Genomic DNA, 57,671 nt, shown 5'->3' with positions numbered 1-57,671 from the left:
GTCTGGAAGCTGCCGCTGGGCGCCCCGCAGGCGCGCGGCAAGGCGTTCGTGAACCTGCTGCCGCTCTCCGAAGGCGAGACGATCAGCACGGTCATGCCGATGCCGGAGGACGAGGCGAGCTGGGCGACGCTCAACGTGATGTTCGCCACCGCGCGCGGGGGCGTGCGGCGCAACGAGCTCGGCGACTTCGTGACCGTGAACCAGAACGGCAAGATCGCCATGAAGTTCGAGGGCGAGGATGCCGGCGACCGCCTGATCGGTGTCAGTGTCTGCACCGAGGACCAGGATGTGCTGCTGGCGACCCGCCAGGGCCGCGCCATGCGCTTCCCGACCGACAAGGTGCGCCTGTTCGCCAGCCGTAATTCGACCGGCGTGCGTGGCATTGCGCTGGCCGAAGGCGACGAAGTGATCTCGATGTCGCTGGTCGACGCCGGCAAGGGCGTCACCAGCGAGGAGCGCGACGCCTATCTCCGTCAGTCGCGCGCCGAGCGCCAGGCTGAAAATGCGGCCGAGAACGCGGCGGACGCCGGCGAGGCCGTCGTCGAGGCGGTGGACGAGGAGGCTCCCGCGGGCGAGGAGGCGGCAACGCCGATCGCGGCGCTCTCGGAAGAGCGTTTCAACGAGTTGAAGGCCAAGGAGGAGTTCGTGCTCACCGTGGCCTCGTCGGGCTTCGGCAAGCGCACCTCGGCCTACGAGTATCGGGTGACCGGTCGCGGCGGCAAGGGTGTGGAACTGATGAGCCTCGCCAAGGGCGGCGAGATCGTCGCGGCTGTACCGGTGCTGGACAACGACGAGATCATGCTGGTTACGGACGGCGGTACGCTGATCCGCTGCCCGGTGGATGGAATCCGCATCGCGGGACGGGCGACGCGCGGTGTGCGCATCGTCAACGTGAGTGAGGGCGAACGCGTCGTCACCGCGGTGCGCATCGGCGAGGACGATGCCGGCAATGGTGGCGGAAACGGCGATGCCGGTTCGGAGCCGACCGCCGAACCAAATATCGAAGCCAGTTCCGAGCCAAGTTCCGAAACTAGCGGTGGATAAGGACCGACCGTGTCGCTAAGACTTCGCCGTCGCAGTCTGCGCACAAGGGGGAGACATGGCCGTAGAACGCACCGGGGTGTATCCGGGCACGTTCGATCCCATCACGAGCGGGCACATGGAAGTGGTGCGCCGCTCGCTGCGGCTCGTCGACAAGCTGGTGATCGGGCCGCACATCAACGTGGGCAAGGGACCGCTGTTCTCGCTCGAGGAGCGGATCGAGATCATCAAGGAAGACATCGCGGATTTTCCACAGGCGGACCGCGAGCGCATCGAGGTGGTGCCCTTCGAGGGGCTGCTGATCCACTTTGCGCGCGACGTGAACGCTTCGGTCATCATCCGCGGTCTGCGGGCGGTTTCGGACTTCGAGTACGAAATCCAGATGGCCAACATGAATGCGCGCATGGAGCCTGCGATCGAGACCATCTTCCTGATGGCATCGGATCGGCACCAGTTCATTGCCTCGTCCCTGGTGAAAGATATTGCACGCCTGGGCGGGGACACGTCGCAGTTCGTGTCCAAAAGGGTGTTCGAGCGCCTGAAGGCCAAATTCGCGAAAAAGTGAGGCGGGGGGCGGTCGCGTTGACCGGCGGCCCTGCGCACTTTATACGAGCGCCGCGCGGCGGGCAGGCCCGCGGCGCGGAACCGGAAAGAGCCCGTAGCTCAGCGGTAGAGCATCTGACTTTTAATCAGAGGGTCGTGGGATCGTACCCCACCGGGCTCACCACTGGACCCAAGAAGGAGAAGAACGGCTCATGCCGTCGGTGAAAGTCGTCAACGGCAAGCAGATCGTGGTCGAGAACCTCGGTCCGATCGAGCGCTTCGTCGGCTTCATCGTGAAGCCGTTCGCCCAGATGTGGCAGCATCAGGACCTGATTGCCGCCATCCTGCGCCGCGAGGTGCGCGAGCGTTTCAAGGGATCGATCGCCGGCTGGATCTGGGCGATCATCGCGCCCCTGCTCGCGATCGGTGTCTACACCTTCGCCTTCACCACCACCCTGTCGCTCCCGGTGTCGGACGGTACCGACGGCACCGGCGGCAAGCAGGTCAGCTACTCGCTGTTCATCTTCAGCGGCATCATCGTCTTCAATTTCTTCTCGGAAATGGCGTTCCGAGCGCCGATGCTGCTGCACGAGTACACCCACTTCATCAAGCAGACGATCTTCCCCAGCGACATGCTGCCGGTGATCTCGACCCTGCGCGCCACGGCCTACACGCTGATCTCGGGCGCGGTGATGCTGCTGTTCCAGCTGGCGATGACCGGTTCGCTGCCGTGGACGGTGCTGCTGCTGCCGCTGATCTTCATCCCGTTCATGGCATTCCTGATCGGCATGTCGTGGTTCCTGGCGGCGCTGGGCGCGTTCACGCGCGACGCCGGCTACCTGATGATCACCATCGTGCCGCTGTTCATGTTCGCCACGCCGGTTTTCTACTCGCACGCCTCGCTGCCGCCGCCGTTCAACTTCTGGATCTATGCCAACGCGCTGACCGGCTTCGTCGAAGTCATGCGCGACATCGTCCTGTTCGGCAGGCTGCCCAACATGCTCGTCTACGGTTGGACCCTGCTGATCTCGGTGGTCACCTTCTATGTCGGTTACTGGTTCTTCGACAGGTATCGCAATGTCATCGTCGACGTCCTCTGAGGTCGTCGTCGAGGCGAAAAACCTCGGCAAGGCCTTCCAGCTCTACGCCCATCGCAACGACTGGCTGAAACAGGTCCTGTTCGGCTGGTGGAAGGCGTACTTCAAGCCCTTCTGGGTGCTGCGCGACATCAGCCTCGAAGTGAAGAAGGGCGAGAGCATCGGCATCCTCGGCCGCAACGGCTGTGGCAAGTCGACCCTGCTGCAGGTGATCTGCGGCATGACCCTGCCGAGCCACGGCGAACTCAGGGTCAACGGCCGCATTGCGCCGGTCTTGGCGCTCGGCTCGACCTTCGACATGGAGTTGTCGGGCCGCGAGAACGTCCTGATCGGCGGCGCAGTGCTGGGCCTCAAGCGCGGCGAGGTGCAGCGCAAGTTCGACTCGATCGCCGAATTCGCCGGCATCGGCGAATACATGGACCAGCCTGTCAAGCACTATTCGATGGGCATGAAGACCCGTCTTGCCTTCTCGATCTGCGCCCATGTCGAGGCCGAGATCCTGGTGGTCGACGAGGCTCTGTCGGTCGGCGACGCCGCCTTCCAGCGCAAGTGCCTCGACTGGATCGACAACTTCCGCAAGACCGGCACGCTGCTGTTCGTCTCGCATTCGATGGCCGAGGTGCGCCGCCTGTGCACCCGCGCGATCTGGATCGAGGAAGGCCGCATCCGCGAGGAGGGCGATCCCAACGACGTGATCCGCTCCTATCACCGCGCCCTGCTGGTCGAGAAGGACGACGTCCAGCGCTTCTCCTCCGGAAACAAGCGCCCCGCGACCGCGGGCGAGTGATGCGGCATGGAGCCGGGGACCCTGGCGTGGATCGGCTTCGGCTGGTGGTCCCTCGGCACGGCGATCCAATGGGGAAGTGCGGCCCTGGCGCGAACGCCCCGGCAGGCTCCAGCCGTCAGTCACAGGCTTGAGGATTTCAGCATCGTCGCGCCGCTGGCCGGCGCCGAGGATGCGACCGTCGATTATATTCAGGTATTGCGGCGACTGGCCGAGGCCGGCGCCGAGGTGCTGATCTGCGTGGCCCGTGACGATGACGGCGCCGTGGCGCCGACCCGGTCCCTGTGGCCCGACGCGCCGATCCTCGTCGGCACCGACGACACCTTCAATCCGAAGATGAACAACGTCCGCAAGGGGCTGGAGGCGGCCAGCCGCCCGGTCGTGGCGTTGTGCGACGCCGGCATCCAACTGGGTCTCGACGAGCTCCTGCGCGCCGCCGCACCGCTCGCCACCGGGGCAGGGTTGGTGCTGGCGCTCAAGGCGGCGGAAGCACCGGAGACCTTCGCGGCCGAGATCGAGCGCGCCTACATCGACGGTCACCAGGCGAGGTTCCTGTTCTCCGCCGACCGGATCGGCCTCGCCGTGGCGTCGGGCGGCGTTACCCTCATGAGCCACGACACGCTGCAACGCATCGGCAACTGGCGGGGCTTCAACCGCTGGATCGCCGACGACTATTCGGTCACGCGCTCGGTGCGCGAACTTGGCCTGGCGACGCGGCTGGGCGAAGTCATGCCGCGCCTGCCGCTCGGCGCGCGGAACTGGCGGACCGTGTGGCGGCGGCAGGTCCGCTGGGCGCGCACGCGCCTGCGCCTGCCGGTCTGGCCGCTGGTTCTGTGGGAACCGGCGATCGGCTGGGCCGCTACCGGGGTGGTGGGGGCGGCGGGCCTCGCCTGTTCGGGAGCGAACGTGTTGCAGGTCGTGGCCGCACTGGCCCTTCACACGGTCGCATGGTTGCTGGCCGAGAAATGGTTCATGACGGGGCGTGGCCTGTCGTTCGGGATGCGCGCGGCGGCCGCCGCGCTGGTCCGCGAGGCACTGGCGCCGGCCCTCATGGTGAATGCATTGTGGGGGCGATCGATCGATTGGCGCGGCACCGACCTGGGTGGCCAGTGGCGGGACCGTCGGGAGTCCGTATGAATAGCGTGAGCAGCAAGCAGCCGATCTCCACCGTGATGTTGCCGGAGAAGGTGGATTCCGTGACGGTGACGGCGGTCGAGGCCATGCTGGTGTCGGCGCTTCGGCCCGGCGCGCGCGTCATCGTCGACGGCAGCCAGGTCAACTACATGAGCGCCGCCGGCGTTCGCACCTTCGCGTCGGTTCTGCACAAGGCGGCGGAGATGCAGGCGCGCATCGTTTTCAGCCGGTTCACCGGGGCCGCCTGGGACTGCCTGCTGGTCAGCGGCTTCTCCGAGCTGCTCGAAATAGCCGCCACTACCGACGAGGCCTCGGCCAGGTTGGAGAAAGAGCCACCACATATTGATGCGGAAAGCTTGCACCGGCGAGGCGCCGCAGGTTAATTAACGTCTGGGCTGAGAGACTTATCAATGAGTTGGGACATGGCGCGGTTTCGAATGCGGCGACAGTTCCGGACGGAGATCGGGATTTGACAATTTGGAGCTGGTTGCGTGCCGTCGCGCGCCCTACCGCAATTGTCCTCAGCCTCGTTACTGGCTTGGCGGCCTGTACGGCAATGCCCGGCGACGGCCCCTGGATGGGCGGTGCGGCGACGACGGCGACCGAGGCCCTGCCGTTCGACGTGATCGATCTCACGCCGACCACCATCGTCAACTATCGCCAGCCCCCGCTCGTCGACCGGCCCTCGACAGTCAGCAACCTGTCGGCTGGGGCCCGGGTCGCGGTCGCGCCGGGCGATGCCCTCAAGGTGCGCATCTTCGAGCCCTATGAGGGCAGCATTTTCCCGACCATCCAGCGCCCCGGAGCGGATTTCGGCGTCCAGCGCGTCACCGATGATGGAACGATCAACGTGCCGTTCGTCGGAACGGTGAAGGTCGCGGGGCTGGACCTGAGCCAGATCGAGAAGAAGATCGCCCAGCAGGTCGCGTCCTCGGGCAAGGCCCAGGATCCCCAGGTCATCGTCGAATTCGTTGCCGACCGGACGCATACGGTCATGGTGTCGGGCGACGTGCGGCAGCCCGGGCGGATTTCCCTGCTTGAAGGCGTGCGGACCGTCATCGAGGCGATCAACAAGGCCGGCGGACCGTCGGGCGTGGGCGGGCAGGGCGGCACCGGTGTTGGCGCCAACCAGCTCGAGGTGATCGTGCGCCGCAACGGCCAGATCATCCTGCAGACCCAGTACTCCGACCTGCTGGCTGGCTTGGACATTGGCCTGCAGAAGAACGACGAGATCGTGGTCCGCCCCAATGCCCGCATGTTCACGGTGCTCGGCGCCGTCGTCAAAGCGGGCAACGTGGACATGCCCAAGCACACGGTCAGCCTGCTCGAAGCCATGGGCATGGTGGGCGGCTTGAACGACGCCCGGGCGAACAAAACGGGCGTTTATGTGTTCAGAATGGGGGATTTGCAGAATAATCCCACAGCGCGGGCGCGGGTTTTCCGGCTGGATCTTTATCAGCCGGTATCTATTTTTGTAGCCCAGCAGTTCCCAGTTCTTCCGAAGGACGTTGTCTACATAACCAACGCCCCGCTCTACGAGTACGACAAGATCCTGACATCAATGTATCGTACCTTCTCGATTGTGGGTGTCTTGCGAGGCAATTTGATCACGTCGACGACCTTCTGAAGACCGTCTTCCAACTAGGGGCAGCGTCCCCGAGCGTTTTTTGGTACTATCTATTATGGCGCAGGCGAGAAAGTTCACTTGGGGCGCCACGGGATTGGCCGCGTTGATTGTCATCGCGGCCTTGACCCTGTGGATGATGCCCAGCCGGCAGACCAGCAGTGCCCAGGACGGTCCCCGTCCCGTGGCGCCGCTGATTTCGCGTGGCTACACGGACGCGCCCTCGGGTACGGCCCTGATCGCTGGCGACCCGGCGGGCGGCGGCGTGCTGCTCGAGCTGAAGGTGACCGACGGTCAGAAGGTGAAGAAGGACGAGGTCATCGCCGTCCTGTCCAACTATCCGAAGGCCGATATCGCCGTGCGGACCTCCGAGGCCGAGCTGGCCAAGACCAAGCAGGCCCGCGAGGCGATGGTCAGCGGCTATCGCACCGCCGAGATCGCCATGCAGGAAGTGGTGGTCAAGTCGGCGACGGAAGAGGTCAAGCTCAAGAACCTCGAGATGCAGCGCTCCGGCAAGCCGCCGGATCAGAAGCAGCTCGAGCAGAGCATTTCCCAGCAGAGCCTCGAGCGCGAGCAGGCCAAGTTGCGTGTCCAGAAGGAGACCCTGGACACCGACCTGCAGCAGATCGACACCGACATCGCCATCATCAAGGCGAAGCTCGACAACGCCCGGAACACGCGCGAGCAGGCACTGGTCCGCTCGCCGCTCGACGGCATCGTGATCCAGATCTACACGCGGCAGGGCGAGCGCATCTCGCCCAACGGCATCGCCAAGATCGTCGACCTGTCGCAGCTTCGCGTCCTGGCCGACGTCGACGAGTTGCATGTCGGCCGCATCGCCAACGGCGGCAAGGTCGAGGTGACTTTCCGCGGTAGCCCGACCGTCTACCAGGGCACGATCTCGCGCGTCGCGCCGACCGTGAAGCGCATGCAGCGCATGGAGCCCGACGGCGGCTCCTCCACCGACGCGCGCGTGGTCCAGGTCGAGATCCAGCTCGACGACCCGTCCAGCATGCCGCAGGTCCTGGGCCGCGAGACACGCGTCACCTTCCTCTGATGGCCATCACGCTGCCAGCCCATCCGCCGTCGCGGCTGCGGCGATGGTTCCAGTGGCGGCCGAACTTCTCGCTGGCCCGACTGCGGGCGGCGGCGGTCACGGCGACGCGCATGCCGCTGGGTTCCCAGCAGCTCAAGCGCCAGCGGACCAGCACGCTGCTGTCGCTGGCCGGCGTGACCGCGAGCCTCCTCGTCATCTTCGCCCAGCTCGGCATCGAGCGCGCCGTCTACGATTCGGCGATCCGCCTGCACCGCTCCGTGGTGGGCGACCTCGTGCTGGTGCCCTACGGCTTCAAGTCGCTGCAGCTCCATGCCGAGGTGCCGGCCGCCCTGACCGACGTCGTGGCGGCCAATCCGGCCGTGACCAACACGCTGCCGTTCTGGTTCGGCGTGATGTCGATCACCCATTCCGGCATGGACAGTGGACGCCGCATCGCCTGGTACGCCGTCGACGTCGAGCGGCCGGCCATCGACGTGCCCGGCCTGCGCGAGAACCTCTACCGGCTGCGCGAGGCACGCCGGCTGCTCTACGACCGCGAGTCGCGGCCCTATTTCGGCGATCTCGCCGACAAGGTCGGGCCCGGCAAGCCGGAATTCCAGGTCCTGGGGCCGCCCGACAATCGCGGCCTGCTGCGGCAGCTCTTCGTGGTCGGCACCTTCGCGCTCGGTCCCAACGTGCTGAACGACGGCTCGATCATCATGTCGGAAGACACGATGGCCGAGGTCTTCGGCTCGTGGTGGTCCGACCGGCCGGCCTTCATCGCGATCCAGCTCGCCAAGGGCTCCGACGTCAATGCCGTCCGCCAGGAGATCAACACCGCGCTGGCCGGGCGAGGCGAGGTCCTGACCCTGCGCGACTTCGAGAAGCGCGAGCGCATCTACTGGTCGCGCGAGACGCCGGTCGGTTACATCACCGACCTGGGGTTCGTGATGGGCGTGATGATCGGCATGGTCTTCATCTATTACGCCCAGTACCAGATCATCCGCTTCTACCTGCCCGAATACGCGATCCTGAAGAGCCTGGGCTACGACTGGTGGTTCTTCCTGTTCATGATCGGCCAGATCGGCGCTGCCATCATCACGCCGGCCTTCCTGGTGGCCTTCACGCTCGGGCGTGCCGTCTACGGCGCCACCGAAGCCGCCATGCATCTCGGCATGACGATGGGCCTTCGCGAGATGGGCGTGGCGCTGATCGCCTGCGTGATCATGACCGTGGTTTCCAGCCTGTTCGCCATCCGCCGCCTGTGGCGGGTCGATCCCATCATGCTGTTCGAGTGACCATGACGACCGATACCCAAGGTTTCGGCCCGGCGGTCGTCGAGGCGGTCGACGTCCATCACCATTACGGCGAGGGGCCGCAGCGGATCGACGTGCTGTTCGACATCAACATGCAGGTCCGCGAGGGCGAGCTGGTGATCGTCACCGGCCCGTCCGGTTCGGGCAAGACCACGCTGCTGACCATCCTCGGGACCATGCGCAAGCCGTCCGAGGGCAAGTTGCGCCTGCTCGGCACCGACATCGTGGGCCTGAACGGCTCCAACCTCGACGAATTGCGCAACCGCATCCGCTTCCTGTTCCAGAAGCGCAATCTCCTGTCCTCGCTGACGGCGCTGCAGAACGTGATCGCCGGCGTCTCGACGACGCCGCTGGCCGATCCCGCCTGGGACGAGCCGCGGGCCCGCCATCTGCTCAGCATGCTGGGCCTCGGCGACAAGGCGTCGGCCTGGCCCGACGAGCTGTCGGGCGGCCAGCAGCAGCGTGTCGCGATCGCCCGCACCATGATCGGGCTGCCCGACCTCATCATCGCCGACGAGCCCACCTCGGCGCTCGACCGCGTGTCGGGACGGCTGGTGGTCGACCAGCTCAAGGACCTTGCGATGCGCGCCAAGTGCGCGGTGGTTCTCTCGACACATGACGAGCGCATCTTCGACGTCGCCTCGCGCCGCCTCCATATCGAGGACGGCCGCTGCTTCGAAGTTCCCATCCACTATCACTGAGAGCGGCGGCCCCGGATGCTGCTCTTCCTGATCGACCTGCTTGTCGTTCTCTGCCTCGCGGCCCAGGTCGCGATCGCGGCCTATTTCCTTTACCTGGTCTACTGGCTGTTCGAGCTGCCGCGCGACGAGACGCCGGCGCTGGCGCTGCCCGCCGATCTGCCGCGCGTGCTGGTGCAGGTCCCGGTCTACAACGAGCCGCTGGTGGTCGAGCGCTCGATGGCGGCGATGGGCGCGCTCGACTGGCCACGCGACCGGCTCACCATCCAGCTCCTCGACGACAGCAACGACATCACCACGGACATCGCGACCCACGCCATCGAACGCCTGCGCAAGGCCGGCATCGACGCGCATCACGTCCGCCGCAGTGACCGCGGCGGCTTCAAGGCCGGCGCCCTCGCGGCCGGACTCGCGCTCGACGATGCCCCCTATGTCGCCGTGTTCGATGCCGATTTCGTACCGCCGCCGGGCTGGCTGAAGCAGGCGATGGCGGCGATGCTGGCCCATCCGCGCGCCGCCTTCGTGCAGACCCGCATCGAATGGGGCAACGGCGAGCGCAACTGGCTGACCCGCGCCCAGCGCCTCATGCAGGACGCGCATTTCGCCGTCGAGCAGGACGTACGCGCCCGCCGCGGCGTGCCGTTCCAGTTCAACGGCACCGGCGGCATCTGGCGCCGCGCCGCCGTCGAGGAGGCGGGGGGCTGGTCGCACGACACGCTGTCGGAGGATCTCGACCTGGTGCTGCGAACCTACCTCAAGGGCTGGACCGGCGTGTTCCTGGTCGACACCCACGTGGTCGGCGAGCTGCCGCAGAAGGTCGAGGATTTTGGCGCCCAGCAGAGCCGCTGGTCCAAGGGGTTCGTGCAGGTCGCCCGCAAGCTGCTGGGGCCGATCTGGAAGTCGGCTTGGCCGACCGAGGCCAAGCTGACGACGACCGTGGCGTTGGGCCAGCAGCTCATCTTTCCGTTGCTGGTGGTCGGTGCGGTGGCGCTGGTCGTGTCGATCGTCGGCCACGGAAGGCTGCTCGGCCTGTTCCGCTTCGGCCTGTGGCTTTGGCTCGTGGGCATGCTGGCCGTGCTGTTCGGAATGACCTGGGGCGCTTATCGCAAGCTGAAGCGTGGCGGCACGGCGCGTTACCTGGTCACGGCGGCGAGCGTGCCCGCACTGATCATATATCTTGCCGTCGCCAACGCCGCCGCGATCGTGGGCGCGGGCTTCGGCAAGAAGACCGAGTTCAACCGAACGCCCAAGACGGGCACCTGAAGAAACGATGGCCATTCTCGCGACCCTCGCACTCTTGTTCGGCGCCGTGTTCATGGTGTGCTGCGTGCTGCTGGCCGCCTTCATCGGCAGCCTGCTGTACATGGTGGTCCTGCATCATCGGCTGAAGGATGCGGGCCTGCGTCGCGAGGAAGCGTTGCTGTCCACGCCGCTGCCCGACGATGCCGACCTGCCGCATGTCGTCGTGCAGATCCCGTCGTTCAACGAGGGCGCGGTCGTGAAGCGCGGGGCAGAGTCGGCGGCGGCGCTCGACTGGCCGCGCGACAAGCTGCACATCCAGCTGCTCGACGACAGCACCGACGAGACGGCCGAGATGGTCCGCCAGGTCGCGGCCGAGCTGCGCGCCAAGGGCTTCGACGTGGTGGCCCTGCAGCGCACCGACCGCAGCGGCTACAAGGGCGGGGCATTGCACGAGGCGATGCAGAAGACGCCGTACGATTTCTTCGCGATCTTCGACGTCGACTACATCCCGCCGGTCGACTTCCTGCGCGTCTGCATGCGGCCCTTCTTCGCCGAGCCCAAGACCGCCTTCGTCCAGGCGCGGTTCGACTTCCTCAATCCGCATGAGAATGCGCTGACCGAGATGCAGATGGTGACGCTCGACGCCCATCTCGGCATCGAGCAGGCGACGCGATGCTGGGCGGGCCATCCGCTGCCCTTCAACGGCACCTGCGGGATCTGGCAGCGCGCGGCGATCGACGCCGGCGGCGGCTGGAAGGGCGACACCGTCACCGAGGATCTCGACCTCACCTATCGCGGCTGGGTGAAGGGCTGGCGTGCCCTGTTCCTTACCAGCGTCGGCGTGCCGGGCGAGCTGCCCGCCGACACCAAGACCTGGCTGCGCCAGCAACAGCGCTGGCAGGACGGCTTCCGCCACGTCTCGATGCGGATGTTCCCCGAGATCCTGAAGAGCCGCGACATCACCCCCTCGGCCAAGCTGGCGGCGCTGCTGCATCTCTGCATGGCGCTGAACCAGCCGGTACTGCTGGTCGGCGTCGTGTCGGGCATCCTTGCGGGCCTGCTGGCGCCGTCATTGGTGCCGCTGCTGCTCACCCTGCTGGTGATCACCGTGGCGTGGGTGCTGATCTGCGCGACCACTTTCCTGCGCGCCGGGCACAATTTCATCCGTGGCGGCGAGATCCCGCCGCTGGAGTTCGGCGTGGTGCTGATGCGCTTCGTCGGCGGCCAGATCGCGACCGTCGTCCGCTCGTTCGGCGTCCACTTCAAGAAGATGTTCAGCAAGCCCAAGCCGGTCGTGTTCGACCGCACGCCCAAGCGCGGGAACTAAGCCAGTACGCTCTCGCGAAGCAGCGGGTGGTGGGCGCAGCGCAGCCCGCCACCGGTCCGGATCGGGCCGTCGAAGGGGAGCGGGATCACGTCGACCTTGCGCTTGCGCAACTCTTCGATCACGCGCCGGTTGTCGGCATCGATGATGACCCTTCCCGGCTCGAGCACCAGGCCGTTGGTCGCGAGCAGCGTAGCTTCCTCGGGCGACACCTCGATCTTGTCCCAGTCGCGCAAGGACATCGGCAGGCCGTCGATCAGCTTCTGCGGGCAGTGGATCAGCAGGCCCGGCTGGATCAGCGCCATCGCGCAGTCGAGATGGAGGACGTGCGACTTCAGGGCGACCGGGATCACGCGATAGGTGTCGCCGAGCAGCGCCTGCAGCCAGTCGGCGCCGGCGAGGTCGGAGGCGCAGCCCGAGATGCCGACATAGATCTCGCGGCCGTTGAGCAGCGTGTCGCCGCCTTCGAGGAAGGGGCCGTCGACGCAGGCCGGCGAGCCGAGCGGGACGCTCGACCAGTGTGCGCCCTTGTTCGCCATGGCCTTGTGGATCAGCGGCCGCAGCCCATAGCGCTCGCGCTGGCGGCACCTGAGGCGCAACGAGGCGTCGATCACGTGCTTGTCGACGACGATCATGCCGTCGCGCGGGAAGAGCTGTGCGCCCTCGCCGTTGGGGGCGAGGAAGGTACGTTCGTCGCCCTTGAGCCGCTGTGGGCGATGAACCGTGACGCCTTCGCGGGCCACCAGTTCGGCCAGCGCCTCGACCTGGCGTTCGATGCGGTGCGCCCATTCTGGATCGACGTCGATCAGGCGTTGCCCGGCGTGGCGGCGGCTGAATTCGAGCCCCTCCGGCGTCAGCCAGCGCTGCGATTCCTCGTAGCAGACCACGAAATCCTCGGCGGGCGAGATCCCGATCACGACCTCGCGCAGCTTGCCCCATTCATGATGGGCGCCGAACAGCATGCCTAGACCCGGGCGTAGATGTCTTCGTAGCGGACGATATCGTCTTCCTCGAGATAGTCGCCGGTCTGCACCTCGACCACTTCCAGCAGTTCGGTGCCCGGATTGGCGAGGCGATGGACGCCGCCGATCGGGATGTAGGTCGACTGGTTCTCGCGCAAGGTCATGATCTTGTCGTCGAGCGTGACCTCGGCGATGCCTTTCACCACGACCCAGTGCTCGGCGCGGCGATTGTGGCTCTGCAGGCTGAGCTTGGCGCCGGGCTTCACCGTGAGCCGCTTGGCGCGGAATCGCTCGCCGCGGTCGATGTCCTGGTAGCTGCCCCACGGGCGATGCATCACGGCGTGCTCGGTCGCGGCGCGGTGCTTGCCGTCGGACATGCGCTGCACGACGTCCTTGAGGCGCGGGAGGTTGTCGCGATGGCCGACCAGCACGGCGTCGTTCATCGACACCACGACCACGTCCTCGACGCCGATCACGGCGGTGAGGGGGCCGTCGGAGCGGACGTAGGAATTGCGCACATGGTCGATCTCGACCGGGCCCTCGGTGACGTTGCCGGCGCTGTCGGCCTGGCCGACATCGAGCAGCGCGTCCCAGGTGCCGAGGTCGGACCAGCGGAAGCGGGCGGGGACCACCCAGCACTTGTCGGTGCGCTCCATCACGGCATAGTCAATCGACTTCGCAGGCGCCTTGCCGAAGGCATCGGCGTCGAGGAACACGGTCGAACCGGTCGTCTTGGCCTTGGCGACGGCTTCCTCGGCCGCAGCGGCCATCGCGGGCTCGAAGCGCTTCATCTCCGACAGCAGCAGTTCGGGCGGGAACAGGAAGTTGCCGCTGTTCCACAGCAGGCCCTCGGCGATGTACTGCATCGCCTTCTGGGCATTGGGCTTCTCGACGAAGGCCGCGACCTTCATCACCGGGCCGATCTTCTCAGGGCCGGGCCGGATGTAGCCGTAGTCGGTCTTGGGTTCCGTCGGCGGGATACCGAAGGTGACGATGCCACCGGTCTCGACGGCCGTAAGGCCCTCGCGGCAGCCGGCCAGGAATTCCTCGGCGCCGATCACCAGATGGTCGGAGGCCAGCGCCAGCACCGCCTTGGCGCCCAGGCCGCGCGTGTAGGCCGCGGCGGCGGCCATGGCGGGGCCGGAGTCGCGGCGCGACGGCTCGACCAGGATGTCGATCTCGATGCCGATTTCGCGCGCCTGGCTCTCGCACATGAAGCGGTAGGCATCGTTGGTCGCGATCACCGGCTTGCTGAACAGGCTGCGGTCGGCCACGCGCAGCAGGGTCTGCTGGAAGGTCGATTGCTTGCCGAGCAGCGGCACGAACTGCTTGGGCATGCTCTCGCGCGACAGGGGCCACAGGCGCTTGCCGGAGCCTCCGACGAGGATAACGGGCGTGATGAGAGACATTACGACAGCTTTCGTTGCCTGAGGGGCTTTACTGACGGGCTTCTGTGGCCGCGTGCCGGGCCGCGATATAGCCGAAGGTGAGGGCCGGGCCAATGGTGATGCCTGCCCCCGGGTAAGTACCGCCCATGACGCTGGTCATGTCGTTTCCGGCCGCATAGAGGCCCGGAATGGGCGCCCCCGCGCCATCGAGGACCCTGGCATGGCCGTCGACCCGCAGCCCCAGGAAGGTCCCGATATCGCCCGGGATGAGTTTCATCGCGTAGAACGGCCCTTTTTCGAGGGGCGCCAGGCAGGGATTGGGCCCATGGGTCGGGTCACCGTTGAAGCGGTGATAGGCGTCGGTGCCCTTGCCGAAATCGGGGTCCTCGCCGCGGGCGGCATTGGCGTTGAAGTGCCGGATCGTGTTTTGCAGTTCTTGTGAATCTACGCCGATCTTGCCGGCCAGTTCGGCCCAGCTTCCCGCACTCAGCAGGTAGCCATTGCGGAGATGGGGACCGAGCGGCAGCGGCGCGGGCCCGATGGCGCCCATGCCGTAGCGCCGGATGGCGCGGTGGTCGCACAGCAGCCAGCAGCTCGTCTCGGCGCGGCCCCGGCAGGCCTCGACCATGGCCGGGACGAAGTCGTGATAGGAGGCCGACTCGTTGGCGAAGCGCCGGCCGGTCGAATCGACGGCGATGTAGCCGGGCTTCCCGCGCTCGTAGAAATGGGGGAACGGCAGGGTCTTGCCGTCGGGCTGCGGCACCAGCGAGACCGGGACCCAGGCGGCGGGATAGGCGACGTCCTCGGCGAGGGCGCCGCCGGCCGACTGGCCGAGCCGGATGCCGTCGCCTCGATTGCCCGGCGGCGGCGCCGAGCGATGGCCGTGGCCGTCGCGCACATGGCCGTAGTAGCGGCGCTTCAGTTCGTCGTCGGCCGGGAAGCCGCCGCAGGCCAATACGACGCCGCGCCGGGCGCGAATCTCCTGCCGCTTGCCCTCGCGCTGCACGATCGCGCCAGTCACCGCGCCGTCGCTCTGCACGAGTTCGACCACCGGGCTGTCCAGCCAGAGCTCGATGCCACGTTCCTCGGCCGAGAGGGCGAGGGCTGCGATCAGGCCGTTGCCGTTGGTGAGCCGCGTGCCGCGATCGTGGTTCAGCCGGTCGATCGCAAAGCGCGCCGTCATGCCCGCGACGTGCAGCGCGGAGCGGGCGGAGCGCGTCATCTTGAAGACGTGCGGCAGGTCGTTGCGGCCAAGCATCATGCCGCCGAACGCCATCATGGTGCGCAGCGGCGCGCGCAACTGGTCGAAACGTTTGCCGAGGCGCCGTCCGTCGAACGGCAGCGGCAACAGCGAGCGGCCGCCCTGCGCGGCGCCCGGCTTGGTCGGGTGATAGTCCGCCCAGATCGGCACGGCCTCGTAGCGCACGTGCGTGTTGTTCTCGATGAATTCGACGGCGGGATTGCAGTTGTCGAGGAAGGCATTGGCCAGTTCGAGATTCAGGCGGTTGCCGGCCTCGTGCTGGAGATAGGTGAGGGCGTCTTCCTTGGAATCGGCGATGCCGAGCGCCCGGCCGTGCCGGTTGGCGGGGATCCAGATGACGCCCGCCGAATAGGCCGTGGTGCCGCCGAACAGTTTCTCCTTCTCGACCATCAGCACGTCGAGGCCCGCATGTGAGGCCGTCAGCGCCGCCGAGAAGCCGGCCGCTCCGGAACCGACCACCAGCAGGTCGGTCTCGATCATTTTTTCTGGTCGCCCGCTGCCGCGCCGCCGGATTGGCGTTCGAGATTCTCTTCCCGCCGGCGCCTTGCCTCGTTTTCCACGGCCTCGGCCAGGGCCGGGATGTGGGAGGCGATCTCGTAGAAGTCGCTGGCGTAGAGCACCAGCAGGGTCGTCGGCTTCACCGTGGCGATCGAGGCCGCACGCGGCTGGCGGTTGAGCAGCGACATCTCGCCGAAGAAGGCGCCGTCGGACAGCCGGACGGTGCCGCCGGTCGGCAGGCGCACCTCGACCTCGCCGCTGGAGATGAAGAACATCGAATCGCCGGGATCGCCGCGGCGCAGCACCAGCACGCGAGCCGGGTAATAGCGGGTGCGCAGCTTGCCCACGATCTCGGAGAGGGTGACCACGCCCAGCGAGGTGAAGATGGGCACCCGCGAGACCTGGTCCCAGACACGGAGATATTCCCGCCGCCGTTCCTCCTGTGCGAAGCCGGTGGCGAGCACGCCGGTCATCAGCGCCAGCACCGCGATGCCGCTGATCATCAGCGCCGAGCCGATGATGCGGCCGATCGGGGTGAGCGGGACCACGTCGCCGTAGCCGGTCGTCGTCAGGGTGACCACCGACCACCACATGGCGTTGGGCAGGCTGCCGAACTGCTGCGGCTGGCCGGCACGCTCCACTATGTGGGCGCCGGTCGCGGCCGACATCAGCAGGATGGCGAACACGATGAGCACGGAGGCGATCGGCGCGCGTTCGTTGGAGATCACGCGTACCAGGGTGCCGAAGGCCGGCGCATGCAGGCCGAGCTTCATGATCCAGAGGATGCAGAAGATCGAGGCCGCGTCGGCGCCCACGATGCTGTAGCCGCCGGCCAGCATGACGGCGGGCATGACCGCCAGCAGGCCGATCAGGCCGGACAGGCTCATCGCCCAGCGCAGCCGCGCCATCGTGGGCGACATGTCGGCCAGTTGCGGCCATTCCGGCGCCACCCAGAGCCGGGCCGCATATTCGACCAGGAAGAAGAACGTCACGCACCAGATCGCGCCGCGCAGGACGACGCGATGGGGTGTCAGCAGCTCGTCGATCGATAGCAGGATCACGGCAAGCAGGCCGATGGCGAGGACGACCAGATGGACCTGCCGCCAGCGGCGCGCCCCCGGTGTGGGTTCGTTGGGGCGCAGGATGTCGAACATCTGCGAGCGGAGTGTCTTCTGTTGGTCCGTCACGGAGCGACCATAGTCGGGCTGGCCTGCGAATTGCAACGCAGGGGCGCCCGGTCTACCGTCGTGGCCATTCCCCGACAAAGAGGTCTGTATTCAAGGTGGTCAACGATTTGCGTATTGCCGTCGATATCGGCGGCACGTTCACGGACGTGGTTTTGGAAGAGGGAAGCCGTCGGATCACGCGCAAGCTGCTGACGACCCCCCAACGCCCGGAGGAAGCTGTCCTCGACGGGGTACGCCTCATCCTCGGAGACGCGGGCAAGGCCTTCGGCGACGTCGCCGTCTTCGTCCACGGCACCACCCTGGCGACCAACGCCGTCATCGAGCGGCGCGGCGCGCGGACGGCCCTGATCGCCACCGAAGGCTTCCGTGACGTCCTCGATATCGCCAACGAGAGCCGCTACGACCAGTACGACCTCTCCATCGAGAAGCCGAAGCCGCTGGTGCCGCGTGCGATGCGCTACACCATCCCCGAGCGCATGGACGTGCATGGCAAAGTGCGCCTGGCGCTGGACGAAGGCGCGGTGAAGGCGCTGGCCGCGACGCTGAAGGCCGAAGGCATCAGGAGCGTGGCCGTCTCCTTCATGCATTCCTACGTGAACCCGGCGCATGAGCGGAAGGTGCGCGAGATTCTGAAGGCAGAGCTGCCCGATCTCTGGGTGACCTTGTCGAGCGAGGTCTGCCCCGAGGTCCGCGAGTACGAGCGCACCTCGACCGCCGTCGCCAATGCCTATGTGCAGCCGCTGATGGACTCCTATCTGGAGCGCATGCAGGCAGCACTCGCGGTCGAGAAGTTCACCGGCACGATCTACCTCGTGACCTCGGGCGGCGGCCTCACCGCCATCGAGACGGCGCGGCGCTTCCCGGTGCGTCTGGTCGAATCCGGCCCCGCAGGCGGCGCGATTTTTGCTGCAGGTGTGGCGGCGCGCGCGGGTGAAAAGCGGGCGCTCTCCTATGACATGGGTGGCACCACGGCCAAGATCTGCCTGATCGACGAGTACCAGCCGCACACCGCGCGGCTGTTCGAGGTCGACCGGGCGGCGCGCTTCCTGAAAGGCTCCGGCCTTCCGGTGCGCATCCCGGTGATCGAGATGGTCGAGATCGGCGCGGGCGGCGGCTCCATCGCCCGCCTCGACGCGCTGAAGAGGGTCACGGTCGGCCCCGAGAGCGCGGGCGCCGAGCCCGGTCCGGCATGCTACGGCCGGGGCGGGCTGCACCCGGCGGTGACCGACGCCAACGTGGTGCTGGGCACGATCGATCCGGCGCATTTCGCGGGCGGCTCGATCGCCCTGGATATCGAAGCCGCGCGTGGCGCCATCGAGCGCGACGTGGGGGAAGGCATCGGCCTCTCGGCCGAGATGGGCGCCTATGCCGTCTACGAGATGGTGTCGGAGAACATGGCCAGCGCTGCCCGTGTGCATGCCGTCGAGCGCGGTTCCGTCGTCAATCAATACACGCTGATCGCCTTCGGCGGCGGCGCGCCGCTCCATGCCGCGCGTGTGGCCGAGAAGATCGGGGTGCAACGCGTGATCGTGCCGCCCAATGCCGGCGTCGGCTCGGCGGTCGGCTTCTTGGCCGCGCCGGTGTCGTTCGAACTGGTGCGCAGCCGTTACATGCGTCTCGACACGTTCGATGCCGCGGCGGCCAGCGAACTGCTGGAGGAGATGAGCAAGGAAGCGACTGCACTGGTCGCGCCGGGCGCGCGCGGCCTGCCGACCTTCGAGCGTCGCGTCGCCTTCATGCGCTACGTCGGCCAGGGCCACGAGATCATGGTGACCCTGCCGCAGCGCGCGCTGACCGTGGCCGACACGGACGCCCTGCGCGAAGCCTACGAGCGCGACTATGGCGTGCTGTTCGAGCGGCACATCCCCAACGCGGCGATCGAGATCCTGAGCTGGTCCGTCCAGGTTTCGACCGAGGCCAAGCAGCACGAGGTCCAGGGCAAGGCGGGCAACGCTCCGGCGCCGCAGCCGGTCGGTCGCCGTCCGGTGTTCGACGGCCGCAGCGGCAAGACCGCCGACGTGCCGGTCTATCGCCGCGAGAAGCTGCCGCCGGGCAGCGTCTTCGCCGGACCCGCCATCGTCGCCGAGGACGAGACATCGACCTACATCTCGGCCAGTTTTGCCGCGCACATCGATGCGTCCGGCTGTATCGTCATGGATCGCAAGGACGCGTGAGGAGCACCCCATGAGCCAGTCCAACAGCGTCGGCCTGATCGACCTCCAGATCATGTGGAACCGCCTGATCGCGGTGGTGGAGGAGCAGGCGCAGACCCTGATGCGCACCGCCTTCAGCCCGATCGTGCGCGAATGCGGCGATCTCTCCGCCGGCGTCTTCGACCTGCAGGGCCGCATGCTGGCCCAGGCCGTGACCGGCACGCCGGGCCACGTGAACTCGATGGCCGAATCGGTGAAGCACTTCCTGCGCTACTTCCCGATCGAGACGATGAAGCCGGGCGATGCCTACATCACCAACGATCCGTGGATGGGCACCGGCCATCTCAACGACTTCGTCATCACCACGCCGTGCTTCCGCAATGGCAAGCTGGTGGCGCTGTTCTCCTGCACCAGCCATCTCATGGACATCGGCGGCATCGGCTTTGGCCCGGATGCGACCGACGTGTTCATGGAGGGGCTCTATATCCCCATGCTGAAGCTGTTCGACCAAGGGAAGGCAAACGAGACCCTGTTCGCGATGATCCGCGCCAACACGCGCCAGCCGGTCGACACCGAGGGCGACGTCTACTCCCTGGCCGCCTGCAACGACGTGGGCGCCCGTCGCCTCGTCGAGATGATGGACGAGTTCGGCATCGAGTCGCTGGACGAGCTGGGCGACCACGTCATCGCGCGCTCGCGCGAGGCGGTGCTGGCCGAGATCGCCAAGCTGCCCAAGGGCACCTGGCACAACAGCATGACGGTCGACGGCTACGACGAGCCGGTGACCCTGAAGGCCACACTCACGATTTCCGACACCGGCATCCATGTCGACTATAGCGGCACGACCGGCGTGTCTCGGCGTGGCATCAACGTGCCGCATGCCTATACGACGGCCTACACCGTGTTCGGCCTGGGCTGCGTGGTCTCCACGCATATCCCGAACAACGCCGGCTCGCTCGAGCCGCTCACTGTGTCGGCGCCGGAGGGCTGCATCCTGAACGCGCCCAAGCCGACCGCGGTCGCCTCGCGCCATGTCATCGGCCAGATGCTGCCCGACGTGACCTTCGGCTGCCTGCGCCAGGTCGTGCCGGAGCGCGTGCCGGCCGAGGGTACTTCGTGCCTGTGGAACATCAACGTGCGCGGCCGCGTGAAGGGTGGCGAGGGCGGCAACTACGGCTTTGGCATGGCCATCACCTCCAACGGTGGCACCGGTGCGCGTCCCGACAAGGACGGGCTGTCGGCGACGGCCTATCCCAGCGGCGTGCGCGGCACGCCGGTCGAGATCGCCGAGACGCAGACGCCGCTTATCTTCTGGCGCAAGGAGTTCCGCCCCGATTCAGGCGGCGCCGGCCGCACGCGCGGCGGCCTCGGCCAGATCATGGAGATCGAGAGCGGCATCGACGAGCCGTTCGACCTGCTCGCCGCCTTCGACCGCATCGACTATCCGGCGCGTGGCCGTGATGGCGGCGGCGACGGCGAGGCAGGCGTGGTGGCGTTGAAGTCAGGCCAGACCCTGAAGGGTAAGGGCTTCCAGCTCATCCCGCCGGGCGAACGGCTGATGATCCTGACGCCGGGTGGCGCGGGCATCGGCGCACCGAAGGAGCGCGATCGCACGCAGGTCGCCAACGATCTGGCCGACGGGCTGATCTCCGAGGAATCGGCCGACAAGCTTTATGAATTCAAGCCGCCGCAGGCAGCAGAATAAGACAAAGCGGCGCTGGATACGGGGAAAGTAATCAACCTGAACACGATGGGGGCTTCGATGAAGCTGGGACGCAGGAAGGCCTTGAAGGCTGGCGTGGGAGTCGGTGCGATGGCGATGGTCGGTGCGCCGGCCGTGGTGATGGGGCAGGCGGCTCTCAAGCTGCCGCTGGCGACGGTGTGGCCGGACGGGAACTTCCACACGGTCAACGTCAAGCGCTTCGCCGAGGAAGTGAAGAAGGAGACGAACGGCGCCGTCGACATCGACGTGAAGTCGGGCGGTCAGCTCGGCTTCAAGGGGCCCGAGCAGATGCGTGCCGTACGCGACGGCCTCGTGCCGATGGCGGACATCCTCAACATCCAGCAGATCGGCGACGAACCGATCTTCGGCGTCGAGGGCATCCCCTTCATCTCGAACAACATCGAAGAGCTGAAGGTGCTGCACAAGTACCTGCGGCCCGAGTACGAGAAGGTGCTGCTGAAGAACAACCAGACCATGCTCTACACGGTGCCGTGGCCGACCCAGTACCTGCATCTCAAGATCAAGGCCGAGAGCCTCGATGCGCTCAAGAACATCAAGATCCGCGTGCCCGACAAGAACGCCCAGGAGATGTGCAGCGCCATCGGCATGGCGCCGGCGCTGATCCCCTGGGGTGAGACCATCGCGGCGCTGTCCTCGGGCGCCGTCTCCGGCGTGTCGACGTCGTCGGTATCGGGCGTCGACGGCAAGTTCTGGGAGTTCCTGAAGTTCTTCCACCAGACCAACCACGCCTGGTCGTCGGAGATCGTCACGATCAACAACGACACCTGGAAGAAGGTCTCGCCGGCCAACCAGAAGATCATCGTCGACCTGGCGAAGAAGCTGGAGCCCGAGTTCTGGCAGTCCTCCCTGCAGGCCGACAAGGACAGCAACGCCAAGCTGATTGCCGGCGGCATGCAGCTCGTGATCCCGTCGGCGGCGATGACGGCCGATCTCCAGAAGAAGACCGCGCCGATGATCGCGGAGTTCTACAAGCGCGTGCCGGCGGCCGAGAAGCCGATCAAGGCCTACCTCGCCGAGATGAAGCGCGGGTGAGCGGGCACTTGAGCGGCCATGGGCCCAATCCCAACGCGGGCGCGCCGCAGCCGCTGCGCGCCTTCCTCGACGGGATCGACCTGCTGGGCCGTCTCGACGGCTGGATGGGCGCCGCCTGCCTGGTGACGCTCACCTGTCTGATGCTGGGCGAGGTCCTGTTGCGCGCGCTCTCGGACATCTTTCCAGGGATGCCGTCGGACATTCCGGTCGCCTGGGAATACAGCTCCTACCTGATGGCGGCGGCCTTCACCTTCGGCGCCGCCATGACCTTGAGGGCCGGCGGCCATATCCGCGTCACGCTGGTCGTGGCGCGGGTCTCGCCGCAGGTGCGGCGCTGGCTGGAGACCGTTCTGGCCGCGCTCGGCGTCGCCTTCTCGGGTTTTCTCGCGGTGGCGATGGTGAACTTCACCTGGCGCAGCTTCACGTCGGATCAGGTGTCGATCTCCAGCGCCACGCCGCTCTGGATTCCGCAGGCCCTCGTGACCTTCGGCATCTGCCTGCTGGTCATGCAGTTCGTCGCACGCTTCTTCCAGGCGCTGTTCGGCCTGCCGCTCGAGGACGTCAGCATGCGGGCCGGCTCGGTCAGCGAATGATCGTCGAATGACCTTGCGTATGAGTTAGGCTGCGATGCTCGAAATCGTCATCACCATGTTCGTCGTGCTGTTCGCCTTCCTGGCGGGCGGCCTGTGGATCGGCTGGACGCTCGCCGTCACCGGCACGGTCCTCCTGGCGATCTTCCGCGACATCCCGCTCGACAAGCTGCTGGCGCAGTACACCTGGAACATCCTGACGACGCAGGAACTGCTGGCGCTGCCGCTGTTCATCATCATGGGCGAGATTCTGTTCCGCACGCGCCTGTCGCAGACGCTGTTCCGCGGCCTCTCGCCATGGGCGGCGCTGCTGCCGGGCAGGCTGCTGCACGTGAACGTCATTGGCTGCACGATCTTCGCCGCGATCTCGGGCTCTTCGGCCGCGACGACCCAGGTGGTGGGCCGCATCTCGCTCGCCGAGCTTTTGAAGCGCGGCTATTCGAAGGATGTTGCCGTCGGCTCGCTCGCGGGAGCGGGCACGCTCGGCTTCCTGATCCCGCCCTCCAACATCATGATCATCTACGGCGTGCTGGGCGACGTCTCGATCGCCAAGCTCTTCACGGCAGGCTTCATCCCGGGCTTCCTGCTGGCCGGATGCTTCATGGGCTGGATCATGCTGCACACCGCCCTCAAGCCGGAGCTGGTGCCGGCCAGCGAGCGCAAGGTGCGGGTCGCGACGGCGGCGGAGTTCCTGACTTCGATCCGCGAACTGGGGCCCGCGGTGTTCCTGATCCTGTGCGTGCTGGGTTCGATGTATGGCGGACTGGCGACGCCGTCGGAGGCCGCCGCCGTGGGCGTGCTGGGTGCCCTGGTCGTGGCCGGCGTCCAGCGGGAACTCTCGAGCGCGGCCCTGAAGGCGATCGCCATCGGTTCGGTGCAGACCTGCGCCATGATCGCGCTGATCGTGCTGGGCGCCTCGATCCTGGGCAGTGCGGCGGCCTTCCTCGGCATTCCTGCGGCCGTCGCGGAGTTCGTGAAGAGCCTCGGCCTGTCGTCGTTCATGCTGATCGTGGCGCTGATCATCTTTTATCTGATCCTCGGCTGCTTCCTCGACGGGTTCAGCATGATCGTGATGACGCTCCCGATCGTGATGCCGATCGTGAAAGCGGCCGGGTTCGACCCGATCTGGTTCGGCGTCTTCCTGGTGCTGGTGGTCGAGATGGCGCAGATCACGCCGCCGGTCGGCTTCAACCTGTTCGTGATCCAGGGCCTGACGGAAGACGGGCTGGGCTATATCGCGCGCGTGACCCTGCCGTACCTGCTGATCATGATCCTGTTCACCATGGTCATCGCCGTTTTCCCCGACATTGCCCTCTGGCTTCCGCGCTATCTCGCCAGCTAGTCTGCGTCGGGGCAATGAGGGGAACTGAATGGAACCGCGTCAGGTCAAGACGGCCGCCGATGCGCTGAAGATCGTCAAGCAGCGCGGGCTCACCCACGTCAAAGTGGGCGTCCACGACATCGACGGCATCCTTCGCGGCAAGTACATCCACGTCGACAAGTTCCGTTCCGCCCTCGAGGGAGGCTTCGGCTTCTGCGACGTGGTGCTGGGCTGGGACATGAACGACCAGCTCTACGACAACGTCACCTACACGGGCTGGCACTCGGGCTATCCCGACGCGAACGTCCGCATCCTGCCCGAGACCTGCCGTGAGATCGCGACCGAGCCCGGCAACCTGCTGTTCCTCTGCGAGTTCGTCGACAAGGCCGAGGAGATCTGTCCGCGCGGCACCTTGCGTCGTGTGCTGGCGCGCGCGAAGAAGCTTGGCTTCGAGGTGAAGGTCGGCTTCGAGTACGAGTTCTTCGTCTTCGCCGAGACGCCCGAATCGATCCGCGAGAAGGGCTATCGCAACCTGAAGCCGATCTCGCCGGGCTTCTTCGGCTACTCCGTCCTGCGAAACTCCGTCCTGTCCGACTGGTACCGTGACCTGCTCGCCATGTGCGAGGCGATGGACATGGGCATCGAGGGCCTGCACACGGAGACCGGCGCCGGTGTGCTTGAAGCCGCGCTGCGTGTCGACGACGCACTGGCCGCGACCGACAAGGCCGCGCTGTTCAAGATCTTCACCAAGGTGCTGGCGCAGAAGCGCGGCTGGCTCGCCACCTTCATGGCCAAATGGTCGAAGGACTGGCCGGGCTGCGGTGGCCACATGCACATGTCGCTGTGGAAGGACGGCAAGCCGGTCTTCTTCGACGAGAAGGCGCCGCATCGCATGAGCAAGACCATGCGCCAGTTCGTCGGTGGTCAGGCGGCCCTGATGCCCGAGCTTTTAGGCATGGTCGCCTCGAACGTGAACTCCTACCGCCGCCTGATCCCGGGCTTCTGGGCGCCGACCGCCTCCACCTGGGGGGTCGAGAACCGCACCACCTCGCTGCGCGTCATCCCGGGCTCGGCCAAGTCGACCCGCGTCGAGTATCGCGTGGCCGCGGCCGACGCCAATCCCTACCTGGCGATCGCCGCCGCCATCGGCTCGGGTCTGTGGGGTATCGAGAACAACATCGATCCCGGCGAGCCAATCATGGGCAATTCCTACGAGAAGAAGCACCCGGCGAAGTCGCAGCTTCCGCGGACCCTGATGGAGGCGGCCGGCCGGCTGAAGGCCTCCAAGCCGGCGCGCGATCTCTTCGGCGACGCCTTCGTCGATCATTATTCCGCAACACGCGAATGGGAAGAGCGTGAGTTCCGCAAGGCCATCACGGACTGGGAGCTCGACCGCTACATGGAAATCATCTGACAAGAACATATTGCTCGCTCGTGAACGATTTCGCGAAAAGTGTTGAAATCATTGGCTCGTCCGTAGCTTGGCGCCCCCTTCGACAGTGAGGCGAAGTAGCCGATGTATCCACGGAGTATCCACCCGGTGGAAATTGGCTTCGTCGGGGCCACGAACGACGACCGGCAACCGGTAATGTCCTGTTCTTTGGAGTCACCCGCGCCGAAGGGCGAGCGCCATGCTCCCTTTGAGGGGATGGTTCTGGTGTCTGGCGCCTTGGTGTGATTCCTGACTTCGGTGGAAACGAGTTCGGGGGTGAGGTGGCCCCTCCCATATTTGGGACTCCAGGACCTGTGCCCGAACGGCGGAAAAAATTTTATAATTTTTCAGTAGGCGATTGTTCCTGCCTGTTTGCTGAGAGGCGGCCTCTGCAGACCGGCAAGACAGACCATGGAATCTTCAGTCCATGGCATTCGCACTGAGAGCCCATCGCAAATGCGTCGCCTTGGACGACCCGGACGTTTCCACTAGGGTGGTATCGCTCGATAGCCGTGAAACTTTCGCTATCGTTCCTAGCAGCGCAGGAACCCCAATGGCTCTCGTCAAGAAGACCAAGCTTAAGTCCGGCGGTGGTGCAGCCGTGGCGGCGGTATCGACAGAGGTGACAGCGCCGCCGGCGCTAGCAGGATCATCCAGCGTCGCCAGCGCCCGAATGGCCAGCAAGCGGGGCAAGGTGTCGGAACGCCTCGCGGCGGCAACCGAGGAACTGGCAAGCGGCCTCACGGAAGCGTCAGCGGCGGCCGAGGAACTGCGGCGGTCGATGGACCAGATTGCAAGCGGTGCCGCTGAGGCTGCCGGCGCGTCCCAGGAGCAGGTGGCGGCCATCAAGCGGGTCGTCGCGAGCTTCGGCTCTGCGCGCAGCCAGGCAGATCAGGCGCGTCGCCGCACCGAGGCTGCTGAACTGACTTTGGCGGAAGCTGCCGGCCAGATCACCGCCTCCGCCCGCTCTATCGAGCGAAACGGCCAACGGCAAGGCGAATCCGTGGTGCTCGTCACAGAGCTGGAGCGCCGTGCGGCCGACATTGCCGCGATCACCCAGTCGGTGAGCCGGATCTCCGACCAAACCAACCTATTGGCCCTGAATGCGGCTATCGAGGCCGCGCGCGCGGGCGAGCAGGGCCGGGGCTTCGCGGTGGTGGCTGACGAGGTGCGGGCGCTTGCAGAGACCTCCGAGAAAAGTGCGCAAGACGTGCAGAAGCTTGCCGACGAGATTCAGGCAGACGTGCGTGACGTGGCCGCTGCGCTGCAAAAGGCGGCCGAGGCGGCCATAGGTGAGGCGAAAGCCGGCGGGTCTGTCGTGGCAAACTTGGCCACTTTGCGCCTGGACTTGAAGACGATCGCCACCGGCAGCGAAGACACGTTGACCAGCGCACTCGAAGCCGAGCGCGCGGCGAGCGAGGCAGAAAAGGGCGCGCTCTTGGTTGCCAGCGCCGCAGAAGAGCAAACCGCCGCGGCGAACGAATCGCAGGCCGCCATCCAGGAACAGGCGAGGGCACTCGATCAGGGACAGGCGGCGGCCCAGGCGCTCGCGCTCCTCACCGAGAAGATCCGCGCTGGCGACACGACGTTGGCTGCCGCCGAGGAGGTGGGTTCAACGGCAGAGGAGTTGTCTGCGACCATGCAGGAGCTTTCCGGCGCGGCGCAGCAAATCAGTAGCGCCGTCACCCAGATCAATCGTGGCTCCCAGCAGCAGGCGGCTGCCACGCAGCAGACCTCGGCGGCACTGGCGCAGATCGAGAAGAGCGCCCGGAACGCGCAGACCAATGCGACATCCACCGAGGAGCGTCTTGTGGCGCTGCGGGAGGGCCTTGGCACTAGCGGTTCGGCCGTCGCAAATCTGGTGTCGGGAGTGACCAGCGGGTTGGAAGTTACCCGGGCGACCCTCGTCACCATCGGCCGACTGGAAACGGTGGGTCGGCGTATCGAGAAGATCGTGAACGGCATATCGCTGGTCGTCGTGCAGACCACCATGCTGGCCGTTAGCGGATCGATCGAGGCGGCGCGTGCCGGCGCGGCCGGACGTGGTTTCGCCACCGTGTCGAACGACATTCGTGGCCTTGCACGTGAGGCCGCCGAGAGCGCCGACACGATCAAGGATACGGTCGGCGGTATCTTGGACCAGATCGCCTCGGTGCGGCGCGACCTTGAACAGATCGTCGCAGCCGTCGACCTCGAAGTGCAAGCCAATCGAGCCCTGCAAGGAGCCTTCGACAAGGTGGCCGAGGAAGTCGGCGCGCTGAGTGAAGCCAACCGCGAAATCCTTAACGGCGCTGATCAGGTCCTCTCGGCCACTGTCGAGTCGGCCGCCGGCGCGCGTCAGATCGCATCCGCCGCTGAGGAGGCAGGGGCTGCATCGCGGCAGGCAGCGCAGGCCTCCACCGAGCAGGCACGTGGTGCCGAGGACCTTGCCGGCGCGATCGAGGAGATCGCCTCCCTTGCCGACGAATTGCGCCGGGAGAGGGGCTGACATGGCGGTGGCCGCGCAAGTCGCTGGGGCGGCAACGCGGCGGTTCCTGACGTTTCGCGTCGAGGACCGGCTCTACGCCCTGCCGGCAGAAGAGGTCGTCGAGGTCATTCGCATGCCGGCGCTCGCGCGCGTGCCTCACGCACCGGAGGGATTGCTGGGTGTTGCCAACCTGCGCGGTGCGGTGCTGCCGGTGGCGGGCCTGCGCGGCCTGCTGGGCAGGCCAGAGGCGCCAGCCGGCCGTGCCCTTGTCCTAGATGGTGCCGCACCCGTTGCTCTCGCCGTCGATTCTGTCGAAGCACTGGTGACGATCGAGAGCCACAGGATCGAGAGCCGCCCCGCCGAACTGGCGGCCAAACCGGGCGAGAAGATTCGCGGCGCGTTTGCCGTGAGCGAGTCGGGAACTGTCGCGAAGATCGTCGACATTGCAGCGCTGATCGCGTCCGCCTTCACGGCGCAGGAAAGGCCAAGTCATCGCCGGCTTGTGTCGGGCACGAGCCGTTCGGATGTTGCAGCAGGTGCCAATGACGATCGCCGCCGGATGGTCAGTTTCGAGGTGGCGGGGCAGGAGTTCGCGCTCGACCTCGGCGCGGTGCAGGAGATCATCGCCGCTCCGGCGAACCGTGCCGTGCTGCCGGCCAGTGACGGAGCCGTCCTTGGTGTCACCACGTACCGCGGAACTTTGCTGCCGTTACTGTCTTTACGCGGATTGTTGGGGTTCGCCGATCCGACCGAACGTACCGGACGAGAGAAGGTTGTCGTCGCGCATATTGGCTCGGCCCTGGTTGGCCTCGTGGCGGACCGCATGCGCTCGCTGTTCGCAGCCGACGCCGAGCTGATCGAGGATGTGCCGCCGGTCCTGGCGGCGCGAATCGGTGGTGAAGCGAAGGTAACATCGATCTATCGCGGCGAGGGCGGCCGCCGCCTCGTGTCGCTTCTGGAGCCACGCAGCTTGTTCAAGGAGGGGACCATGCAGCGATTGGATGCCGCCCGGTCTACCGCATCACCAGCGACCAATGAGGCTCAGCAGAGCAGAGGCGAGGAGCGGCAGTTCGTCGTATTCCGCCTCGGCGAAGACGAGTTCGCGTTGCCTATCGATGCCGTTAACGAGGTGGCACGCGTCCCCGAACAGATCACGCGCCTGCCGAAGGCGCCCAAGTTCCTTGAAGGCGTGATCAACCTGCGCGGCGAGGTGTTGCCGGTGGTCGACCAGCGCCGCCGTTTCGAGCTGCCACCTTCCGGCGACGATCGTTCGCGTCGGCTTCTCGTGGTGCGCACGGAGCGCCATCGCGCCGGGCTCATCGTGGATTCGGTCTCGGAGGTGATGCGCTGCTTCGCGGGTGACATCGAGCCGGCGCCCAGCCTGACTGGCGAGCAGGTCCGCCTTGTTCAGGGCGTGGTGAATCTCGAAGACAAGGGGCGCATCGTCCTTCTTCTCGATCCCGCAGAGCTGCTGACCCGCGCCGAGCGCGGCCTGCTCGATGCCTTCAACGCAAAGCCGGGCAAGGCTAGTTAGTGATCCGTGTCCTCGTCGTCGACGATTCGGCGTTGATGCGACGCCTGCTCGGGCAGATTTTCGCAAGCGACCCCACATTCGAGATTCAGTTTGCACGTAACGGCGTCGAAGCTCTCGATCTTATCGGGACCTTCGATCCTCACGTCGTGACCCTCGACATCAACATGCCGCAGATGGACGGGCTGGCCTGCCTCGACCGCATCATGGTCGAGTCACCGCGCCCTGTCGTAATGGTCTCGTCGCTCACCGCCGAGGGCGCTGATACGACACTTGAAGCGCTACGGCTGGGCGCAGTCGACTTCGTCGCCAAGCCTGAGGGCGCGATCTCGCTCCATATCGACGAGCTGCGCACGAACCTGCTCGGCCGGGTCCATGCGGCGTCGCAGGCAAAGATTAGATCCAGTGCCCGGCTGCGTGACCGCATCCGCCACCGGATTGGCGCCAGCCTAAGTCCGCCCAGTCCTCGACCGCAGTTAGTGTCAGATATCGAACCGAATGCGGCGGTGGGCGACGGTTTGGTCTTGGTCGGGACATCGACCGGTGGCCCGCCCGCGCTGGAGGCCCTGCTCACGTCTCTGCCAGCCACGTTCCCTTGGCCGGTTCTGGTAGCTCAGCACATGCCGGCGGCGTTCACGGGGCCGTTGGCGAGGCGCCTGGACGGGCTCTGCGAGGTGACCGTGAAGGAGGTCAGCCGTGCCATGCCGCTGAAGCCTGGGCACGTCTATATCGGCCGGGGTGACGCCGACATCGTCGTGGCGCGGCGGCCGTCGGGGCTGGTTGCGACGCCACAGGCGGCGGAGGCCGATTATCCGTGGCATCCAAGTACGGAACGCCTCGTTGTCAGCGCCATGGAGCATGTGGCTCCAGCCCAGTTGATAGGCGTGTTGATGACGGGAATGGGTTCGGACGGGGCTCCAGCGATGACGTTGCTGCGGAGCAGGGGCGGCCGCACGATCGCGGAATCCGAGGAAACGGCCGTAGTCTGGGGTATGCCGGGAGAGCTGGCCCGCCGGGGTGGTGCAGACTGGATCCTGCCACTACAGGAGATCGGCCCGCGGCTCGTTCGGCTGGTGCCCTGACATGCCATTAGTTCGGAAGCCGCCTGGAAGCCCCTCCGCTCAAGCTCCTACGACGGCTTCGCCGCCGACATTTGACGCGCAGGTTCTGACGCACGGCAGTGAGGATGAGCGCTGGGCCGCCGCTCGATCCGCCGCTGCATATCCGGCCGCTGCTACAGCTCTCGCCGCCGCCCTGCCAGGCGAAGCCGATCCGCGCGTTCGCGCCGCGATCCTCAGCAGCTTGGCGCGAATTGCATCGCCCGAGAGCGCAGCGGCGCTGCTGCCCTTGCTCCGGTCAGACGATGCAAGCCTGCGTACAGGTGCGATCGACGTGCTGCGTGCCATGCCGGCCGCTGTCGCACCGCACCTTGTCGGGCTGCTGGCCGATCCCGACCCGGATGTGCGTCTGCTGAGCTGCGAGCTGGTGCGTGACCAGCCCGAGGTCCAAGCGAACCGGTTGCTCGCCCGGGTTCTGGAACGGGAGACCGAAGCCAATGTATGCGCCGCGGCTCTCGAAGTGGCCTGCGAGGTCGGCGGGCCGGAACTGCTGGATGCGCTGAAGCGCTGCGAGGACCGGTTCTCGGCGGACCCCTTCCTTGGGTTCGGCATCAAAGTGGCACGGGAGCGCATCGAAACGCAGCGCGCCAGCGTCCGTGAGTGAGTTCCCGTCGGTTTCAGAAGAGGAATTTCGCAAGGTCAGCGAGTTTCTCTATCGGCGCACCGGCATGGTGTTCGCCGAGAGCAAACGCTACTACGCGCACCGACGTATCGCGGAGCGCATGGCCGCGTTGGGCATCAGGGATTTCGGGACCTATTTCCACCGTTTGAGAGCCGACAGCGAGGGCGAGATCGAGCAGTTCATCAACGCTTTCACGGTGAACGAGACATATTTCTTCCGTGAGGATCATCAGCTTCGCTGCCTGACCAACGACTTGCTGGCCGAGCGCCGGCAGATGAAGCCGGCGGGCGAGGCCTATCGTATTTGGTCGGTGCCGTGTTCCACTGGGGAAGAGCCTTACTCGCTCGCAATCTGGCTGCTTGAGAATTGGCCCGAGGTAGACACACACGAAATCGAGATTGTGGGGTCGGACATCGATACCAACTGCCTGGAGGCGGCGCGGGACGGCCTTTATGGCGCGCGGGCACTGATGCGACTCTCTCCCGGGCTGGTGGAGAAGTATTTCGAGCCGACAGGACCTGAACTGTGGCGCCTTGTGCCCGATCTGCGCGACTCAGTGCAGTTCAGCCCGGTCAACATCGTGGAGTCTGACTCCGTGCGGGCTTACGGCACGTTCGACGTTATCTTCTGCCGGAACGTATTGATCTACTTCGATGACGCCTCCCGCCGGATGGCGGCCGAGAATCTCTATGAAAGTCTGGCGCCCGGTGGTTTTATCTGCCTCGGGCACACGGAATCGATGAGCCGTGTATCCTCGCTTTTCGAGATCCGCCGCTTCGCCGACGCCATCGTCTACCAGCGGCCCCGGAGAAAAGTCCATGGATGAGGCCTCCAGGCGGATTCTTATCGTCGACGATGCCGGCCTTGTGCGCCGCTTCCATCGCGATGCGCTAGAGAAGGCTGGGTTCACCGTCGTCGAGGCGCTGAATGGCGTCGAGGCCTTGGAGAAGATACTCGCCGAACCTTTCATCATGGCGGTCGTGGACGTGAACATGCCACAGATGGATGGGTTCACTTTCCTGAAGGCGCTGCGCGGCCTTGACTCGGCCGAGGGCTCGCTGCCGGCGCTCATCGTCAGCACCGAGGCAGCAGAGCACGACCGGGATGCGGCGCGTGCTGCCGGGGCCAACTTCTATCTTGTGAAGCCTGTTCGCCCAGAGGTCTTGGTCGAGCATGTGATGCTGATGTGCGGAGCAGTTCGATGAACGAGTTCATCGAACAGTTTCTGATCGAAGGCCGGGAGCTGGTAGCGCAGGGAAATGATGACTTGCTCGCACTGGAAGAGAATCCGGGCGACAAGGAGCGCCTCGATAGCGCGTTCCGTGCTTTTCACACGCTGAAGGGCGCTGCCGGCATCGTCGACTTCGAGGCGATGGCACAGACGCTTCATGCTGGCGAAGACGTGCTGTCTGCAGTGCGGGCGGGAACCGTCGCGATGACTGCCGCCGTGACTGATCTTTGCCTTGCCTGTCTCGATCTGGTTACGACCTGGCTCGACCAGATGCAGGCGACGGGCGAGGTCCCGGCTGACGCTCAGGCGAGAGCCGACGAAGTCATTGGCCAATTTCGGCTGGTCAGCGAAGCCGCCCGACCGGCGACTCCCGCTGCATCGTCCGAACTCGACGAAGTGGCCGCTCTGAGTGCTGAAGACCTCGTCGGCGCGCTGTCGGCTGCCGCGCTTGCCTTGCTCGAAGCGCAGATGAAGCTTCTGCAGGACACGACGCCGGAGGGTCTGCCGGGCCGCTGGAAGTCGGCTGTAAGAGTCACCGCTAGCGTCCTGCGCAGGCTCGGGAAGTCGACCGACGCTGAGGCGTTCGAGCGTTTGGCGGAGATGGTGCCTCCACCGGAACCCTTGGCGGAGGCGTTGGCCCGGATCATCGAGCAGGTTTCGGTCGCGGCGCCGGCTTTGCCCGGGAATCTAAGCGCAGCATCGGCAGAGACATCGGTGCGCGTCGACGTTCACCGGATCGATGCACTGGTGAAGCTCGCTGGCGAACTCACCGTGGCCAAGAACGCGCTCGGCCATTCCGCCCGCCTTCTTCGCGAAGAGACCGATCCGCGTCGAATGGCAGCGGAATTGAAATCGCAGCATTTGCAACTCGAACGGCTGGTCGCCGAGCTTCAGCAGTCCGTGGTAGCGCTGCGCGTGCTGCCGCTTCAGACGGCGTTCCAGCGCTTTCCAAGACTTGTGCGTGAAATGGCGGGGTCACTCGGCAAGCCGGCGCGCCTCATGATCGAGGGCGGCACCACGGAAGCCGACAAGACCATCGTGGCAGCGATTTCCGAACCGCTGCTGCACGTGATCCGCAACAGCCTCGATCACGGGCTGGAGAAAGCTGAGGAGCGCGGGGTCCTTGGTAAGTCGCCCATCGCAACTATCCATCTAAGAGCGATGCGGCAGGGCGAGCACATCGTCATCGAGGTAGAGGATGACGGGCGCGGCGTAGATCTGGATCGGGTGCGAGCCGTGGCTGCCGCGCGCGGCGTCGCGCCAGCAAGTGCCATTGCCTCGATGAGCGAGGCCGAGGTCACCGATCTCATTTTTGCGCCTGGCTTTTCGACAGCCGCCTCCGTCAGTGACCTGTCGGGGCGAGGTGTCGGGATGGATGTGGTGCGCACGACCATCGAACGACTGGGTGGACGCGTCTTCGTCACGAGCCGGCCAGGGCTCGGCACGCTGGTCCGCTTCAATCTCCCTTTCACGGTGATGATGACGCGTGTCATGACCGTCGAGGCGGGTGGACAGGTTTTCGGCCTGCCGCTGGAAGCAGTCGTCGAGACGGTGCGGGTGCCCCGTGGCGCCATCGCTCCCGTAGGGGCCGCGCGCGCCTTCGTGCTGCGCGATCGCACTGTGCCTGTCATTGATCTCGGCAAGGCTCTCGGCAGCTCACGTCCCGCCGAAGGGCCGGAGGCAACTCTCGTCGTCGTGAGCGCCATGGGCCAATTGGGCGGCCTCGAAGTCGACCGACTGGGCGATCGGCTCGATGTGATGCTGACGGCGCCCGATGGCCTTCTAGCGAACGTACCCGGGATCGATGGCACGACACTGATGGGTGATGGTCGGGTGCTCATCGTGCTCGATATTCAGGAACTTCTTGCCTGAAAAAACGTTACTCGGGGTCTTTTTCGGTATTGTATCGAACCGTTGTGCCATCATTTGTTGACGTGCAGGTCACGGGCGGGGGAAACGGACGGGATGAGTTATAGGATTTTGGTTGTCGACGACAGCAAGTTGGCCCGAATGGCGGTTGGTAAGGTCCTGGCGGTCGTTCACCCGGATTGGGTTCGGGTTGAGGCGGCAAATGCCGATGAGGCTATCGCCCGTGTCCGCGAGGCGGCCGTCGATCTTGCGGTGGTGGATTTCAATATGCCCGGACGCGACGGGCTCGAACTCGTCGCCGAGTTGCATACCCTGAAGCCCGGCATGCCCCTGGCAGTAATCTCGGCCAATCACCAGACCGAGATCGTGGCGCGCGTGAAAGAGGCAGGGGCCATTTTCCTCGCCAAGCCCTTGACGGAAGCGGCAATGCGAACGTTCCTCGACGTTGCGGTGAAGCAACTGGAAGCCTCGAAGCCGTGAGGGAAATTCTCGACGAGCTGGAACTCGACGCCCTGACCGAGATGGTCAACATCGGCGTCAACAAGTCTGCCGCCAGCCTGCGTGAGATGGTGGGCGAGCAGGTCCACCTGTCTGTCCCGAAGGTCTCGCTGGTCAGTCGCGAGCAGGCGATCGCGACCCTGGGTGAAAATAACGTTAGCACGCTGGTCGGCGTTCATCAGGTCTTCGAGGGAGATATCGTCGGGCGCGCGCTGCTGATCTTCCCCGATACCAAGAGCCTGGAATTGGTCCGTGCCGTGGCGGGTTCCGAACTTAGCCTCGAGGAGATCATCGAGCTTGAGCACGAGGCGCTGGCCGAGATCGGAAACGTCATCCTGAACGGCTGCCTTGCCACGATGGCGAACATGCTGCAGCGAAGCCTGAAGATGTCCCTGCCGGAAATTCTACGCGGCGAGGCGTCGAAGTTTTTCAACCTCGCGCCGCCGCCCGAGGCGGGAGATGTCGTGATGCTGCTCTACATCGACTTCGCGCTGCGCAGCCGCGACATCCGCGGCTACATCGCGATGCTGATGGACATGCCCTCGCTGGCTGCGATGAAGCTGCTTCTGCGCGATTTCATCGACCGCACGGCGGGTGGGGTCGCGCCGCTGAATGACCTCACCTGACACTTCCTTCGAGAGATTGACGTTCGACGCGGTCGATATTGGGCTCGTAGTGCTCGATGAGAAGCAGTGCGTGCTGGCATGGAATGCCTGGATGGAATCGGCGAGCGGTATTGTGGCCAGCGACGCCATCGGCCACCCTCTCGACGCGCTATTTCCGGGTTACATCACGGCGCGCTTTATTTCTTCCGTTTCTCACGCGCTAGAGCTGGGCGCGTCCAGTCTGCTGACGCATGCGCTGCATTCGCCGTTTCCGTTGCGCACCCGTAGCGGGCAGCGCCTGATCCACAATCTGTCCGTCGGCCCGCTGGGCGATCCACCTGTCAGACATTGTCTCGTCCAGTTCACCGACGTAACCGCCACAGCAGGGCGAGAGAAAATCCTGCGTGAGCGCCAAAATGCACGTTACGACGCGGTGGTCGGCGGCGCTCCTGATGCCATTCTGACACTTGATTCCGGCGGCACGATCCAACTCGCCAACCCAGCGGCCGCGCGGGAGTTCGGTTACGCGACTACGGAACTTATCGGTCGCTCACTTAAGTCACTGCTGCAGGATTCCGGCGAATGGATCGCTGCGTTCGAGTCCGTTCTATCCGGCAAGCCGCTTGCACGCCCTGTCGAACTGGTTGCGCGGCGGCGTAGCGGTACGCCCAGCTACCTCGAAGCCTCGGCTTCGCGATGGGAAGCGGACAAGCGCGTGTTCGTCACCGTGATCCTGCGCGACGTGAACGAGCGCCGCATGGCCGTCGACGCGCTTCGCGTGCTCAACCGAACGCTGGAGCGCCGCGTCGCGCAAAGTACCGCCGACCGCACGCGCATGTGGACTCTGTCGGCCGACGTAATGGTGGTGGCCGGGGCCGACGGTATGATTAGTTCGGTCAATCCGGCCTGGACGCGTCTGCTCGGCTGGAAAGAAGCCTCCCTGCTCGGCACGAGCTTGTTCGATTTTGTCGTCGAAGAAGAGCGTGTCCAGTTCAAATCGGAGATGCAGGTCCTTTTCGCGGGCGATGCGCCGCGACTATTCGAGGCCGGCATGCGCATGAGCGATGGCGGAAGCTGCCGGATCGAATGGAGTGGCGTTGTGGCCGACAATCTCGTCCAAGCCGTGGGACGGGACGTGACCGCTGAACGCGAAGCCGAGCACGCTCTGGCGAAGGCCGAGGAGGCGCTGCGCCATTCGCAGAAGATGGAGGCGATCGGCCAGCTAACCGGCGGAATTGCCCATGACTTTAACAATATCCTGACGGCCATTATCGGCTCGATGGAGGTTCTGAAGCGTCGCATCCGCGCCGGCCGCGTCGACGATCTTCAAGGCTTCATGGATGGCGCGATCGCCTCGGCCAATCGCGCGGCGGCGCTGACCCATCGCCTGCTTGCCTTCGCCCGCCGCCAACCGCTCGATCCCAAGGCCGTCGACACCAACCGGTTGGTCGGGGGCATGGAAGAGTTGTTGGGCCGGACGCTCAGCGAGAAATTCAAGTTGCAGCTCGACCTCGACCCCGAAGCGTGGCCGGCGCTGACCGATGCGCATCAGCTCGAAAATGCGATACTCAACCTCGTCATCAATGCGCGCGATGCTATGCCGGCGGGTGGCAAGGTCACGCTCTCCACAAGCAACGTTGTCGTGCAGGAGCGCCAGCGCTTCGGCCAGGAAGAGGTCGAGCCGGGCAGCTATGTCGTGATTGGCGTGCGCGACACGGGCGCCGGCATGCCGCCTGACATTATTGCCAAGGTGTTCGAGCCTTTCTTCACCACTAAGCCTATTGGGCAAGGCACCGGTCTTGGTCTTTCCATGATCTACGGCTTCGTCCGGCAGTCACGCGGTCATGTCAGGGTCGAGAGCGAGGTCGGGAAGGGCACGTTTTTCCGGCTATACCTGCCGCGCCATGCAGGAGACGTACAGCCGCGCGCGTTGGCGCCAGCACAAGAATCCGCCACGGGATCGGGCGAGACGGTTCTGGTCATCGAGGACGATTCGCACGTCCGCATGATCATCACCGATGTGCTGCGCGAGCTGGGCTACTCCTGCCTGGAAGCTGGCGACGGCCAAGCGGCGTTGCCTGTCCTGACTTCCAACACCTCGATCGACCTGCTCATCACCGATGTTGGATTGCCCGGGTTGAACGGCCGCCAGGTTGCCGAGATTGCTCGTAAGCATCGGCCCGACCTTAAAATCCTTTTCGTCACCGGCTATGCCGAGCACGCTACTGGCCACGCGCCATTTCTCGATGTCGGCATGGAGATGGTGACCAAGCCCTTCGCCCTCGACGCTCTTGCTCTAAAAATACGGGAAATGCTGGCCAGATAACTCGCTGTGATTTCGGACCCGGCTTTTTGATTCCTTGGCATGGTGCGTTAGCATCACTCATGTGCGGAAAGTTCGCGGCTCATAGGAAGTGGCGGGAGGTGGCAATTTCTCCCATCCGCTAACCGGCGAACCCAGCGGCGGCGGCGAGATCGACACGATGCTCCCGGTCATCATTTGGGGCGCCGGACTCGGCAAGCGCCGCATCGTCCCGACGCGCTGGGGACTGCCCGAGAACAACTGGTCTCGCCTCCATCACATGCATGCGCGCGCCGAGACGGTCGACGAGCTGCGCACCTTCCGTAACGCCTTTGCCGACGGCCAGCGCGGCATCGTTGTCTTCGAGACGTTCAACGAAGCCGAGGAAGTCACCAAGCCCTCGGGCGCCAAGGTCAGGGAGCAATGGGCGATCAATCCCGGTGGCGGCCAGCCGCGCGGCTTTGCCTTCCTGTGGCGTCGCTACGAGTTATCCGACTTGCCGATGCCGATGCTGGCCTGCGTCATGGTCACGGTGCCCGCCAACGAACTGATCCGCCGTGAGATCAAGTCGGGCGAGGGCGCCCCTCGCATGCTGGCGATCCTCGAAAACTTCGACGTGTGGGCGACGTGGCTCGGCGAAAACCGCAACGACCCCGTCGCCGCCAAAGCGCTGCTCAAGCCGATGGAAGGCGTGACCTGAAGCGCCGCGCCAGAACCGAAGCGGCTGAGGCCGCGCAAGACCTGATACTGGCCGCGCTATTTCGCCTTCCGGCTGCGCAGCAGCTCCGCCCTCGTCGTTGCCTCGACTCGCTACAAATACGATCGCGAATTTGCATGACCGACTCCAATTGGCCACGCTCCTCGGCATGACTGGCGGCTCTATTAGGCACCGGCTGAATGTTGTAGAAGAGTCCTTCGTAGTGACTCCGCCAGGCGGGGGCGCTCCATGAGCGTGCGGGACGCTTTTTGCGTTGTATGCGCGCCTTTGCCTGAAAGGCCGACATTCCTTGAAATTGTTCGCGTGGCGCGCCTTCGGGCGCGCGCGACCCGCTGCTATTCGTGAAGACGAAGATGCTATCCGCAGCGAGCTGTTCAGCATCGAGCGGCTCGAGCAACATGCTCAAAGTCTTGCGGCCAGCCAACCGGTCCATGCCGCGCTGACCGCCGGCAAGTCGCTCGTCGTTCGCCTGCGCGACAACGAGGGTGTTCTGCTGGCCGCCTACCGCTCGATCGCGGCAGCCGTCGATGCCGGCCGGACAATCACGCCGGCGGCTGAATGGCTTTTGGACAATTTCCACCTCGTCGAGCAGCAGGTCCGTGAAGTCCGCACCGACTTGCCGCAGGGCTACTATCGCCAGCTTCCCAAGCTCAGCGAGGGGCCGTTAGCCGGCTATCCGCGGGTGTTCGGTCTGGCATGGGCCTTCGTGGCCCATACCGATAGCCGTTTCGATCCCGAGACGCTGACCCGCTTCGTGCGCGCCTATCAGACGGTCCAGCCGCTCACCATCGGCGAGTTGTGGGCCGTGGCGATCACGCTCCGCATCGTCCTGGTCGAGAATCTGCGGCGCTCGGCCAGTCGGATCGTCAACCGGCGGTCAGCGCGCGAGCACGCCGACCTCGTGGCCGATCGCCTGCTGGGGGTGAACGATCTCGTGGCCGATCCCGCCGCGTTGCAGCCTTATGACCTTGAAGCCTTTTCCGAAGGCTTCGCCGTTCAGCTGGTACAGCGCCTGCGAGACCAGGATCCGGAGACGACCCCGGCGGTGGGCTGGCTCGAGAAGCGCCTGGCGCGTGAAGGCACGAGCGCCGACGAGCTGGTGCGGCGCGAGCATCAGCTGCAGGGTGCGACCAACGTCACGGTCCGCAACATCATCACCAGCATGCGGCTTGTCTCGGACGTTGATTGGGCGAAGCTCTTCGAGGAGGTGTGCCCGGTCGATGACGTGCTGCGGACCGACGGCCTCTTCGCCGACATGGATTTCGCTACCCGCAATCTCTACCGCACCGCCATCGAGCAGATCGCCCGTGGCACCGTGCACGACGAACCTGAGATCGCGCGTCGCGCTTTGTCTGCCGCAGCGGCATCTCCCATCGACAATGATGGTGACGGACGGCGGCGTGAACCCGGCTATCATCTCATCGGCAATGGTCGCCGGGTCTTCGAACGATCGGTTGGCTTTCGCACAAGAGGCTTGACCGTGCGGCGGCGATTCCTGCGCACCGGCCTCGCCGGCTATGTCGGTAGCGTCGCCGTCGCGGCCGGTATCGTGCTCATGTCGCCATTGCTGGGTCTGTTGCTTCTAGGCATGCGTGGCTGGCCGTTGGTCGCAATGGCGGCGGTGGGCCTGCTGCCTGCACTCGATGCGGCCTTGCATCTGGTCAACCGGCTGATCACCGGCGGCTTCGGCGCCACGCTGCTGCCCAGCCTTGAGCTGCGCGATGGCGTGCCGGCGCCGCTCCGGACGTTTGTGGCGATTCCAACCCTGCTGACGACGCAGGCCGGGATCGAGGAGCAGATCGAAAGCCTGGAAGTCCATCATCTCTCCAATCCGGCCGGCGCCCTTCATTTCGCGCTGCTGTCGGACTGGACCGACGCGCCCGCCGAATCGATGCCGGAAGACGCTGCCCTGCTCGCGACCGCGGTCGAGGGTATTGCACGCCTCAATCGCCGCTATCCTTCGGCAGAAGGCGTCGATCGCTTCTTTCTGCTGCATCGCCGGCGCGGCTGGAACGAGGCGCAAAGGTCGTGGATCGGCTGGGAGCGCAAGCGCGGCAAGCTCCATGAACTCAATCATCTGCTGCGCGGCTCGACGGACACGAGCTTTGTCGTAGCCGCCGCCGGCCCGGCCCGAACCCTGCCGTTGGGCGTTCGTTATGTCGTGACTCTCGATTCTGATACGCGCCTGCCGCGCGATGCTATCGTACGGCTGGTCGGCAAGATGGCCCACCCGTTGAACCGGCCGCGCTTCGATGTTGCACAAGGCCGCGTCATCGAAGGCTACGGCGTGCTGCAGCCGCGCGTTACGCCCTCGCTGCCGGTCGGCGTCGAAGGCTCGAGATTCCAGCGGGTCTTCTCCAGCAACAGCGGCATCGATCCCTACGCCTCGGCCGTCTCGGACGTCTATCAGGACCTGTTCGGCGAGGGCTCGTACTCGGGCAAGGGCATCTACGACATCGACGCTTTCGAAGCGTCGTTACAGGGCCGTGTGCCCGACAGCACGATGCTGAGTCACGATCTCTTCGAAGGGACTTTCGCGCGCGCTGGCCTGGCGTCGGACGTCGAGGTCGTCGAGGAATTCCCTGCGCGCTACGACGTGGCGGCGGCACGCCAGCATCGCTGGGCGCGGGGTGACTGGCAGCTCCTGCCGTGGATGCTGGGTCTGGTGAAGGCAACGGCGTCGAACCGGCGCTCCGGGCTTTTGCCCGCCATCGGCTTTTGGAAGATGTTCGATAATCTGCGCCGCACGCTCTCGGCGCCGGCCGCCGTTCTGTCCCTGATCGTGGGGTGGGCCTTGCCGTTGCCGGCCGCGTTGCTCTGGACGACGTTCGTGCTGCTGGCCATCGCGCTGCCCACAATCTTGCCGGTAATCTCGGCCCTGTTCCCGCGACATGCGAAGATCACGACGCGCAGCCATCTCAATGCGCTGTGGAGCGAGGTCGTGTCGGCTGCCGCGCAGACGTCATTGCTCGTAGCCTTCCTGGGGCATCATGCCTGGCTGATGGCCGACGCGATCGGCCGCACATTGTTTCGCCTCGTTGCCAGCCATCGCCGCCTCCTGGAATGGATCACCGCGGCCCAGTCCAAGCAGAATCGGCGAGCTGGCTGGCTGGGTCTCTACGGCAAGATGGCCGGTGGCGTGGTCATCGCATTCGTCGGCGCTGCCGTGGTCTGGCTGGCGGGTGGCGCCGCCATTCCGGTCGCCGCGCCTTTCGTGCTGGCCTGGCTGCTAGCACCGGCGATTGCCCTTTGGGTGAGCCGATCGCCGCGTAATGCCGGTAGTTTGCGGATCGGTGCCGGCGAGGCGCTGGCATTGCGGCTCACTGCGCGCCGCACCTGGCGCTTCTTCGAGACGTTCGTCACGGAGGCGGACAACATGCTGCCGCCGGACAATTTCCAAGAGGAACCGACGCCCGTCGTTGCCCATCGCACGTCGCCAACCAATCTGGGCCTGCTGTTGCTCTCGACTGCAGCGGCCCGCGAATTTGGCTGGATCGGCACGACCGAGGCGGTGGAGCGACTTGAGGCTACTCTGGCAAGCATGGAGAAGTTGCAGCGCTTTCGCGGGCATTTCTTCAATTGGTACGACACGAGCGATCTGCGGGCGCTGGAGCCGCGCTACGTTTCTACCGTCGACAGTGGGAACCTCGCTGGTCATCTGATCGCGCTGGCCAATGCCTGCGGTGCGTGGCGCACGAAGAGAGCCGTGAAGCCTGACGGCGCGCGCGGCGCTGCCGATAGTCTCGACCTCGCCCGTGAAGCCCTGGCCGCCCTATCTGACGACCGCCGCACCCATCTCGTCACGCGGCCCGAACTCGTCCAAGCGCTCGAAGGGCTGGCGGCGTCGTTAGTCGAGACTCCACTTAAGCTCGACAAGATGCTGGCGATGGCGGCAACCGCCGTCGACCTCGCGAACACGCTCGCCAGCGAGCGCGACGATCCCGAAAGCGCCGACATGCTGTTCTGGATCGAGGCCGTCCATCGCACGGTCGCGAGCCATCATCGTGACGCCGCGCAAACGGATGGAATGACGGACGATTTGCAGCGTCGCCTGCTGACCGTCGAGACCTCGGCCCGCGCCATGGCGGGCGCCATGGAGTTCGATTTTTTGCTCGACGAGCGCCGCCGATTGTTGTCGATCGGCTTTCTCGTGGCTGAGGATCGGCTCGACATCAATTGCTACGACCTGCTCGCGTCCGAAGCTCGGCTTGCAAGTCTCGTTGCGATCGCATCTGGCGACATTCCGGCGCGGCACTGGTTCCGACTCGGCCGCGAAGTGACGCCGATTGCCCATGGTGCTGCGCTGATCTCGTGGTCGGGCTCGATGTTCGAGTACCTGATGCCGTCGCTGGTGATGCGCGCGCCGTTCGGCAGCCTGCTTGAGAAGACCAATCGACTGATCGTTCGACGGCAGATCCAGTACGCGACCGGTCTCGGCCTGCCGTGGGGAATCTCGGAATCCGCCTATAACGCGCGCGACAAGGAATTTACCTATCAGTACTCGAATTTCGGTGTGCCGGGGCTCGGCTTCAAACGGGGCTTGAGCGAGAACCTCGTGATCGCGCCTTACGCCACGGGTCTCGCAGCCATGGTCGATCCGGTGGCAGCCGCCGCCAATTACGAGCGCCTGGCCGGTGTCGGCGCCCGCGGCCGCTATGGCTTCTATGAGGCGCTCGATTACACGCCTTCGCGCCTGCCGGACGGCGAAGATTGTGCGATCGTGCGCGCCTACATGGCGCATCACCAGGGCATGACGGTGGTGGCCATCGCCAACGCTCTTCTCGATGGCGTGATGCGGTCGCGCTTTCACGCCGAACCGGGCATTCAGGCCGCCGAGCTGTTGTTGCAGGAGCGCGCGCCACGCGATGTCGCGGTCGCCCATCCGCGGGCCGAGGAAGTCGGCGCCAGCGCGCTGGCGAGAGATGTCGAGCCGGCGCTGGTGCGGCGTCTGCGCAATCCGCACGCCGCGAGCCCCTCCGTTCATCTCCTGTCGAACGGACGCTACTCGGTCATGCTGACCGCCGCAGGGTCGGGTTACAGTCAGTGGGGCACCCAGGCGGTCACGCGCTGGCGCGAGGACACGACGCGTGACGATTGGGGCAGCTACATCTTCCTGCGCGACGTCGAGAGCAGCGTGGTGTGGTCGGCCACACATCAGCCGTGCGGCCAGCGGCCTGATCGCTACGACGTGATGTTCGCCGAGGACCGTGCGGAGTTCATCCGCCATGACGGCACGCTGGTCACCAGTCTCGACGTTGTCGTGTCGCCGGAAGACGATGCCGAAGTCCGGCGTGTCACGCTGTCCAACAACGGGCCTCTGCCGCGCACCATCGAGCTGACGTCCTACGCGGAGATCGTCCTGGCGCCGCGCGGCGCGGACGCCGCGCATCAGGCCTTTTCCAAGATGTTCGTACACACTGAATATCTGCACGCTTCGGGCGCGTTGCTGGCTACGCGCCGGCGTCGCGGGCCAGGCGAGCCCGAATTGTGGGCCGCGCATCTCGCGGTGGTTGAGGGCGAGGTCGTCGGCGAGGTCGAGGTCGAGACCGATCGTGCCCGCTTTATCGGCCGCGGTAACGAGATCGGCGATGCGGTCGCGGCAACCGATGGACGGCGGCTCTCCGGCACGGTGGGCTCCGTACTCGATCCGGTGTTCGCGTTGCGCCGGCGCCTGCAGGTGCCGGCGGGCGGCCTCGCGCGGATTGCCTTCTGGACGGTGGTGGCATCGTCACGCGAAGCGCTGCTCGACGCCATCGATCGTCACCGGGACGCCAATGCGTTCACGCGCGTCACGACGCTCGCCTGGACGCAGGCACAGGTCCAGCTTCGTCATCTCGACATCGATGCCGTCGAGGCCAGCTACTTCCAGCGCCTTGCGGGGCATGTGCTTTACGCCAATCCGGCCCTGCGCTCGTCGCCCGACGCCATTCGCCGCGGCCTCGCCGGTCCTCCGACATTGTGGTCGCAAGGCATCTCTGGTGACCTGCCGATCGTGCTCGTGCGTGTTGAGGAGATCGAGGATACCGGCATCGTGCGTGAGCTTTTGCGCGCGCGAGAATACTGGCAACTGAAGGGGCTCGCGGTCGATCTCGTGATCCTGAATGAGCGCAGTACCTCTTACGTGCAGGATCTCCAGGCGATGCTGGAAATGCTGGTGCGAGCCAGCCGGTCGCGGACTCACCTAGGTACCGAAAACGTGTCCGGCGGCGTCTATGTCCTGCGCACCGACCTGATCTCGGCGGAGACGCGCGCTCTCCTGTTGGCGCTGGCTCGCGTCGTGCTGCGCGGCGGGCGTGGCAGCCTGTCCGATCAGCTCGATCGCGTAAAGTCGCCGCGTGGCGTAGCGCCGCCGCTTCGTCGCGGCGTCGTGGCCAATGCCGATGCGAAGCTCTCTTCGCCGCCGCAGCCGGTGGCCTTGGCCGCGTTGCAATTCTTCAATGGCCTCGGCGGCTTCTCACCCAATGGCCGCGAGTACGTCACCGTGCTCGGACCGGGCCAGGCTACGCCCGCGCCGTGGCTGAACGTGATCTCCAATGCATCCTTTGGTTTCCAGGTAGCGGCCGATGGCGGCGGCTACACCTGGTCGCAAAACAGTCGCGATAACCAACTCACACCCTGGTCGAACGATCCGGTCATCGATCGGCCGGGCGAGGCGATCTACGTGCGCGACCTCGACAGTGGCGAGATGTGGACACCGACGGCGCGGCCCGTCCGCCTCGAGCAGGCGACCTACATCGTGCGCCATGGTCGTGGCTACAGCCGCTTCGAGGTGGTGGCCAACGGCATCGCGCTCGAACTGCTGCAGTACGTCCCAATGGGTGATTCCATCAAGATATCCCAGCTCACCGTTCGCAACATCTCCGACCGGTCGCGCCGGCTCTCGGTCACGGCCTATGTCGAATGGGTTCTCGGCCTCTCTCGCGGCACCTCCGGCCCCACGGTAGTTACCGAACGCGACGGGGAGACCGGCGCGATCTTCGCGCGCAACAAGTGGAACCTCCATCACGGAGGCCGCGTGGCCTTCGCCGATCTCGCCGGTCGCCAGACCGCGTGGACGGGCGACCGTGGCGAGTTCGTCGGCCGCAACGGCAGCATGGACAATCCGGCGGCGCTCAGCGCCGGACTGCCGCTGTCGCAGCGGCTCGGCGCTGGCATGGATCCATGTGCTGCCCTGCAGACCGCGATCGACCTGCCGCCCGGCGGTGTGAACGAGGTCGTCTTCTTCTTAGGGCAGGCAGCCGATGAAACCGAGGCACGCATGTTGGTCGCCCAATACCGGAACGCTGACCTCGCCGCAGTGCACCGCGACGCGGTGGGGTTCTGGGACGGAGTGCTGGGCACGGTGCAAGTGAAGACGCCGGATCCGGCGACTGACATCCTGCTCAACGGCTGGCTGCTCTATCAGTCGCTGGCCTGTCGCTACTGGGCGCGGTCGGCCTTCTATCAGGCGAGTGGCGCCTATGGCTTCCGCGACCAGCTCCAGGATGCGATGTCGCTGGCGGTGCCGATGCCGGCGCTGGCGCGTGCCCATATCCTGCGCGCGGCGTCGCGGCAGTTCGTCGAAGGGGATGTCCAGCATTGGTGGTTCCCGATCGCGGGCCAGGGTGTGCGCACGCGCATCTCCGACGACCGCGCGTGGCTGGCCACCGTCGCCGCGCACTATGTCGAGACCACCGGCGATACAGCGATCCTCGACGTGCCTGTTTCCTTCCTCGACGGACCGGCGCTGCGCGAGGGCGAGCACGATCTCTACTTTCAGCCCGGTGAGTCCGACGAAACCGCGACGCTATTCGAGCATTGCGCGCGTGGCCTCGATCTCAGCCTTGCCACGGGTGCGCGCGGACTGCCGTTGATCGGCACCGGCGACTGGAACGACGGCATGAACCGGGTGGGCGAGGCGGGGCGCGGCGAGAGCGTCTGGCTGGGCTGGTTCCTGCACGTGGCCCTGCGGGCGTTCGCGCCGATCGCCGAAGCGCGCGGCGAGACGCGCCGCGCGAGCGCCTGGATTACGCATGCCGAGGCGCTGAAGGCCGCGCTTGATCGTGAAGCCTGGGACGGCGCCTGGTATCGCCGCGGCTATTACGACGATGGCACGCCACTCGGTTCGGCCATGAGCGAGGAGTGCCGGATCGATTCAATCGCCCAGTCATGGGCCGCGATCTCCGGGGCGGCCGATCCCGCGCGCGCCACTCAGGCCATGGACTCGCTCGACAAGATGCTCGTCCATCGTGGCGACCGGTTGGCGCTGCTGTTCACTCCGCCTTTCGACAAAACGCCGCTCGATCCCGGTTACATCAAGGGTTATCCGCCGGGCATCCGCGAGAATGGCGGGCAGTATACGCATGCCGCTGCTTGGGCGATCATGGGCTTCGCGGCGCTTGGCCAGGGCGACAAGGCTCACGAGCTGTTCTCTCTTCTTAACCCGATCAACCACACGGCGACCCGCGCAGGCGTGCTGCGCTACAAGGTCGAGCCCTATGTCGTGGCGGCCGACGTCTATTCGGTGGCGCCACATGTCGGGCGCGGTGGTTGGACATGGTACACTGGCTCGGCGGGCTGGCTCTATCGCGCCGGCGTCGAATCGATCCTCGGCCTCAGGGTAAAAGGGGACCGCTTCGAGGTCGCACCCTGCCTGCCGGCCACGTGGCCGGGCTTCGAGATGGCACTCACCCTGCGCGGGACGGTCTATGAAATCGAGGTGCGTAATCCCGCCGGTGTCAGTCGAGGAGTCGTCGCCGTCGTGCTGGACGGCGTGACGCAGCCGGTGGCGGAAGGGAAGGCAATGATCCGCCTGAGCGACGAGGTCGCCCGGCGGACCGTCGTTATAACTCTCGGCTGAGTGTTATTTGCGCTTGGCGGGAGTGGCTGGCTTCACGGCGGAGGCCATGGCTGATGCAAAGGTCGGCACGGCGACCTTGGTCTTATCCTGCTTCGGCTTCTTCGTCTCGCGGTTGCCGCGGCGATGTTTCATAGACATGGGGAGGGTGGTTTCCTGGCGTCGAGGCGGAGACAATCTCCACTTCGTCGGGCCTTGGTTCAGACCTTACGCGCTTTCTCAAACAAAGTACGATAAGTGCTTTTGCGCGTGCTCCGCTTCTACTGGCGGTTCAGCAACGGCAACTCAATCGTTGAGTAGCCCAACTCCTGTATCTTGGGCCCGATCTGGCCTGCTCCAGCCGCTCACTTCCTTCTCCCATTCCATCAACGACCTCGAAACCCCGCCTGCGCCTCCACCGGATGCGGCAAGCGGGGCGTCGTTCAGTCGCCTACATGCATTGAGCCTGGACAGTCATGGCTGTCTCAATGCCCTTCATCACCTTGGGCGTCATGTCGGCGGAGGTGGGCGAGGTTCCCTTGGCCATGGCGGCATTGGCCTTGGTCATCGCCTCGAGCACGTCGCCGCGGTCGGCGCCGGTGAGTTTGTCGGACATGCACTTGCAGACCTTGTCGGCTTCCGGGATGGGCGTACCGATTTTGCACTGAGCAATGAAGTCGTCGGCGGCAGCCGTCGAAGCGATGCCTGCTGACATGGAGAAGGTAACGACCGCGACACGAAGTCCGGTCCAGAAAATGCTCATGGATTGTCCTGCAATGGCCAGCGTCGGTATCGACACTGCGCGGCGCGACTTTGCTCATGACTGGCTCCTCGGCTCAAGAAGCAAAAGGAAGGCTGGAAAAGCCGAAGGACCGAAGGTGTTTCGCCCCGACCTCCTGCTGGCCTCCAATCTCACGATACGGGCGAAGCCGCGGACTCAAATCGTCCGGAAGCGGACAGACCTTCCCTCGGCGAGTATCGGTCGCTGTTGACGCTGGTGTTGGGCGCGCTTGATGGCAGAGATCACGTTGGTGCCGATCTCAGGGAGGATAAATCGGCGCCAGAGCGATTCGTATTGGTCAGCAGATCGAGCCTTCAAATGGCTGCGTCGAGCCGCGTGGAAGGCGTCGGCAAGGTTGTTGAGAGTGGCGCCTTGCTTGGCCTGATCGAGTTGCCGGGCGCGCGCTTCGGCTACAAGGTCATTTCCTTTCCAGCCGGCGCTGATGTGTTCGATAGCCCGTTCCCGGGCATCCTCCGGCGTGATGGCCGGATACTGGCCCAGGACGATCCGGCGACGTTTGGCCAGCCGGCCGCGACCGACGCGAATCTGAACGATGAATGCCGCACGGCCGTCTTTCCGACGTTGAGCCCCGAAGCCCTTCAGCTCGCCGCACCACAGCCAAACGTCGTTATCCGCAGCTTTAAGCCATGCGTCCAACGATCGTCGTGTTAGCTTGTCACCCATGAGCAACCTCCAATCTGTATCCACGGACTATCCACGCGCCGCAGATCGCCATGAACGTCGATAGTGCAAGAGAAACGATCCCATGCAGGCTTTTCGGCCGTACGCGGTGACAAAGGCACAGCATCTATGTCCGTGAAGAAGACTAGCCAGAAGGAAATCATCTGATGCCTCCGGCAACGCCGCTCGCCGGCACCTGGAACTTCCCGACCTCGATCCGCTTCGGGGCCGGGCGCATCCGCGAGTTGGCCGACGCCTGCAAGACGGTCGGGCTGCGGCGGCCGCTGCTTGTCACCGATCCGGGCCTGGCCAGGCTGGCGATGATCTCCGACGCGACCCTGTCGTTGCGCAAGGCGGGCATCGAGGTCGCGGTGTTCAGCGACCTGAAGCCGAATCCCGTGGCCGCCCATGTCGAGGCGGGCGTGCGCGTGCTGCGCGCCGGTAAGCATGACGGCGTGATCGCCTGGGGCGGCGGCTCGGCCCTCGACGCGGGCAAGGCCATCGCCCTGATGGCGGGGCAGACGCGGCCGCTCTGGGATTTCGAGGCGGGTGGCGACGGGCATACGCGCGCCAACCCGGCGGGCATCCATCCGTCGATCGCCGTGCCGACCGCCGCCGGCACCGGTTCGGAGACGAGCCGAATCTCGATGATCGTCGATGCCGCGACGAAGACGAAGCGGGTGATCTTCCATCCGAAGATGATGCCGCAGCTCGTGATCGCCGATCCCGAGCTGACGGTCGGGCTGCCGGTCAGGTTGACGGCCGGCACCGGCATGAATGCCTTCATCCATTGCTTCGAGGCCTATTGCGCGCCGGGCTATCACCCCTATGCGGAAGGTATCGCCGTCGAAGGCATGCGGCTGGTGAAGGAAAACCTCGCGCGCGCGGTCAGGGACGGGCGCGACATCGAGGCCCGCGGCCACATGCTGGTGGCCGCGCAGATGGGCTCGACGGCCCTGCAGAAGGGCCAGGGCGCGATCCATTCGCTGGCCCATCCGGTGGGCGCCGCGCTCGACACGCATCACGGCCTGACCAACGCGGTCGCCATGCCCTATGTGGTGCAGTTCAATCGCGCCGCCATCGAGGACAAGGTCGTGCGCCTCGCGCGCTGGCTGAACCTGCGCACGCCGACCTTCGAAGGCTTCATGCAGTGGATGCTCGACCTGCGGCGCGAGGTCGGCATTCCCCACACGCTGGCCGAGCTCGGCGTGAAGAGCGAGCATCTCGACAAGTTCTCGGAAATGGCCGCGGTCGATCCGATGGCCGGCGGCAACCCGGTGAAGGCCGGCGTGCCGGAGATGCGCAAGATGTACGAGGCAGCCGTCGCAGGGAGACTCTGATGGCCGCGTTCCCCAGCCACGCCCGCGTCGTCATCATCGGCGGCGGCATCATGGGCTGTTCGACCGCCTATCATCTTGCCAAGCATGGCTGGAAGGATGTCGTGCTGCTGGAGCAGGGACGGCTGAGCGGCGGCACGACGTGGCATGCTGCGGGTCTCGTGGGCCAGCTCCGCAGCGTCCAGAACCTGACGCGGCTGATCCGCTACAGCACCGAACTCTATTCCAAGCTCGAAGCCGAGACCGGTCTCGCCACCGGCTGGAAGCGATCCGGCTCGCTCATCGTGGCGCGCACCGAGGAGCGCATGACCCTGCTGCGCCGCTCCGCCGCCATGGCTGCCGCGCAGGGCGTGGAGTGCGAACCGCTGACGCCGCAGCAGGCCGGCGACAAATATCCGATCATGCGCACCGACGATCTCGTCGGCGCGGTGTGGCTGCCGGGTGACGGCAAGGCCAACCCGGCAGATATCACCCAGTCGCTGGCCAAGGGCGCGCGCAACGGTGGCGTCCGCATCTTCGAGAAGACGAGGGTCACGTCGATCGACACCGAGGATGGACCGAGCGGTCCGCGGGTCACCGGCGTGCAGACGACCGAGGGGCCGATCAAGGCCGACATCGTGGTGAACTGCGGTGGCCAGTGGGCGCGCCAGCTCGGCCGCATGGTCGGTGTGACGGTGCCGCTCTATTCCTGCGAGCACATGTACATCGTCACCGAGAAGATGGAGAACGTGCCGCGCGACCTGCCGGTGATGCGCGACCCCGACGGCTACATCTACTTCAAGGAAGAGGTCGGTGGCCTGCTGATGGGCGGCTTCGAGCCCGACGCCAAGCCGTGGAACAAGGACGTCATCCCCGACGATTTCGAGTTCGGCATGCTGCCGGACGATTGGGACCAGTTCCAGATCCTGATGGACAACGCGTTGATCCGCGTGCCGTCGCTGGAGAAGACCGGCATCAAGACCTTCATGAACGGGCCGGAGAGTTTTACGCCCGACATGAACTACATCCTGGGCGAAGCGCCGCAGCTGCGCGGCTTCTATGTCGGCGCGGGTTTCAACTCGATGGGCATCGCCAGCTCGGGCGGCGCGGGCATGGCGCTGGCGGAATGGATCGTCGCCGGCGAGCCGACGATGGATCTCTGGCCGGTCGACATCAGGCGCTTCGCGGGCTTCCACGGCAACGATGCCTGGCTGCGCAGCCGCGTCGCCGAGACGCTCGGCCTGCACTACAAGATGCCGTGGCCGCAGCGCGAGCAGGAGAGCGGCCGTCCGTTCCGCCGTTCGCCGCTCTACGATCGTCTCAAGGCGCGCGGGGCGTTGTTCGGCAACAAGATGGGCTGGGAGCGGCCCAACTGGTTCGCGGGCGCCGGGAACGTGCCCGAGATGCGCTATGGTTGGGGCCGTGGCGCACCCGGCGGTTGGTTCGATGCGGTTGCCGCCGAGCATCGCGCGACCCGCCAAGGCGTCACGATTAGCGACGAGACCTCATTCGGCAAGCTACTGGTGCAGGGCCGCGATGCCGAAGCCGTGCTGCAACGGCTTTGCGCCAACGACGTCGCCGTGCCGGTCGGACAGACCGTCTATACCGGCGTGCTGAACGAGCGCGGTACCTTCGAGAGCGATCTCACCATCGCGCGCCTCGCCCGCGACAAGTTCCTGGTGATCACCGGCTCGGCCCAGCCGATGCGCGATATGGACTGGCTCGGCCGCCACATGCCGGCCGACGCAAATGCCGTGCTGACCGACGTGACGTCGGGCTGGACGGTGCTGTCGGTCATGGGACCGAAGAGCCGCGAGCTGCTGCAGAAAGTGAGCAAGGCCGATCTCTCGAACGAGGGTTTTCCCTTCGCGACGATCCGCGAGATCGGCATCGGCTATGCCACTGTCCTCGCCTCGCGTCGCACCTACATGGGCGAGTTGGGCTGGGAGCTCTATGTCCCCGTCGAGTTCGCCGTCACCGTCTTCGAAACGCTACATGAAGCGGGCGCCGAAATCGGCCTGCGTGACATGGGTTACTACGCCATCGACACGCTGCGGCTCGAGAAAGGCTACCGCGCCTGGGGCCGCGAGCTGACGCCCGACGACACGCCGTTCCAGGCGGGTCTCGGCTGGGCGGTGAAGCTCGACAAGCCGGGCGGCTTTATCGGCCAGAAGGCGCTGGTCGAGGCCAAGGGCAAGCCGCTCGCCCGGCGGCTGGTGTCGGTCGTGCTGCAGGACAGCGAGCCACTTCTTTGGGGCGGCGAGGCGCTGCTGCGTGACGGCAAGCCGGTCGGCGAACTTACGTCGGCAGCCTATGGCCACACGCTCGGAGCCTCGGTCGGTCTGGGCTACGTGAAGCGCAGCGATGGCGCCGCGATCGATGCCGCCTGGCTGGAGGGCGGTCGCTTCGAGGTCGACCTGGCCGGCACGAAGCTCGCGGCCAAGGTCTCGCTGCGGGCGCCTTACGATCCCAGCGGGTTGCGCACCAAGGGCTGATCGGTCGTCTTGAGGCGCGTCTCGGAGAGCTCGCCGGCGGCTTCGAGGATCGGATAGGCCACGGTCGTCAGGTGGCCGTTGATGCGCTTCAGGTCGCGGATCACGTCCATGTGGATCGAGCTGGTCTCGATCGATTCCGGCCGGCCCTCGCGCAGGCGGGCATAGTGGCTGTCGGCGGCATGGGCCTCGGCCTCGCGCATGGCAGTCTTCTCCGCGACGAGGCGGCGGGCGAGCGTGATGTCGCGGGTGGTGAACACGTTCAACGCCAGCCGAAGATTGTCGAGCACGCGGGCATGGAAGGCGCGCAGTTCGGCGGTGCCCTCGGCCGAGAAGGCGTAGCGGTTCTTGATCTTCTTGGCGGCCAGTTCCATCAGGTTCTTGTCGATGATGTCGCCGGCATGTTCGAGGTTGGTGACGAAGGTCAGGATCTCGACGTAGCGCTTGCCGTCTTCCTCGCCCAGTTCGGTGCGTGAAGTCTGGATCAGGTAGAGCTTGATCGCCTCGTAGAGGCTGTCGACGGCATCGTCCGCGGCCTCGATCGACTTCATCGCGCGGGCGTCGTTCTTCTCGAACACGTCCATCGTCTGGCGCAGCATGTCGGCGACCTTGTCGCCGAGATTGAGCGTCTCGCGCATGGCGCAGGCCAGCGCCTCGGCCGGCGTGTCGAGCACATTGGGATCGAGGTTGCGCGGCTTGCCGGGATCGTCGGTCTGCGGCCGGTCGGGCACCAGGCGGCGGCACAGCGCGGCCATGGGATCGGTCAGTGGCAGGAAGACGATGCCCGCGATCACGCTGAAGGCCGTGTGGAAATTGACCAGCAGGCGGCCGGGCGCGGGATCGAGCATCAGCAGCCACTGATGCAGGTGACCGAGGAATGGCAGCAGCGCCAGGCCGACTGCCACGCGCGTGATCAGGTTGCCGAGCGGCAGGCGCCGCGCCTCGACGTCGGTCGAGGCCTGGTCGAAATAGGGCGCGACCGCGCCGCCGATATTGGCGCCGATCACCATCGCCATGCCGAGCTTGGGATCGATGATGCCGCTGGCGGCAAACGACATGACCAGCAGCACGGTCGACAGGCTGGAATGGATCAGCCAGGTGGCGCCGGTCGCGACCAGGACGGCCATGACATATTCGTCCTGCAGCCCTTCCAATACGGCGACGAAGGCCGGGGCGTTGCGCAACGGCAGGGCCGCGGCTTCCAGCAGGTGCAGCGACAGCAGCATCAGGCCGAGGCCGATGGCGACCCTGCCGAGATGGCGCGCCCGGTCCGAGCTGTTCGACAGGAAGGCGATGACGCCGATGGCGATCATCAGTGGCGAGATCCAGCCGAGCGGGAAGGAAAGGATCTGCGCCGTCAGCGTCGTGCCGACATTGGCACCCAGCATCACGGCGAGGCCGATCGACAGCGAGATCAGCCCGCGGCCGGCGAAGGAGGCCAGCAGCAGGGCGGTCGCCGTGCTCGACTGCAGGACACCCGTCAGCACGACGCCGCCCGCGAAGGCCGAGACGCGGTTGCGCGAGCAGGCACCGATCGCGCGGCGCAGCGAGGCGCCGAAGGCGCGCGTCAATCCCGTGCGCACCATGCGCACGCCCCACAGCAGCAGGCAGACGCTGCCGAGAATGTTCAGGATCGTGTCGACGCCATGCATGATTCCGGAATCCTACGCCTCGTCTTTCGATGACGAAAGTTTTTTGACAATTTTGTTACGACGCAAGTTTAGTCGCTTCATCCATGAACGCACGAACGAGCGCAACCCTCCGGCGCTCCTGCAGGCACACGGCATATTCGGCGACCGCCAGATCCTGATCGGTGATGGTGATGCGGCGGAAACGGCGATCCTCGCCCAACTCGCTCGCAAACACCGCGCCGACGCCGAACCCGGCCGCCACCGCTTCGCGCACGCCTTCGCGGGTCTGCACCTCGACGATCGACGCGGGCCTGATATCGGCCGATGCCATCGCCTGTTCAAGCACTTCCCGTGTGATCGATCCGCGTTCGCGCAGCACCAGCTCCTGGCCGCCGAGCGCGGAGAGCGGTGTGCGGCCGCGTTTGGCAAGCGCATGGCCCGCAGGCGCGAACAGGACGAGGCGATCGGTGCGCAGGCGTACAGCGTGAAGGCGCGGATCGGACAGGCTTTTGGCCATCACCGCAACATCGGCCTCATGGCGCAGCAGGCGTTCGAGGACGACGGCGGAGTTGTCGATCGAGAGCGCAAAGGTGAGCGCGCCGGCGCGCTGGCGCAGCGCTGCCATGATCGGCACGACATGGTGCGCGGAATCGGCGGCAATCCGCAGATGCCCGCGCGTCAGCGCCTGCTCGCCGAGCAGCAGCGCCTGGGCCTCGTCCTGAAGAGCAAAGAGGCGTGTCGTGACGCCGTGCAATTGCCGGCCCGTCTCGGTCGGCGTGACGCTGCGGCCGCGCCGGTCGAACAGGTGGACGCCATAGGCCTTCTCCAGCGCCGTCACCTGGCCCGAGAGGTTGGGCTGGCTGAGGCCGGAGGCGCGGGCGGCGGCGGAGAAGGAGCCGGCCTCGGCCACGAGGTGGAAGGCACGGAGCTGGGTAGGCGTCATATATGATAAACCAATAGTTAACATATGGATTATATACTGGACGGATGGACACCGCGAGCCGATCATCCGCGCCATGAACAAAAAGCCTGCTGCCTCCGAAACCGGCGATCCGCTGCTGCTGACGCCCGGCCCGCTCACCACCTCGGCCAGCGTGAAGCAGGCCATGGTGCACGACTGGGGCTCGCGCGATCAGGGCTTCATCGCCATCAACAAGATGGTCCTGACGAAGATCGTCGAACTGGCAGGCGCGGAAGGCACGCACGTCACCGTGCCGGTGCAGGGCTCCGGCACCTTCGCCGTCGAGGCGATGATCACGAGCTTCGTGCCGAAGTCCGGCAAGCTGCTGGTCCTCATCAACGGCGCCTACGGGCAGCGCGCCAAGAAGATCGCCGAGATCGCCGGCCGCGCCGTCACGACTTACGAGACGCCGGAAGACACGCCGCCGGACCTGGCGAAGCTCGAAGCGATGCTGGTGGCCGATCCCGCCATCACCCACGTCTTCGCCGTCCACTGCGAGACCACCTCGGGCATCCTCAATCCCATCGCCGGCATCGCCGCGCTGGTGCAGAAGCAGAAGCGCCGCCTGCTGGTCGATTCGATGTCGGCTTTCGGCGCGCTCGAGATTGATGCCCGCAACGTCTACTACGACGCGCTCGCGGCCTCCTCGAACAAGTGCCTCGAAGGCGTGCCGGGCCTTGGCTTCGTCGTCTGCCGCAACTCGGCGCTGGCCGAGTGCAAGGGCAACGCCACGACGTTGGTGCTCGACCTGCACGACCAGGCCGAAGGCTTTGCCAAGACCGGCCAGTACCGCTTCACGCCGCCGATCCATGTGATCGTGGCGCTGGGCAAGGCGATCGAGGAGCATGGCGAGGAGGGCGGCGTCGAGGGACGCGGCAACCGCTATCGCGAGAATGCCAAGGTGCTGATCGACGGCATGCGCGCCATGGGCTTCCGCACGCTGCTGCCCAACGCGCTGCAGGCACCGATCATCGTCACCTTCCACATGCCGACCGACCCGAAGTTCGTCTTCCAGAACTTCTACGACGGGCTAAAAGATCGTGGCTATGTGATCTATCCGGGCAAGCTCACCGTGGCGGACTCGTTCCGCATGGGCTGCATCGGCCGGCTGAATGCCGACCACATGCGCGGCGCTTTGGCTGCCGTGCGCGAGGTTCTGGACGAGATGCGGGTCACCAACGGTGGTCCGGCAATGGCGGCAGAATAGGGGAACGAGACATGGCACCCGACAGCATGAACGTCAGCGGCGGCGACATCTCGGTCAACGGCCGCTCCTATCGTCTTCCCCAGCAGCCCGTCGTCGTGGTCTGCGTCGACGGCTCCGAGCCGGGCTATATCGAGCGCGCCGCCGAGGCGGGCCAGGCGCCGTGGTTCGGGAAGGTCCTGAAGGAAGGCACCAACCTCGTGGGCGACTGCGTGGTGCCGAGCTTCACCAACCCGAACAACCTCTCCATCGTCACCGGCCGCCCGCCGGCGGTCCACGGTATCTGCGGCAACTACTTCCTCGACCCCGATACGGGCAAGGAAGTGATGATGAACGATCCGAAGTTCCTGCGGGTCGAGACGCTGTTCCCGGCCTTCCAGCGCGCCGGCTGCCGCATCGCCGTCGTCACCGCCAAGGACAAGCTGCGTGGCCTGCTGGGCAAGGGGCTCGAGCTGGGTACCGGCAAGGCCTGCTCCTTTTCGTCGGAGAAATCCGACAAGGCGACGCTCGCCGAGAACGGCATCGACCATGTGAACGAGCTGGTCGGCATGGGCGTGCCGGACGTCTACAGCGCCGGCCTCTCGGAATTCGTGTTCGCCGCCGGCGTCAAGCTGATGGAGCGGGACCGGCCGCAGATCATGTACCTGTCGACCACCGACTACATCCAGCACAAGCACGCGCCGGGCACGCCGGTCGCCAACGCTTTCTACGCCATGATGGACGGCTACCTGTCCAAGCTCGATGCGATGGGCTGCACCATCGTCGTCACCGCCGACCACGGCATGAACGCCAAGTTCGGCGGCGACGGCCAGCCCGACGTCATCTACCTGCAGGACGTGTTCGACGGCTGGATGGGCAAGGACAAGGCCCGCGTCATCCTGCCGATCACTGATCCCTATGTTGTGCATCACGGCGCGCTGGGCTCCTTCGCGGTCGTCTATTGCGACAACCCCAAGGAGTGGGCGGCCAAGCTGAAGGCGATGCCGGGCATCGAGGCGGCGCTCACCAAGGAAGAGGCGGCGGCAAAGTTCGAGCTACCGGCCGATCGCCTGGGTGATCTGATCGTCGTCTCGACGCAGCACAAGGTTCTGGGCACCTCGGCCTCGCGGCACGATCTCTCGGGCCTCACCGAGCCGTTGCGCAGCCATGGCGGCATCTCGGAGCAGCGCGTGCCGCTGCTCTGCAATCGCAAGCTCGCGAACGCCGACACCGGTTCGCATCGCTGGCGCAACTTCGACGCCTTCGATCTCGCCCTCAACCTCGTCGCCTGAGAGACCGCCAGAATGGACACCATCACTCGCACAGGCTCCGACGTCCGGCACGAGTATCTCCGCATCGCCGGCAAGAAGGTCGAGACCAAGGCGCGCCTCGAAGTGCGCTTCCCCTGGGACAATCGCCTGGTCGGCACCGTGCCGCGCGCCA

At 65.7% G+C, this 57,671-nt stretch carries 44 protein-coding genes and 1 tRNA gene (2 of these 45 running past the window's edge); 36 read left to right on the top strand and 9 right to left on the bottom strand.

What is annotated here, in order from left to right; all coding sequences use genetic code 11:
* The 13 genes from gyrA to AC1RP5_RS22295 form a co-directional block, all read left to right on the top strand.
* Positions 1-1,044, top strand: partial view of a DNA gyrase subunit A gene (gyrA, locus tag AC1RP5_RS22355; protein ID WP_493114385.1) — the 3' portion only. It extends 1,839 nt beyond the left edge of the window; 1,044 of the gene's 2,883 nt are visible here — the last part of the coding sequence; its start codon lies off the left edge, out of view; the stop codon is at positions 1,042-1,044.
* Positions 1,045-1,099: 55 nt separating this feature from the next.
* The gene (coaD, locus tag AC1RP5_RS22350; RefSeq protein ID WP_493114383.1) at positions 1,100-1,606 is read left to right on the top strand and encodes a pantetheine-phosphate adenylyltransferase; all 507 of its coding nucleotides are present in this window, start codon (positions 1,100-1,102) and stop codon (positions 1,604-1,606) included.
* Between the two features lie 87 nt (positions 1,607-1,693).
* Positions 1,694-1,768: transfer RNA gene (locus tag AC1RP5_RS22345), tRNA-Lys, on the top strand.
* A gap of 28 nt (positions 1,769-1,796) precedes the next feature.
* Positions 1,797-2,684 carry an ABC transporter permease gene (locus tag AC1RP5_RS22340; protein ID WP_493114381.1) on the top strand — a complete coding sequence of 296 codons (888 nt, stop codon included), beginning with the start codon at positions 1,797-1,799 and terminating at the stop codon, positions 2,682-2,684.
* On the top strand, positions 2,662-3,468 hold the full coding sequence (locus AC1RP5_RS22335) for an ABC transporter ATP-binding protein (protein WP_493114379.1): 807 nt from the start codon (positions 2,662-2,664) through the stop codon (positions 3,466-3,468). Before AC1RP5_RS22340 ends, AC1RP5_RS22335 begins: the two co-directional genes overlap by 23 nt.
* Before the next feature lie 6 nt (positions 3,469-3,474).
* Positions 3,475-4,602: a glycosyltransferase gene (locus tag AC1RP5_RS22330; protein WP_493114378.1), complete on the top strand. Its 1,128-nt coding sequence runs from the start codon at positions 3,475-3,477 to the stop codon at positions 4,600-4,602.
* A 5-nt stretch (positions 4,603-4,607) separates the two neighbouring features.
* Complete coding sequence (locus tag AC1RP5_RS22325) at positions 4,608-4,982, top strand: STAS domain-containing protein (protein ID WP_493114377.1); 375 nt, start codon at positions 4,608-4,610, stop codon at positions 4,980-4,982.
* A gap of 173 nt (positions 4,983-5,155) precedes the next feature.
* Positions 5,156-6,226, top strand: a complete 1,071-nt coding sequence (locus AC1RP5_RS22320) for a polysaccharide biosynthesis/export family protein (RefSeq protein WP_493114375.1) — start codon at positions 5,156-5,158, stop codon at positions 6,224-6,226.
* 94 nt (positions 6,227-6,320) lie between these two features.
* Positions 6,321-7,280: an HlyD family secretion protein gene (locus AC1RP5_RS22315; RefSeq protein ID WP_493114373.1), complete on the top strand. Its 960-nt coding sequence runs from the start codon at positions 6,321-6,323 to the stop codon at positions 7,278-7,280.
* Positions 7,280-8,557, top strand: a complete 1,278-nt coding sequence (locus AC1RP5_RS22310) for a hypothetical protein (protein WP_493114371.1) — start codon at positions 7,280-7,282, stop codon at positions 8,555-8,557. The genes AC1RP5_RS22315 and AC1RP5_RS22310 overlap by 1 nt, the downstream gene beginning before the upstream one ends.
* A 2-nt stretch (positions 8,558-8,559) precedes the next feature.
* The gene (locus AC1RP5_RS22305; RefSeq protein WP_493114369.1) at positions 8,560-9,276 is read left to right on the top strand and encodes an ABC transporter ATP-binding protein; all 717 of its coding nucleotides are present in this window, start codon (positions 8,560-8,562) and stop codon (positions 9,274-9,276) included.
* A 15-nt stretch (positions 9,277-9,291) separates the two neighbouring features.
* Entirely contained in the window at positions 9,292-10,536 is a 1,245-nt protein-coding gene (locus AC1RP5_RS22300; protein ID WP_493114367.1) for a glycosyltransferase family 2 protein, read from the top strand.
* 7 nt (positions 10,537-10,543) lie between these two features.
* Entirely contained in the window at positions 10,544-11,842 is a 1,299-nt protein-coding gene (locus AC1RP5_RS22295) for a glycosyltransferase family 2 protein (protein ID WP_493114365.1), read from the top strand.
* On the opposite strand, the gene AC1RP5_RS22290 is transcribed toward AC1RP5_RS22295, so the two are convergent.
* The 4 genes from AC1RP5_RS22290 to AC1RP5_RS22275 are packed head-to-tail and all read right to left on the bottom strand — an operon-like array spanning position 11,839 to position 17,135.
* Positions 11,839-12,801: a hypothetical protein gene (locus AC1RP5_RS22290; RefSeq protein ID WP_493114364.1), complete on the bottom strand. Its 963-nt coding sequence runs from the start codon at positions 12,799-12,801 to the stop codon at positions 11,839-11,841. The two genes, AC1RP5_RS22295 and AC1RP5_RS22290, sit on opposite strands and share 4 nt — an antisense overlap.
* Before the next feature lie 2 nt (positions 12,802-12,803).
* Complete coding sequence (locus AC1RP5_RS22285) at positions 12,804-14,210, bottom strand: mannose-1-phosphate guanylyltransferase/mannose-6-phosphate isomerase (protein ID WP_493114363.1); 1,407 nt, start codon at positions 14,208-14,210, stop codon at positions 12,804-12,806.
* Positions 14,211-14,238: 28 nt separating this feature from the next.
* Positions 14,239-15,930, bottom strand: coding sequence for an FAD-dependent oxidoreductase (locus tag AC1RP5_RS22280; RefSeq protein ID WP_493114361.1), 1,692 nt, complete (start codon positions 15,928-15,930; stop codon positions 14,239-14,241).
* Positions 15,927-17,135: a cyclic nucleotide-gated ion channel gene (locus AC1RP5_RS22275; RefSeq protein ID WP_493114359.1), complete on the bottom strand. Its 1,209-nt coding sequence runs from the start codon at positions 17,133-17,135 to the stop codon at positions 15,927-15,929. Before AC1RP5_RS22275 ends, AC1RP5_RS22280 begins: the two co-directional genes overlap by 4 nt.
* A gap of 95 nt (positions 17,136-17,230) precedes the next feature.
* Between AC1RP5_RS22275 and AC1RP5_RS22270 the strand changes: the two genes are divergently transcribed.
* From AC1RP5_RS22270 to AC1RP5_RS22185, 18 genes are all read left to right on the top strand, one after another.
* Positions 17,231-19,309, top strand: a complete 2,079-nt coding sequence (locus AC1RP5_RS22270; protein ID WP_493114357.1) for a hydantoinase/oxoprolinase family protein — start codon at positions 17,231-17,233, stop codon at positions 19,307-19,309.
* A gap of 10 nt (positions 19,310-19,319) precedes the next feature.
* Positions 19,320-20,993 (top strand): hydantoinase B/oxoprolinase family protein, encoded by a 1,674-nt coding sequence (locus AC1RP5_RS22265; protein WP_493114355.1) that lies wholly within the window; start codon positions 19,320-19,322, stop codon positions 20,991-20,993.
* Between the two features lie 57 nt (positions 20,994-21,050).
* Positions 21,051-22,064, top strand: coding sequence for a TRAP transporter substrate-binding protein (locus AC1RP5_RS22260; RefSeq protein ID WP_493114354.1), 1,014 nt, complete (start codon positions 21,051-21,053; stop codon positions 22,062-22,064).
* The gene (locus tag AC1RP5_RS22255; RefSeq protein WP_493114352.1) at positions 22,061-22,657 is read left to right on the top strand and encodes a TRAP transporter small permease subunit; all 597 of its coding nucleotides are present in this window, start codon (positions 22,061-22,063) and stop codon (positions 22,655-22,657) included. The genes AC1RP5_RS22260 and AC1RP5_RS22255 overlap by 4 nt, the downstream gene beginning before the upstream one ends.
* A 34-nt stretch (positions 22,658-22,691) precedes the next feature.
* A complete protein-coding gene (locus AC1RP5_RS22250; RefSeq protein ID WP_493114351.1) occupies positions 22,692-23,996 on the top strand; it encodes a TRAP transporter large permease in 1,305 nt (434 codons plus the stop codon).
* Positions 23,997-24,024: 28 nt separating this feature from the next.
* Positions 24,025-25,389, top strand: coding sequence for a glutamine synthetase family protein (locus AC1RP5_RS22245; RefSeq protein WP_493114350.1), 1,365 nt, complete (start codon positions 24,025-24,027; stop codon positions 25,387-25,389).
* Between the two features lie 571 nt (positions 25,390-25,960).
* Complete coding sequence (locus tag AC1RP5_RS22240; RefSeq protein WP_493114348.1) at positions 25,961-27,895, top strand: methyl-accepting chemotaxis protein; 1,935 nt, start codon at positions 25,961-25,963, stop codon at positions 27,893-27,895.
* Position 27,896: 1 nt separating this feature from the next.
* Positions 27,897-29,408, top strand: a complete 1,512-nt coding sequence (locus AC1RP5_RS22235) for a chemotaxis protein CheW (protein ID WP_493114346.1) — start codon at positions 27,897-27,899, stop codon at positions 29,406-29,408.
* Positions 29,408-30,487, top strand: a complete 1,080-nt coding sequence (gene cheB, locus AC1RP5_RS22230) for a chemotaxis-specific protein-glutamate methyltransferase CheB (protein WP_493114344.1) — start codon at positions 29,408-29,410, stop codon at positions 30,485-30,487. Before AC1RP5_RS22235 ends, cheB begins: the two co-directional genes overlap by 1 nt.
* 1 nt (position 30,488) lies before the next feature.
* Positions 30,489-31,127: a HEAT repeat domain-containing protein gene (locus AC1RP5_RS22225; RefSeq protein ID WP_493114342.1), complete on the top strand. Its 639-nt coding sequence runs from the start codon at positions 30,489-30,491 to the stop codon at positions 31,125-31,127.
* Positions 31,120-31,971, top strand: coding sequence for a CheR family methyltransferase (locus AC1RP5_RS22220; RefSeq protein WP_493114340.1), 852 nt, complete (start codon positions 31,120-31,122; stop codon positions 31,969-31,971). The genes AC1RP5_RS22225 and AC1RP5_RS22220 overlap by 8 nt, the downstream gene beginning before the upstream one ends.
* Complete coding sequence (locus tag AC1RP5_RS22215; protein ID WP_493114338.1) at positions 31,964-32,350, top strand: response regulator; 387 nt, start codon at positions 31,964-31,966, stop codon at positions 32,348-32,350. The genes AC1RP5_RS22220 and AC1RP5_RS22215 overlap by 8 nt, the downstream gene beginning before the upstream one ends.
* On the top strand, positions 32,347-34,248 hold the full coding sequence (locus tag AC1RP5_RS22210; protein ID WP_493114337.1) for a chemotaxis protein CheA: 1,902 nt from the start codon (positions 32,347-32,349) through the stop codon (positions 34,246-34,248). Before AC1RP5_RS22215 ends, AC1RP5_RS22210 begins: the two co-directional genes overlap by 4 nt.
* Positions 34,249-34,341: 93 nt before the next feature.
* Positions 34,342-34,725: a response regulator transcription factor gene (locus AC1RP5_RS22205; protein WP_493114335.1), complete on the top strand. Its 384-nt coding sequence runs from the start codon at positions 34,342-34,344 to the stop codon at positions 34,723-34,725.
* The gene (locus AC1RP5_RS22200; RefSeq protein WP_493114333.1) at positions 34,722-35,369 is read left to right on the top strand and encodes a chemotaxis protein CheX; all 648 of its coding nucleotides are present in this window, start codon (positions 34,722-34,724) and stop codon (positions 35,367-35,369) included. Before AC1RP5_RS22205 ends, AC1RP5_RS22200 begins: the two co-directional genes overlap by 4 nt.
* Complete coding sequence (locus AC1RP5_RS22195; protein WP_493114331.1) at positions 35,356-37,674, top strand: PAS domain-containing hybrid sensor histidine kinase/response regulator; 2,319 nt, start codon at positions 35,356-35,358, stop codon at positions 37,672-37,674. The genes AC1RP5_RS22200 and AC1RP5_RS22195 overlap by 14 nt, the downstream gene beginning before the upstream one ends.
* A gap of 157 nt (positions 37,675-37,831) precedes the next feature.
* Complete coding sequence (locus AC1RP5_RS22190; RefSeq protein WP_493114329.1) at positions 37,832-38,350, top strand: SOS response-associated peptidase family protein; 519 nt, start codon at positions 37,832-37,834, stop codon at positions 38,348-38,350.
* Between the two features lie 271 nt (positions 38,351-38,621).
* The gene (locus AC1RP5_RS22185) at positions 38,622-47,207 is read left to right on the top strand and encodes a GH36-type glycosyl hydrolase domain-containing protein (RefSeq protein ID WP_493114327.1); all 8,586 of its coding nucleotides are present in this window, start codon (positions 38,622-38,624) and stop codon (positions 47,205-47,207) included.
* A gap of 3 nt (positions 47,208-47,210) precedes the next feature.
* Here the strand turns inward: AC1RP5_RS22185 and AC1RP5_RS22180 are convergent, their stop codons facing one another.
* The 3 genes from AC1RP5_RS22180 to AC1RP5_RS22170 all read right to left on the bottom strand — a co-directional run bounded on the left by AC1RP5_RS22180 (position 47,211) and on the right by AC1RP5_RS22170 (position 48,648).
* The gene (locus tag AC1RP5_RS22180; protein WP_493114326.1) at positions 47,211-47,345 is read right to left on the bottom strand and encodes a hypothetical protein; all 135 of its coding nucleotides are present in this window, start codon (positions 47,343-47,345) and stop codon (positions 47,211-47,213) included.
* 289 nt (positions 47,346-47,634) lie between these two features.
* Positions 47,635-47,946, bottom strand: coding sequence for a hypothetical protein (locus tag AC1RP5_RS22175; protein ID WP_493114325.1), 312 nt, complete (start codon positions 47,944-47,946; stop codon positions 47,635-47,637).
* 174 nt (positions 47,947-48,120) lie between these two features.
* Positions 48,121-48,648, bottom strand: coding sequence for an Arm DNA-binding domain-containing protein (locus tag AC1RP5_RS22170; protein ID WP_493114323.1), 528 nt, complete (start codon positions 48,646-48,648; stop codon positions 48,121-48,123).
* A 164-nt stretch (positions 48,649-48,812) separates the two neighbouring features.
* Here AC1RP5_RS22170 and AC1RP5_RS22165 point away from each other — a divergent pair, with 164 nt between their 5' ends.
* Together AC1RP5_RS22165 and AC1RP5_RS22160 are read left to right on the top strand one after the other, a co-directional pair.
* Positions 48,813-49,985, top strand: coding sequence for an iron-containing alcohol dehydrogenase (locus AC1RP5_RS22165; RefSeq protein ID WP_493114321.1), 1,173 nt, complete (start codon positions 48,813-48,815; stop codon positions 49,983-49,985).
* Positions 49,982-52,456, top strand: coding sequence for a GcvT family protein (locus tag AC1RP5_RS22160; protein WP_493115244.1), 2,475 nt, complete (start codon positions 49,982-49,984; stop codon positions 52,454-52,456). Before AC1RP5_RS22165 ends, AC1RP5_RS22160 begins: the two co-directional genes overlap by 4 nt.
* On the opposite strand, the gene AC1RP5_RS22155 is transcribed toward AC1RP5_RS22160, so the two are convergent.
* Together AC1RP5_RS22155 and AC1RP5_RS22150 are read right to left on the bottom strand one after the other, a co-directional pair.
* Positions 52,423-54,105: a Na/Pi cotransporter family protein gene (locus AC1RP5_RS22155; protein WP_493114319.1), complete on the bottom strand. Its 1,683-nt coding sequence runs from the start codon at positions 54,103-54,105 to the stop codon at positions 52,423-52,425. The two genes, AC1RP5_RS22160 and AC1RP5_RS22155, sit on opposite strands and share 34 nt — an antisense overlap.
* 55 nt (positions 54,106-54,160) lie before the next feature.
* Entirely contained in the window at positions 54,161-55,102 is a 942-nt protein-coding gene (locus AC1RP5_RS22150; RefSeq protein WP_493114318.1) for a LysR substrate-binding domain-containing protein, read from the bottom strand.
* Here AC1RP5_RS22150 and AC1RP5_RS22145 point away from each other — a divergent pair.
* The 3 genes in view from AC1RP5_RS22145 to phnY are tightly spaced (at most 12 nt apart) and all read left to right on the top strand, a layout consistent with a single transcriptional unit that may run on beyond the window.
* Entirely contained in the window at positions 55,101-56,252 is a 1,152-nt protein-coding gene (locus AC1RP5_RS22145; RefSeq protein WP_493114317.1) for a 2-aminoethylphosphonate--pyruvate transaminase, read from the top strand. The genes AC1RP5_RS22150 and AC1RP5_RS22145 overlap by 2 nt on opposite strands.
* Positions 56,253-56,263: 11 nt before the next feature.
* Positions 56,264-57,520, top strand: coding sequence for a phosphonoacetate hydrolase (gene phnA, locus AC1RP5_RS22140; protein ID WP_493114315.1), 1,257 nt, complete (start codon positions 56,264-56,266; stop codon positions 57,518-57,520).
* A 12-nt stretch (positions 57,521-57,532) separates the two neighbouring features.
* Positions 57,533-57,671, top strand: partial view of a phosphonoacetaldehyde dehydrogenase gene (phnY, locus tag AC1RP5_RS22135; protein WP_493114314.1) — the 5' portion only. It continues 1,316 nt past the right edge of the window; the window shows 139 of its 1,455 coding nt (coding positions 1-139); its start codon is at positions 57,533-57,535; its stop codon lies beyond the right edge, outside the window.

It is taken from the genome of Reyranella sp. GW821-FHT12G01, from assembly GCF_058806575.1.
The sequence above is the reverse complement of the archived record's forward strand: the minus strand, read 5'-3'. Positions and strand labels throughout refer to the sequence as shown.

Excerpts from the sequence above, each read along its gene's own strand:
- coaD (WP_493114383.1), top strand. The coding sequence starts at position 1,100 with ATGGCCGTAGAACGCACCGGGGTGTATCCGGGCACGTTCGATCCCATC.
- AC1RP5_RS22340 (WP_493114381.1), top strand. The coding sequence starts at position 1,797 with ATGCCGTCGGTGAAAGTCGTCAACGGCAAGCAGATCGTGGTCGAGAAC.
- AC1RP5_RS22335 (WP_493114379.1), top strand. The coding sequence starts at position 2,662 with ATGTCATCGTCGACGTCCTCTGAGGTCGTCGTCGAGGCGAAAAACCTC.
- AC1RP5_RS22330 (WP_493114378.1), top strand. The coding sequence starts at position 3,475 with ATGGAGCCGGGGACCCTGGCGTGGATCGGCTTCGGCTGGTGGTCCCTC.
- AC1RP5_RS22320 (WP_493114375.1), top strand. The coding sequence starts at position 5,156 with ATGCCCGGCGACGGCCCCTGGATGGGCGGTGCGGCGACGACGGCGACC.
- AC1RP5_RS22310 (WP_493114371.1), top strand. The coding sequence starts at position 7,280 with ATGGCCATCACGCTGCCAGCCCATCCGCCGTCGCGGCTGCGGCGATGG.
- AC1RP5_RS22305 (WP_493114369.1), top strand. The coding sequence starts at position 8,560 with ATGACGACCGATACCCAAGGTTTCGGCCCGGCGGTCGTCGAGGCGGTC.
- AC1RP5_RS22300 (WP_493114367.1), top strand. The coding sequence starts at position 9,292 with ATGCTGCTCTTCCTGATCGACCTGCTTGTCGTTCTCTGCCTCGCGGCC.
- AC1RP5_RS22295 (WP_493114365.1), top strand. The coding sequence starts at position 10,544 with ATGGCCATTCTCGCGACCCTCGCACTCTTGTTCGGCGCCGTGTTCATG.
- AC1RP5_RS22290 (WP_493114364.1), bottom strand. The coding sequence starts at position 12,801 with ATGCTGTTCGGCGCCCATCATGAATGGGGCAAGCTGCGCGAGGTCGTG.
- AC1RP5_RS22285 (WP_493114363.1), bottom strand. The coding sequence starts at position 14,210 with ATGTCTCTCATCACGCCCGTTATCCTCGTCGGAGGCTCCGGCAAGCGC.
- AC1RP5_RS22280 (WP_493114361.1), bottom strand. The coding sequence starts at position 15,930 with ATGATCGAGACCGACCTGCTGGTGGTCGGTTCCGGAGCGGCCGGCTTC.
- AC1RP5_RS22265 (WP_493114355.1), top strand. The coding sequence starts at position 19,320 with ATGAGCCAGTCCAACAGCGTCGGCCTGATCGACCTCCAGATCATGTGG.
- AC1RP5_RS22260 (WP_493114354.1), top strand. The coding sequence starts at position 21,051 with ATGAAGCTGGGACGCAGGAAGGCCTTGAAGGCTGGCGTGGGAGTCGGT.
- AC1RP5_RS22250 (WP_493114351.1), top strand. The coding sequence starts at position 22,692 with ATGCTCGAAATCGTCATCACCATGTTCGTCGTGCTGTTCGCCTTCCTG.
- AC1RP5_RS22245 (WP_493114350.1), top strand. The coding sequence starts at position 24,025 with ATGGAACCGCGTCAGGTCAAGACGGCCGCCGATGCGCTGAAGATCGTC.
- AC1RP5_RS22240 (WP_493114348.1), top strand. The coding sequence starts at position 25,961 with ATGGCTCTCGTCAAGAAGACCAAGCTTAAGTCCGGCGGTGGTGCAGCC.
- AC1RP5_RS22235 (WP_493114346.1), top strand. The coding sequence starts at position 27,897 with ATGGCGGTGGCCGCGCAAGTCGCTGGGGCGGCAACGCGGCGGTTCCTG.
- AC1RP5_RS22225 (WP_493114342.1), top strand. The coding sequence starts at position 30,489 with ATGCCATTAGTTCGGAAGCCGCCTGGAAGCCCCTCCGCTCAAGCTCCT.
- AC1RP5_RS22215 (WP_493114338.1), top strand. The coding sequence starts at position 31,964 with ATGGATGAGGCCTCCAGGCGGATTCTTATCGTCGACGATGCCGGCCTT.
- AC1RP5_RS22210 (WP_493114337.1), top strand. The coding sequence starts at position 32,347 with ATGAACGAGTTCATCGAACAGTTTCTGATCGAAGGCCGGGAGCTGGTA.
- AC1RP5_RS22205 (WP_493114335.1), top strand. The coding sequence starts at position 34,342 with ATGAGTTATAGGATTTTGGTTGTCGACGACAGCAAGTTGGCCCGAATG.
- AC1RP5_RS22195 (WP_493114331.1), top strand. The coding sequence starts at position 35,356 with ATGACCTCACCTGACACTTCCTTCGAGAGATTGACGTTCGACGCGGTC.
- AC1RP5_RS22190 (WP_493114329.1), top strand. The coding sequence starts at position 37,832 with ATGCTCCCGGTCATCATTTGGGGCGCCGGACTCGGCAAGCGCCGCATC.
- AC1RP5_RS22180 (WP_493114326.1), bottom strand. The coding sequence starts at position 47,345 with ATGTCTATGAAACATCGCCGCGGCAACCGCGAGACGAAGAAGCCGAAG.
- AC1RP5_RS22175 (WP_493114325.1), bottom strand. The coding sequence starts at position 47,946 with ATGAGCATTTTCTGGACCGGACTTCGTGTCGCGGTCGTTACCTTCTCC.
- AC1RP5_RS22170 (WP_493114323.1), bottom strand. The coding sequence starts at position 48,648 with ATGGGTGACAAGCTAACACGACGATCGTTGGACGCATGGCTTAAAGCT.
- AC1RP5_RS22165 (WP_493114321.1), top strand. The coding sequence starts at position 48,813 with ATGCCTCCGGCAACGCCGCTCGCCGGCACCTGGAACTTCCCGACCTCG.
- AC1RP5_RS22155 (WP_493114319.1), bottom strand. The coding sequence starts at position 54,105 with ATGCATGGCGTCGACACGATCCTGAACATTCTCGGCAGCGTCTGCCTG.
- AC1RP5_RS22145 (WP_493114317.1), top strand. The coding sequence starts at position 55,101 with ATGAACAAAAAGCCTGCTGCCTCCGAAACCGGCGATCCGCTGCTGCTG.
- AC1RP5_RS22150 (WP_493114318.1), bottom strand. The coding sequence starts at position 55,102 with ATGGCGCGGATGATCGGCTCGCGGTGTCCATCCGTCCAGTATATAATC.
- phnA (WP_493114315.1), top strand. The coding sequence starts at position 56,264 with ATGGCACCCGACAGCATGAACGTCAGCGGCGGCGACATCTCGGTCAAC.